This window comes from Streptomyces sp. NPDC032721, from assembly GCF_055579625.1.
The window spans coordinates 1-56,151 of record NZ_JBVIMX010000026.1 but is presented as its reverse complement, the minus strand read 5'-3'; the positions used below and the strand labels follow the sequence as shown (position 1 = coordinate 56,151).

Sequence of the window (56,151 nt, the reverse complement as noted above, 5' to 3'; positions counted from 1 at the left end):
GATGTCCACGATCCGGCGGTGGCGTGCGGTCCGGGTCTGCGGTACCGCGGGCCCGCCGTTGCCGTGTTCGTTGTCCCGCGCCTGCGCCTCGGTCATCTGCGTCATTCTCCGGATCGTTGGTCCCCGTGTGCTGCGGCGTACGCCTCGTCGAGGATGCCGGGCAGGGCCCCGAGGAACGCGTCCACCACCGCATCGCCGATGGTCAGAGCGGGCATCAGCCGTACGACATCGGGGGCGGGCGCGTTCACCAGGTAACCGGCGTCCTGAGCCGCCTGCTGCACCTGGGGAGCGAGGGACTCGGTCAAGACGATACCCAGGAGCAGGCCCTCACCCCTGACGTGGGAGACGAGCGGGTGGCCGAGTGACTGGATCGCGTCGCGCAGTGTGCCGCCGGTCCGCTTGGTGGCGTCGAGGAGTCCGTCGGCGGTGATGGTGTCCAGGACGGCGATTCCGGCGGCGCAGGAGATCGGGTTGCCGCCGAAGGTGGACCCGTGATGGCCGGGCTTGAGCAGCTCGGCGGCCGGGCCGTAGGCGATCGTCGCGCCGAGCGGGAGGCCGCCGCCGATGCCCTTGGCGAGGGTGATGATGTCCGGGTCGATGCCGTCCTCGGCCTGGTGGGCGAACCAGTGGCCGGTGCGGCCGATGCCGGTCTGCACCTCGTCCAGGACGAGGAGCGTGCCGGTGGCGCGGGTGATCTCGCGGGCTGCCCTGAGGTAGCCGGGCGGCGGTACGACCACGCCGAGCTCGCCCTGGATGGGCTCGATGACCAGCAGCGCGGTGTCCTCGGTGACCGCTTCGCGGAGCGCGTCGACGTCTCCGTACGGTACGTGGGTGACGTCGCCGGGCAGCGGCAGGAACGGCTCCCGCTTGCCCTGCTGGCCGGTGAGGGCCAGGGCGCCCATGGTGCGGCCGTGGAAGCCGCCGACGGTGGCGACCATGTGACCGCGGCCGGTGAGCCGGCCGATCTTGAAGGCGGCCTCGTTGGCCTCGGCGCCCGAGTTGCAGAAGTAGACGCGGCCGGGACGGCCCGAGATCTCGATCAGCCGCTCGGCGAGCGCGACGGGCGGCTCGGCGACGTAGAGGTTGGCGACGTGGCCCAGCGAGGCGATCTGGCGGGAGACCGCTTCGACGATGGCGGGGTGGGCGTGGCCGAGGGCGTTGACGGCGATGCCGCCGACGAAATCGGCGTATTCCTTGCCGTCGGCGTCCCAGAGGCGGGAGCCTTCGCCGCGGACGAGGGCGAGGCCGGGGGTGCCGTAGTTGTCGGTCATGGTGGCCTGCCACCGGCCGATGAGTTCGGCGTTGCTCATGACTGCGGTTCCCCCTGTTCGTCGGGCACGACCATGGTGCCGATGCCCTCGTCGGTGAAGATCTCCAGCAGGATCGAGTGCTGCACCCGGCCGTCGATGACGCGGGCAGTGTTGACCCCGCCTCGCACGGCGTGCAGACAGCCCTCCATCTTGGGGACCATGCCGCTGGCCAGTTCGGGCAGCAGCTTCTCCAGCTCGGTGGCGGTGAGGCGGCTGATCACGTCGTCGCTGTTCGGCCAGTCCTCGTAGAGGCCCTCGACGTCGGTGAGGACCATCAGGGTTTCGGCGTCCAGCGCCGCAGCGAGTGCCGCAGCCGCCGTATCAGCATTGACGTTGTAGACATGTCCATCGTCCTGGGAGCGGGCGATCGAGGAGACGACCGGGATGCGGCCGTCGGCGAGGAGCGCTTCGATCGCGCCGGTGTCGATCGCGGTGATCTCTCCGACCCGGCCGATGTCGACTGCTTCGCCGTCGATCTGCGGGAAGTGCTGGGTGGCGGTGATGGTGTGCGCGTCCTCGCCGGTGAGGCCGACGGCGAGCGGGCCGTGCTGGTTGAGCAGCCCGACCAGTTCGCGCTGCACCTGGCCCGCCAGGACCATCCGTACGACGTCCATCGCCTCGGGCGTGGTGACCCGCAGACCCGCCTTGAACTCGCTGACGATGCCGGCCGCGTCGAGCTGCTTGCTGATCTGCGGGCCGCCGCCGTGCACGACGACCGGGCGCAGGCCCGCGTGGTGCAGGAAGACGACGTCCTGGGCGAAGGCCGCCTTGAGGTCCTCGTCGACCATGGCGTTGCCGCCGAACTTGATCACGACGGTCTTGCCCTGGTGGCGGATCAGCCAGGGCAGCGCCTCGATGAGGATCTGCGCCTTGGGCAGCGCGGTGTGCTTGCGGGCGGTGGGCTTCGCGGCCCCGTTCTCCGGACTGCTCATGAGGAGTACGCGCTGTTCTCGTGGACGTAGTCGGCGGTGAGGTCGTTGGCCCAGATCACGGCGGACTCGGAGCCCTCGGCGAGGTCGGCGGTGATCTTGATCTCCCGGTAGCGCATGTCGACCAGGTCGCGGTCGTCGCCGACGGAGCCCTTCTTGCAGACCCAGACGCCGTTGATGGCGACGTTGAGCGCGTCGGGGTCGAAGGCGGCCTTCGTGGTGCCGATGGCGGAGAGCACCCGGCCCCAGTTGGGGTCCTCGCCGTGCAGGGCGCACTTGAGGAGGTTGTTGCGGGCGATGGACCGGCCGACCTCGACGGCGTCGTCCTCGGTGGCCGCGTTGATCACCTCGATCCGGATGTCCTTGCTGGCGCCCTCGGCGTCGCCGATCAGCTGCCGGGCGAGGTCGTCGCATACGGTACGGACGGCCGCCGCGAACTCGTCGTACTCCGGGGCCACTTCGGATGCCCCGGAGGCGAGCAGCAGCACGGTGTCGTTGGTCGACATACAGCCGTCGGAGTCGACCCGGTCGAAGGTCTGCCGGGTGGCGTCGCGCAGTGCCGAATCGAGCACGGGGGCTTCGAGGTCGGCGTCGGTCGTCAGGACGACCAGCATGGTGGCGAGGCCGGGGGCGAGCATGCCCGCGCCCTTCGCCATGCCGCCCACCGTCCAGCCCTCGCCGCCCGCGACCGCCGTCTTGTGGACGGTGTCGGTGGTCTTGATGGCGATGGCGGCCTTCTCGCCGCCGTGCGCGGACAGCTCGGCGGCGGCCTTCTCGATGCCGGGCAGCAGCTTGTCCATGGGGAGCAGCACCCCGATGAGGCCGGTCGACGCGACGGCGACCTCGCCCGCGCCGATCTCCAGCACCTCGCCGACCTTCTCGGCGGTGGCGTGGGTGTCCTGGAAGCCCTTGGGTCCCGTACAGGCGTTGGCGCCGCCGGAGTTGAGGACGACGGCGGTGATCTCGCCGCTCTTGACGACCTGCTCGGACCAGAGGACCGGGGCTGCCTTGACGCGGTTGGAGGTGAAGACGCCCGCGGCGGCGCGGCGCGGCCCGGTGTTGACCACGAGGGCCAGGTCCGGGTTGCCGTTGGCCTTGATCCCGGCGGCGATGCCCGCCGCCGTGAATCCCTGTGCTGCCGTGACGCTCACGGTGCTACTCCGATCGTGTTCAGTCCGGTGGACTCGTCGAGCCCGAGGGCGATGTTCATGCTCTGCACCGCGCCGCCGGCGGTGCCCTTGGCGAGGTTGTCGATGGCGCTGACGACGATGACGCGGTGCGCGGCGGCGTCGTACGCGACCTGGATCTGTACGGCGTTGGAGCCGTACACGGCGGCGGTGGCGGGCCACTGCCCCTCCGGCAGGAGGCGTACGAACGGCTCGTCCGCGTAGGCCTTCTCGTACGCGGCCCGTACGTCGCCCGCGCCCACCCCCGGCTTCGCCTTCGCGCTGCTGGTGGCGAGGATGCCGCGGGGCATCGGGGCGAGCGTCGGGGTGAAGGAGACGGTGACCCGCTCCCCCGCGACGGCGCTGAGGTTCTGGATCATCTCGGGGGTGTGCCGGTGGCCGCCGCCGACTCCGTACGGGGACATGCTCCCCATCACCTCGGAGCCGAGCAGGTGCGGCTTGGCGGCCTTGCCCGCGCCGGAGGTGCCGGACGCGGCGACGATCACGGCCTCCGGCTCGACGAGCCCCGCCGCGTACGCGGGGAAGAGCCCGAGCGAGACGGCCGTCGGGTAGCAGCCGGGCACCGCGATGCGCTTGGTTCCCGTCAACGCGGCGCGGGAGCCCGGCAGTTCGGGCAGGCCGTACGGCCAGGTACCGGCGTGCGGGGAACCGTAGAACTGCTCCCAGTCGGTGGCGTCCGCGAGCCGGAAGTCGGCCCCGAGGTCGACCACCAGCTCCTCGTCGCCGAGCTGCTCGGCCACCGCGGCGGACTGACCGTGCGGCAGCGCGAGGAAGACGACATCGTGCCCGGCGAGGACCTCGGCGGTGGTCGGCTCCAGCACCCGGTCGGCGAGCGGCGCGAGGTGCGGCTGCACGCTGCCGAGCCGCTGTCCGGCCTGGGAGTGCGCGGTCAGGGCACCGATCTCGACACCGGGGTGCACGAGAAGGAAGCGCAGGAGCTCACCTCCCGCATATCCGCTCGCCCCGGCCACTGCTGCCCGTACCACCATCGGAATGCCTCCTCGTCGATGGCATGACTATACGTATGCACGCAGTTTTATGCAAAGGGATTCCGGGCGAGTCAGCACCGGGAGGGAGGTGCGAGGAGGAGAGAGAGGAGAGGCAGCGGCGTCACCGCGCGAAAAAACGAAGGGCAAGGGGGTCGAAACACAGCTCCCCTTGCCCCCTTCACCGTACCGCCCGGAGAGGGCCTTGCCGCAAGGCCCCCCTGGAGGCGCAGAATGAGCGGCCGAAGCCGGTAGAGCCGGATATCTAGCGGAATAGGCGCTTTAGTGATGGATGTAATCATTGCCGGTGGCGGCCCCGCAGGCATGACGCTGGCCGCCGAACTGCGGCTGCACGGTGTCCGGGTCCTCGTACTGGAGAAGGAGCCGGTGCCGGGCGACCAGATCCGTTCGCTGGGGCTGCACGTGCGCAGCATCGAGATGCTGGACCAGCGCGGGCTGCTGGACGCCGTCCTCGCGCAGGGGCAGCGGCACCCGCTGCGCAGCACCTTCGCCGGGATCGTCAAGCCGCCACTGGAGGGGGTGGACTCCGCGCACGCCTACCTGCTCGGCGTACCGCAGCCCGCCGTCGAGCGCGTGCTGACCGAGCGGGCGGACGCGCTCGGTGCGGAGATCCGGTACGGCAGCGAACTGGTGGGAGTCACCCAGGACGACACCGGGGTGACGGCCGAACTGGCCGACGGCACGCGGCTGCGCTCCCGCTACCTCGTGGGCTGCGACGGCAGCCGCAGTACGGTGCGCAAGCAGCTCGGCATCGGCTTCCCCGGCGAGCCGGCCCAGGTCGAGTGGCTGCTGGGCGAGGCGGAGGTGGACCGTACGCCGGAGGAGATGACCGAGGCGGCCGCCGAACTGACCTCTCCCTACCTACAGTTCGGCCCGCACCCCACACGGAAGGGGATGTACCGCTTCGTCCTGCGCACCGCGCAGGTGGCCCCGGAGCGCGCGCCCGCGCCGACCTTCGAGGAGTTCGACCAGCGGCTCCAGGAGCTCGCCGGTACCGACTTCGGCATGCACTCACGGCACTCCGTGACCCGGTTCGGCGACGCGGTGCGGCTGGCCGAGCGCTACCGGGAGGGGCGGGTGCTGCTGGCGGGCGACGCGGCGCACATCCATCCGCCGCTGGGCGGGCAGGGGCTCAACCTCGGCATCCAGGACGCGTTCAACCTCGGCTGGAAGCTGGCCGCAGAGGTCAACGGGTGGGCGCCGGAGGGGCTGTTGGACACCTACGGGGCCGAGCGGCGGCCGGTGGCCGAGGACGTGCTGAACCACACCCGCGCGCAGAGCGAACTGCTGATCCCCGAGCCGGGCCCCCGGGCGGCTCGCCGGGTGTTCGCGGAGCTGCTGGAGGACGAGGGGGTGCAGCGGCGCCTGGTCGAGAAGGTCACGGGGATCGCGATCCGCTACGACGTCGGCGAGGGCGGCGGCGACACCGGAGAGGGCCACGAGCTGCTCGGCCGGCGCCTGCGCGACGTGCCGCTGAAGTCCGGCCGCCTGTACGGGCTGATGCACGAGGGCAGGGGGCTGCTGCTCGACGGGACCGGCCTGCTCTCGGTGGCGGGCCGGGAGGACCGGGTCGACCGGGTCGCCGACATGGGCGACGAACTGGACGTACCCGCCGTGCTGTTGCGGCCTGACGGGTACGTGGTGTGGGTCGGCGACTCCCAGGAGGAACTGGACGGCCGGCTTGAAAAGTGGTTCGGCGTCAGCGCCAGTACCCGGTGAAGGTGATCGCGTCCTTGGCGAAGCCCCGGTCGGAGACCAGATGGCGGCGCACCCCGGTGGCCAGTTTCTGGCCACCGGCCGTCCAGGCGTAGCCGGGGGTGGCGGGCAGGTCCGCCTCCCTGAGTGCGGCGAGGAGCGTTTCGCCGACGTGGGTGCCCGGCTTCCTGGTGAGCCAGTGGAGGGTGGTGCCGGGGCGGGTTTCGACGGGCTGGACGTCCTCGGGGTCGGCGAGCTCGACGTACACCTCGGTACGTACGTCCTCGGGCTCGTCCGCCGCCGAGGCGAGGATGCCGAGGATCGCGGGGAGCGCGCTCTCGTCCCCGGCCAGCAGCCGCCACCGCGCGCCCGCCGGGGGCAGGAAGGTGATGCCCTCGTCGTAGATGCCGAGTTCGTCGCCCTCACTGGCGTCGCGGGCCCAGGCCGCGGCGGGGCCCAGCTTGCCGTCGGCGTCCTCGTGCAGGACGAAGTCGATGTCGATCTCCGGGCCGTCGCTGTACGTACCCTGCGCACGGTGGTGGCGCACGGTGTAGTTGCGCCCGATGGGGCGGGTGTCCTTGGACATCAGCATGTACTCGGCGACCCACAGGCCGTTGGTCCGCTTGGGCAGCCGCAGCCCCTTGGCGGTGGGCAGGAAGAGCCGGAACCAGTGGTCGTGGCCCATCGGGCGGAAGGCGTCGAGGGCGGGTCCGCCGATGGTGACCCGTACGAAGTTCGGACTGATCCGCTTCCGCGCCACCACGTGTACGACGAGGAACTCCCGCTGTTCCGGCTTGCGGAACTTGCCGTCCTTGGCCATGACCCACCCCACCACTGATCCACTTAGGTTAGCCAAACCTAACATCAGCTCGGTCTCGACGGATAGGTGCTTTCCGTACTGCCCTCGGAGCAGCGCCACTGCCTCCGGCGGTACGACGACCCACCGGCCGCCGCTCGCGATGCTGGACGGCATGAAGACGTCGAACAGCACGGGCACCACGGGCAACGCGCGCAGCACGGGCAACGCGCACAGTGCGCACACGCGGTCCCGGTCACTCTCCGCCATGGAGCGGGCCTGTGTCGCGGTCGGGGTCCTGCTCTTCGCGTCCGGGCTGCTGCACCTGGGCGTCTTCGCGGTGGACGGCAGGCCGTGGACGGGCCCGGTGTCGTGGCGCAAGCCCGTCACCTTCGGGCTGTCCTTCGGGGTGACGCTGCTCGCGGCGGTGTGGGTGGCGTCGTACCTGCGGATCGGGCAGCGGACCCGGAACATGATCCTCGGGCTGTTCGCCGCGGACTGCGTGGTGGAGGTCGGCGGCATCACCCTCCAGGCGTGGCGGCACGTGCCCTCGCACCTCAACATGGAGTCCGGCTTCGACTCGGCGGTGTCGATGACCCTGGCCGCGGGCGGCGGACTGCTCGTGGTGCTGCTGACGGTGCTGGCGGTGGCGTCCTTCCGGCGGAGGCCGGCCGGTCCCGCCGGGATGCCGTTGGCGCTGCGGGCGGGGTTCGCGATCCTGCTGGTGGGGCTGGCGTCGGGGGCGGCGATGATCGCCCGAGGGGTGATCCTGACGAGGACCGGTCACCAGCTCGACGCGTACGCCTCGACGGCCCCGCTGAAGCCGCTGCACGGGGTGAGCCTGCACGCGGTCCTGGTGCTGCCCGCGCTGGCGTGGCTGATATCGGTGGGCACGGCGTGGAGTGCGCAGGTACGGGAGCGGGTGGTGGCGGCCGGGGTGTGGGCGTACGGGGCGGCGGTGGCGGGGGCCGCCGCCTGGGGACTGCTCGCGTGACGCCCGTACCGGAAGCGGAAGCGGAACAGAAAAGCGTTGCCCCGGCCGGTGAAGTCCCGGCCGGGGCAACGCTTCTGACGCTACGTCAGTGACGTGAGCGGCGTGTGCGGGGTGCTCAGACGAGCAGCGCCAGCGCCTCGTTCAGCGTCTTCGACGGACGCATCACCGCAGCGGCCTTGGCCGGGTCGGGCTGGTAGTAGCCACCGATCTCGACCGGGGAGCCCTGCACCGCGATGAGCTCGGCGACGATGGCTTCCTCCTGCTCCGCCAGCTGCTTGGCGACCGGGCCGAAGGCCTCGGCCAGCTTGGCGTCGGCGGTCTGCTTGGCCAGCTCCTGGGCCCAGTACAGGGCGAGGTAGAAGTGGCTGCCGCGGTTGTCGATGCCGCCCAGCTTGCGGCTCGGGGACTTGTCCTCGTTGAGGAAGGTGCCCGTGGCGCGGTCCAGGGTGTCGGCGAGCACCTGGGCGCGCGCGTTGCCCGTGGAGGTGGCGAGGTGCTCGAAGGAGACGGCCAGCGCCAGGAACTCACCGAGGGAGTCCCAGCGGAGGTAGTTCTCCTTGACGAGCTGCTGGACGTGCTTGGGGGCGGAACCGCCGGCGCCGGTCTCGAAGAGGCCGCCGCCGTTCATCAGCGGGACCACGGAGAGCATCTTGGCGCTGGTGCCCAGCTCCAGGATGGGGAAGAGGTCCGTGAGGTAGTCACGGAGCACGTTGCCGGTGACGGAGATGGTGTCCTCGCCGCGGCGGATGCGCTCCAGGGAGTAGGCGATGGCCTTCTCCGGCGCCATGATCTCGATGGTCAGACCGTCGGTGTCGTGGTCGCCGAGGTACTTCTTCACCTTGGTGATGAGCTGCGCGTCGTGGGCGCGGGTCTCGTCCAGCCAGAACAGGGCCGGGACGCCGGTGGCGCGGGCGCGGGTGACGGCCAGCTTGACCCAGTCCTGGATCGGGAGGTCCTTGGTCTGGCACATCCGGAAGATGTCACCGGCGCCGACGGCCTGCTCGATGAGCGCGGTGCCGGAGGCGTCGACGACGCGGACGGTGCCGGTGGCCGGGATCTCGAAGGTCTTGTCGTGGCTGCCGTACTCCTCGGCCTTCTGCGCCATCAGACCGACGTTGGGTACGGAGCCCATGGTCGACGGGTCGTAGGCGCCGTTGGCGCGGCAGTCGTCGATGACGACCTGGTAGATGCCGGCGTAGGAGGAGTCCGGGATGACGGCGAGGGTGTCGGCCTCGTTGCCGTCCGGGCCCCACATGTGGCCGGAGGTGCGGATCATGGCCGGCATCGAGGCGTCGACGATGACGTCGGACGGCACGTGCAGGTTGGTGATGCCCTTGTCGGAGTCGACCATGGCCAGCTCCGGGCCCTCGGCGAGCTCGGCGTCGAAGGACGCCTTGATCTCCTCGCCGATGTGCGGGATGGACTCCAGGCCCTTGTAGATGCCGCCGAGGCCGTCGTTCGGGGTCAGACCGGCCGCGATGAGCGCCTCGCCGTACTTCGCGAAGGTCTTCGGGAAGAAGGCGCGGACCACGTGGCCGAAGATGATCGGGTCGGAGACCTTCATCATGGTGGCCTTGAGGTGCACGGAGAAGAGCACGCCCTCGGACTTGGCGCGGGCGAGCTGCGCGGTGAAGAACTCGCGCAGGGCAGCGACGCGCATCACGGAGGCGTCGACGACCTCACCGGCGAGGACCGGGACCGACTCGCGCAGCACGGTGGTGGAGCCGTCGTCGCCGACGAGCTCGATGCGGAGCGAGCCCGCCTCGGCGACGGTGACGGACTTCTCGGTGGACCGGAAGTCGTCGGCGCCCATGGTGGCGACGTTCGTCTTGGACTCGGGGGTCCACTTGCCCATGCGGTGGGGGTGGGCCTTGGCGTAGTTCTTGACCGAGGCGGGGGCACGGCGGTCGGAGTTGCCCTCGCGCAGGACCGGGTTGACGGCGCTGCCCTTGACCTTGTCGTACCGGGCGCGGACGTCCTTGTCGGCGTCGGTCTGCGGGTCGTCCGGGTAGGCGGGGAGGGCGTAGCCCTGACCCTGGAGCTCGGCGATCGCGGCCTTCAGCTGCGGGATCGAGGCCGAGATGTTGGGCAGCTTGATGATGTTGGCGCCGGGCGTCTTGGCCAGCTCGCCGAGCTCGGCGAGTGCGTCATCAATACGCTGCTCCTCCTTGAGGAACTCCGGGAAGCTCGCGATGATGCGGCCCGCCAGGGAGATGTCACGGCTTTCGACCGTGACACCGGCCGTGGAGGCGTAGGCCTCGACGACGGGCAGGAACGAATACGTCGCGAGGGCCGGGGCCTCGTCGGTGTGCGTATAGATGATGGTCGAGTCAGTCACCGGGTACTCCGCTCCACGTCTGCAACATTGCTTGACGTCAAGATATCTCGTGTGGGGGGTGGGGTGGTGACGGGGGCGGAATCGGGGGGGCGGAGGGCGGGGGGGCTCCGCTGCGCGGGCTGTTCCCCTCCCCGCCCCTTCCCGAAGTTCCACAGTGCGTGCTCTACGGGGAAGCCCCGTCCAGCCCGGCGCCGGACGGGGCGTTCCGCTGCGGGGGCGAGTGGGCTGCAGAGCCCGCTCAAGCTCTCCGGGGAACGGCCCGGGGACCAGTGCGGGGGTGGGCTCGGGGAGCGTGCCGTTCAGCCAGTCGCGCGTCATGCCGCGACCGCTCGCGCTGGGCGGGAGTGAGCCCGTCCGTTTCGTCGGCGGGTCCTCGGGGCCAGGACGGACAGCACCCATGTGGTGAGTCTGGCGACAGAGTCGCGCATGTCGTTCAGGCATGGGGCGCCTCCTGTCTTCCCGAGAAGTCAATGGTTCCGCTCGATTCGCAAGGGGTGGCGCGACTATTCGCCAGGGTGCGCTACATGGTCTGCCACTGGTCAGGGATGTTCAGGTTGGGGCAACCTTGAGGAGGACAGGTGTCCCGCAATCCCAAAGAGCACCAGCGTGCACCGGCGTTCGAACTCCGCTGCGGCGGACTCCACTTGACCGTTCAGCGCGTGCCCGTGTGGCTCGTCTCGCTCGTCACCGCGGCGGGCAGCATCGGAGCCGCATGGTGGGCGGGGCAGTGAGCGGAACGTACGCACGCGGGCTGTCAGTGGCAGCCGGTACAGACGTCCCTCACCTGTGGGAACCGCATGGTTACGGGCGACCGGCAGACCGCCGTGTGCCAAGCCGGAGCGTCACACCCCAAGATCAGTAACCGTGCCCGTCGTCCACACGGGCGGGGACGTCCCCGCTCGTGCTCGAACACTTCGACCTCACTGCTGTACGGTCACGCTGCCCCCGGAATCCGTAGCGGTATGAGCGGCCGCAGCCGGTCCGCAGACGCCCCGACGGCCCGGGTCACGGGCGTGGAAAGCGGGCGCGCACGGCGTCGATGCAGGTGTCCCGGGATGTGGGCCCGCCGAACCGGAGACGGTCGTAGGCCGTGAACGCCGGTTCCAGCGTGTCGAGTTCGTCGACCAGGGCATGCAGCCTCGCAGACCACTGCGCGGAACCGGCATCCGGCTCGTTCGCCGCGGCTCCGATCGCGGTCGTCAGGCAGTCCTTGCGCTGGATGGTGGCCGGTGTCACCGAGTGCAGACACACGTACTGTCCACTCAGATACGCATTCCACTCCGCCTTCCCAGCGATCGGGTCGGCCCAGTGAGCGGTGAACCACGCTTCGAGCAGGTCCACGCCGCCGGACTCGTCGGCGAGAGCGAACAGGTCGGCCGGCACCATCTCGGCACCGTCGGAACGCAGATACCCCGGAAGCGGCAGACGCTGCCCCAGCATCAGTCGACGCACCGCGTCGGCATCGCGGCCATGAGCTGCGCACAGTTCCTCCAGGGCAACGAACTGCGCGCTGACATATGCGTCATCGGCATCGGTCATCGGATGGTCACCGTTGACCTCGTGGAACCGCTCGACGAGCTGCTGCTTCAGGTCCGTCTCGGGCAAGGGGGCCTCCCGGGGTCATCGGCGCGGGCATCTCCCGCACAGGACTCCGCACGCTACAGGCCGGACGGTTCGGCACTCACCGAACTATCGAGGGAATCACGAAGAACGAAAAGGCCCGCGGTGAACGGGTACAGGGATGTTGAAGACGGGTCTCGCCGAAGTCAATCCCGATAGCGGCAGAGTTACGGACCGAGAGCCGGATGCGTCGGACCGCGCGCAGCGTTTCGGCTGCCGTGGGTTGGGCAGAGGTGGCGGGCCCGGCCACGGCCGGTGGTCGAGGTGCGGGTGCGTTCGTGGCTGGCCGCGCAGTTCCCCGCGCCCCTGAAGTACTCGTAGTTACGGGCGCAAGGAACTGAGCGGCGCTGAGCACGAGTACCTGGGGGCGCGGGGAACTGCGCGAGCAACCACCCACCGGCCCGCGCGTAAGGACCCCCCGGCCCCGCGGCCAGCGGTCTAGGGAAGGGGCGGGGAGGGGCACCTGCCCGCCGCAGGCGCGACACCGCCGAACGCTTCGGGGCCGTGTGGCGGGAGGTGCAGGAGGGGGTGTCCCCCTCCCCCCCCGTCGGCCGCGTGGTCAGGCGGTGAAGGTGCTCAGGTCCAGGGCCGTCAGACGTTCCGGGTCCGCCAGGATGTTGATTTCCAGGATCTTGCCGTCCACGACCGTGAAGTCCATCACCGAGACCGGACGTCCGTCCATGATCGTGACCAGGCCCGTCGCCCCGTTGACCGACGCCGTCGACGCGAAATGCGCGAACTCCGAGAACATGAGCGCGTTCGAGACGACCTCCCGCGCCCCCCTCACCACCCTCGACGCCTTCCGCATCGTCGGCCCCGCGTCCGCCCTCAGCACGCACTCCGGATCCAGCAGCGCCAGCAGCCCGTCGAAGTCTCCGCCCCTGGACGCGGCCAGGAACGCCCCGACCACCTTCCGCTGCCGCAGCGCGTCCCCGTCCGGCGTGGGCGCCGTGCCCTGCACCCGGCGGCGGGCCCGGCTGGCCAGCTGGCGGGTGGCCGCGGGGGTGCGGTCCACCAGCGGGGCGATCTCCTCGAAGGGGACCGCGAACAGATCGTGGAGCACGAAGGCGAGCCGCTCCGCCGGACCCAGCGTCTCCAGCACCACCAGCAGCGCCAGCCCCACCGAGTCCGCGAGCACCGCCTGCTGCTCGGGGTCGGTGTCCTCGCGGCGTACGACCGGATCGGGGACGTGCGTGTCGTCGAGCGGGTCGAGCGGGTCCTCCCGGCGCGACGTGCGCGAGCGCAGCTGGTCGAGGCAGACCCGGGCGACGACGGTGGTCAGCCAGCCGGGCAGGTTGTCGATGGTCCCCGCGTCCTGGCGGCCGAGCCGCAGCCAGGCCTCCTGCACCGCGTCCTCGGCCTCGCCCGTCGAGCCCAGCATCCGGTAGGCGACCCCGCGCAACCGGTCCCGGTTCTCCTCGAAGCGGGCCGCCAGGAAGTCGGGTCCGGACTCGTCACACATCGCATCGGGCACGGCGGGCTCGCTCTCTCGTCATCGTGGGTCTCGTCCGTCTGACGATCCCCGGCCCGCGAATGTGACGGCGACGGCTACGAAGCCTTGGCCACCAGCCGTACCGTCCCGGCGATCTTGCGTACCGTAGCGTCCGGCACTTCGCCGGGCACCCCCTTTGCGCCCACGAAGGTCCACGACGCCAGGGCGCCGTCCGCGCGCGGGAAGACGAAGGCCAGGACCTTGCCGTCGGTGGCGCACTTCGACTTCTTCGGGACACCGGCCGAACTGGCCGTCACCAGGCTGCCCTTGATCCCCGAAGCGGTGGTGAACGGCTCTGCCGGATCCGTCTTCCCCTTCGCGCGGTCCGGCTGGGTGTACAACCCGTAGAGCCACTCCCTCGCGTTGTTGCTCGCGGCGGCATCGGCGCTCTTCGCCGTGCGTTCGCCGCGCGAACCGGCCGAGGCGAGCGACTTCGACCCCGAGCTGCCGTCCGGGTCACCGGCGGGCACGCACCACTTCTCCTTGAGCATGCCGGGCGAGGAGAAGGCAACGAGGGGCTTCTCCTCGGGGTCCCGGTCGTCGGCGACGTAGCTGACCCAGTCGATCGACTTCCGGTCCCACTGCGGCGGTACGTCGAAGGCGACGCCCAGCTTGGGGTTCACCACGGTCTTCCACCCCGCGACGAGGGGCTTCGGCTCACCCGACTTCTCCCGTACGGTGCCGCCCCCGGCCCCGTCCCCGGTGGCGGACGGTGTGGAGACCGCCTTGTCGTCCTTCTTCTTCGGGTCGTCGGCTGCGTCGCCGCCCTTGCCACGGACCAGGAACACGGTGGCGGCACAGGCGACGACGACCACCGCGGCGGCGACCACGACGACGGTCGTGGTCCTGCGTCCTCCGCCACCGCCCTGCGGCGGAGGAGCCGGGTAACCCTGCGGCCCCGGCTGCCCGTCCCGCAGATACGGGTTGTCCTGCTGGTGCTGGTGCTGCGGGTACTGTCCGGCCCCCGACGGCTGCTGTCCTTGCCACATGGGGAGCAACCATAGACACCTGCCCCACCAGCCCCACGGGCCCCGTCGGTTCGCGCCCCGTTCGCGCCCCGCACCCCTGCGCTCACGCTCCCGGAACGCGGTCCAGGAATCCCTTCACCGAGGCGACCCGCCCGTCCTCGGCGAGCGTGATCACGTCGAAGCCCGCCACGGGCGCCGAACCGTCCGCCCCGGAGACCAGGTCCCAGGTGAAGCGGACGAGGTCGTGGTGCCCGTCCGGGGTTCCGGTGAGCGCGAACTCGAAGCCGGGGAACTGGGCGTGCGCCCCTGCGATCAAGGCGGCCAGCCCCTCGTGCCCGGCCACCTCGGCGAGCGGGTCGGTGTAGGTGGCGTCCTCGGTGAAGGCGGCGGCGACGGCCTTGGCGAGGTCGTCGGGGCCGGTCGTTGCGTTCCAGGCGGCGAAGTAACGCTGGACGGCGGTCTCGTACGTGTGCGTGGTCATCGGGAACCCTCTCGTGCCGCGGTCCCGCCCTGTGCGGTCCCTGCCAACACGCCCACGATCTCCCGGAGTCGGCGCGGGGTCGATTACCTCCGGGGTAACCCCGCCCCACGCCGGTCACCTCAGCCGGGGGTCGTAGTCCACCCCGCTCCACAGCCCGCGCGGCGGCCCGCTCGCCGCGTGCGCGCCCCAGATCCGTACGGTCTTCTCCTCGTCGTCCGGGTCGTACGGCAACCAGCCCGGCTCCCCCGTCGCCGCGAAGTCCGCCCAGGCGCGCACCAGTCGGCCTGCCAGCTCGTCGTCGGCGGGGTCCGGCGGGCCCCCGATCAGGAACTCCAGCCGGGGGTCGCGGTGGTTGCCGAAGGCGAAGGGGATGTCCGCGCAGTGCCAGGCGCGCACCACGACCCGGCCTTCGGCGTCGGTACGGCGGCGGGCGAAGCGGGAGTGGAAGGTGCGGCCCCCGGCGCGGACGTGGGCGTCGGCGACGCGGTTGCTGTACTCGGCGAAGAACAGGTCGCCGATGAGGGCGAGGTAGAGCTCCTGGACGGGGGCTCCCGGCATGCGCGCCCGGTATCCGTCGACCAGCTCCGCAGGGAGGCCGAAGTCGGTGCGGAACGACTCCAGTTGGTCCTCCGAAACGACCTCGACGCTCTGGCCGACGGCGTCCATCAGCCAGTACTCCTCGGTGGTGTGGCAGACCAGCAGGTCGATGCCGGCGACCGGGGCCACGGCGTGCGCGGCGAGAGGGTCGGCGGGCAGGACCGTACCGTCGGCGACCGGTCCGTAGAGGACATCGTTGTGGTGGCGGACGCCGAAGCCGGGGTCGCCGTGGAGGGTGGCGGAGACCCGGTCGGAGGCGGCGACGAGGGCGTGCGGGGAGGCGGAGAGCAGCCCCTCGGTGGTGGCGGGGACTCCGGCGGCCGAGGCGATCCAGCGGGTGTTCTCGGCGGCGGTGGCCGGTGAGAAGCAGGGTCCGACGGCACTGTGCGCGATCACGCGCCGGAACAGTCCGCGCGCCTCTTCCATCAGCATCAGGCTGACGGCGGAGGTGGCACCGGCAGACTGTCCGGCGACGGTGACCTGCTCCGGGTCGCCGCCGAAGGCCGCGATGTTCGTACGGACCCAGCGCAGGGCGGCGGCCTGGTCGAGGAGGCCGCGGTTCTCCGGGTACGGGGTGCCGGGGCCGCCGTCGGGGAGGTGGCCGAACCCCTCGAAGCCGATGCGGTAGTTGACGGTCACCACGACCAGTCCGGCCCGGGCCAGCACCGTACCGTCGAAGTCGGGCTGGGCGGACGAGCCGAAGGTGTAGGCGCCGCCGTGGATCCACACGAGGACCGGCAGGCCTGCTTCCGAGCCGGTGGGTGAACCCGAACTGCCTTCCGGCGCCCAGATGTTGAGGGTGAGTACGTCCTCGTCGCCGGGCACCCAGGAGGGGGCGCCTGGCAGCTCCGCCGACTGCGGGGAGATGGGCCCGTGGGCCGTGCTGTCCCGTACGCCGTCCCAGGGCGCGGGGGGCTGCGGGGCGCGGAACCGGTGGGGGCCGAAGGGCGGGGCGGCGTAGGGGATGCCGAGGTACGCGGTGAGGCCGGGTGCGGGCCGCAGCCCGCACAGCAGTCCGTCGCGGACGCGGACGGTGGGCGCATCGGCATCAGCATCGACATCAGCGGAAGCGGACGCGGGCTCCAGCGCGCGGGTCCAGCGGACCTCGCCGTCGAGGCGTTCGTCGGTCGGGGCGAGTCCGATGACGCGGGCGACCGCCTGTGAGGCCAGGTGGTCGGGGTGGATGTGGGCGCGCAGTTCGCGGATACCGGGCTGCCCGACCAGCCAGTCGGCCAGTCCTGCGGCGGCTTCGGTCGCGATGCCCCGGCCCTGCCAGCCGGTGCCCACCACCCAGGCCAGTTCGGCGACTTCGCCGGTGACGGTGGCCTGCACGGTCCCGGTCAGCCGGTCCTCGCCGCGCAGCCGGACGACCCAGTTCAGCCAGCTGGTGCCTGGCTCGGGGGCGCCCCGCTCAAGCCGCTCGTAGCGCGCACGGAGGGCGTCCGCGCAGAGGGGTTCGCCGCCGGTGAAGATGTGCAGCGCGGGATCGGCGAGGACCTCGGCCATCTCGGCGGCGTGACCGGCGGAGAGCGGGAGGAGGTCGAGGCGGGGGGTGGTGAGGAGCGGGGCGGGGAAGAGCGGGGCGGTGGGGCGGGCTGGCATGCGGGGCGGATCTCCGTGTGTCGGGGGAGGTCACGGTAGCCGCAGGGGGTGCTGGGGCGACAGCCGATTGATCGCAGGAGGCCGCAGGGGGCGCCGCCCCGCGGAGCTCGCCGCACAACACCCGCCCCCGCCAGCCGAGTTGACCGATTCGTTGCGGTACGACGTCTTCTGGTGCCGTCCGATCGGCCATAGGCTCCCCCCGTGTACGACAAGTACGACAAAGGTGAATCCCGCCCGCTCCACGCATTCGCCACTGCCCCCGCCCTGACCGTCTGCGCCGTCACCGCCGCGCTCCTCACCGGCCTGTCCGGCCGGTACGGGTACCACCGTGACGAGCTGTACTTCCTCGTCGCGGGCGACCACCCGGACTGGGGCTATGTCGACCAGCCGCCGCTGACCCCGTTGATCGCCAAGGCGTCGAGCTCCCTCTTCGGGGAGAGTCCGGCCGGGCTGCGGGTCGCCGGGACCCTCGCCTGTGTCCTGCTCATCCTGCTGGTCACTTTGGTCGCCCGGGAGCTGGGCGGCGACCGGCGGACCCAGACGCTGGCCGCCGCGTGTGCGGCGACCTCGACGTTCGTGCTGGCCGTGGGGCACATGGTGTCCACGGCCACCTACGACCTGGTGGCGTGGCTGGCGATCAGCTGGCTGTTCCTGCGGCTGCTGCGGTCCGGCGATCCCCGGTGGTGGGCGGTGGTCGGTGCGGCCGTCGGGATCGGCGTGCAGAACAAGTACCTGGTGGCGATGCTGGTGGCGGCCCTGCTCGGCGGGTTCGCCGTGGCCGGGCCGCGCAGACTGCTGCGCAGCCCGTGGCTGGGGGTCGGCGTCGCCCTCGCCGTACTCATCGCGTGGCCGAACCTGTGGTGGCAGGAGCAGCACGGCTGGCCCCAACTGACGGTGGCGGGCGGCATCGTGGCCGACGACGGCTCCGAGAACCGCGTCCTGTTCGTACCCCAGCAGCTGCTCTTCCTTTCGCCGCTGTACGTTCCGGTGTGCGTCGCGGGCTGGCTGCGGCTGTGGCGGAGCCCTGACGTGGCATGGGCGCGGGCGGTCGCGTGGGCGTATCCGCTGCTGTGCGCGCAGGTGATCGGTACGGGCGGGAAGCCGTACTACGCGCTGCCGTTGCTGCTGGTGCTGCTCGCGGCGGGCTGCACACCGACGTGCGCGTGGCTGGCGCGCGGGGCGCGGCGGGTGCGGCGGGGGCTGCTCGCCGGGGCGGTCGCGGTGACGGCCGCGATGAGTCTGGCGGTGGGGCTGCCGGTGCTGCCGCCGAGCGCGCTGGGGCCCATCAGCTCGATCAACCCGGAGCAGGGCGAGCAGGTCGGCTGGCCCGAACTGGCGGACGCGGTGGCGGCGGGCTGGCGGCACATCCCGCCGGCCGAGCGCGCCGCTTCGGTGGTCTTCGCGCAGAACTACGGGCAGGCGGGTGCTCTCGTACGCTACGGCCCGGCGCGCGGTCTGCCTGCCCCGTACTCGGGCCACATGAGCTTCGCGGACTGGGGCCCGCCCCCCGACACCGCGACCGGCCGCGTCCTGGTGCTCCGCCAGCGCGAGAGCGGCACCGGCCCCGGCGCCTTCTTCCGGGACTGCCGGCAGGTGTCCCGCGTCGACAACGGCGAGAACCTCGACAACGAGGAACAGGGCACGGCCGTCCTGCTCTGCGCGGGAACGACCGCTCCCTGGTCCCAACTGTGGCCCCGGCTGCGGCACTTCTACTGACGGCCGCCGCCCGTGTCTGCCGCTACCCCTGTGACTGCACCCTGCGCACCACGGAGTCAGGTCCCGGCGACATCACCGTCTCCCGCCCGTCCGCGAACCGCACGCGGTACGGCGGCGTCCCGTCCGGCCCCAGCACCTCGACAATCTCCGCGACCCGGTCCTGCTGCCCCACGATCCTGCCGTGCGTCAGCAGTTGGTCTCCCACGTTCGCTCGCATCGGACCTGACCTCCCGAGGTCGGTTCTGAGGCGCCAAGTCTAAGGCGGAGCAAGTGAGTTGAGACCCGGAAGTACCTCCTCGCCCGTCTTAGGATCAGCTCCGCACCCGCTGGGTGACCGCGATGCACACCAGCACCGCCACCGCCGCGACGGGCGCGGCCACCGGCAGCACCTCCCCCAGCACCAGCACCGACCACACCAGGGTCAACAGCGGCTGCGCGAGCTGGAGTTGGCTCGCCTTCGCGACCCCGATGTCCGCCATCCCCCGGTACCAGACCACCAGGCCGAGGAACTGCGACCCCACAGCCACCCACAACAGCCCGACGACCCCGTGCACCGTCCACTCCAGCGGCTCGACCGCCAGCGCGACCGCGGCGGCGGGCAGTGCCACCGGCAGGCACATGATCAGCGCCCAGCCGATGACGTGCCAGCCGGGCATCACCCTGGCCAGCCGGCCGCCCTCGGTGTACCCGGCCGCGCACACCAGCAGTGCGGCGAAGAGGTAGAGGTCGCTCGTCGAGAGGGCGCCGCCGCTCTGCTGCACCGTAAAGCCGATGACGACGGCCGCGCCGGCAAGTGCCGCCGCCCAGAAGGCGCGTGAGGGGCGGTTGCCGGTGCGTACGGCCGAGAAGACCGCGGTGGTGAGCGGCAGCAGGCCCACCACGACGGCGGCGTGGGACGTCGTGGAGGTCTCCAGGGCGAGCGTGGTCAGCATCGGGAAGCCAAGGACGGTGCCGATGCCCACGACGGCGAGACCGCCCCAGTGCCTGCGCTCCGGCACCGGCACCCGCAGGGCGAGCAGGGCGCTGCCCGCGACGAGCGCGGCGAGCACGCTGCGCACCGCGACGAGCGTCCACGGCCCGAAGCCGTCGAGGCCCCACGCGGTGGCGGGGAAGGTGAGCGAGAAGGCGACGATGCCGAGGGCGGCGAGCAGGGTGCCGTTACGGGCCGGGGTCCCGCCGGACCGGGCGGGCCGACCGGATCCACCGGGCTCCGCGGTCCCGCCGGGCTCCCCCGATCCGCTTTCCGGTATCGGTACCGTGACATCAACTGCTATCGCAGGAGAGGGAGTAGCGCTATTCTGTGCTGTCATGCATGAGCGTAGCAGCGTTACTGAACTGGCAGAAGTGCTCCGGGCGGATCTCCACCGCTACTCCCCCGGTGGAAAGCTGCCGTCGAGTCGCGCTCTGGTGGAACGCCATCGGGTCAGTCCCGTCACCGTCTCCCGGGCCCTGGCCAGACTGGCCGCCGAGGGTCTGGTCGTGACCCGGCCCGGCGCCGGGGCCTTCCGCGCCGAGGCGCCCGCCGCGTCCCGGGCGCCCGGCGACACCTCCTGGCAGGAGGTGACGCTCAGCGCGGACGGCGGGTCGGATCCGGTGCCGCGTTCGGTGGACGCGTCCGGCGTGCTGGTCACCCTGGCCAGGCCCGCCGAGGGCGTCATCGAGTTCAACGCGGGCTATCTGCACGCCTCGCTCCAGCCCGAGCAGGCCATGGGCGCGGCCCTGGCCCGGGCCGGCCGGCGGCCGGGCGCCTGGGGCAGGCCGCCCACCGACGGCATCCCCGAGCTGCGCGAATGGTTCGCCCGGGGCATCGGCGGAGCGATCGGCGCCGCCGACGTACTGATCGCGTCGGGCGGGCAGAGCGCGCTGACCACGACGCTGCGCGCGCTCGCGCCGCCCGGCGCACCGGTGCTGGTCGAGTCGCCGACGTACCCCGGAATGCTCGCCATCGCCCGGGCCGCCGGGCTGCGTCCGGTGCCGGTGCCGATGGATACGGATGGCGTACGTCCGGAACTCCTGGAGGCCGCCTTCCGGGCGACCGGGGCGCGGGTCTTCGTCTGCCAGCCGCTGTTCCAGAACCCGACCGGTGCGGTGCTGTCCGCCGAGCGGCGTCCCGAGGTGCTGCGGATCGCGCGGGCGGCGGGCGCGTTCGTCGTCGAGGACGACTTCGTACGGCGGCTGGTGCACGACGACGCGGGGCCGCTGCCCCGCCCGCTGGCCACCGACGACCACGACGGGGTCGTGGTGCACGTCTGCTCGCTCACCAAGGCCACCTCGCCCAGCTTCCGCGTCAGCGCGCTGGCCGCACGCGGTCCGGTCCTGGAGCGGCTGCGCGCCATCCAGGTGGTGGAGAACTTCTTCGTGCCGCGCCCCCTCCAGGAGGCGGCGACGGAGCTGGTCGGCTCCCCCGCCTGGCCGCGCCATCTCCGTACCGTGGCAGCCGAGTTGAGGGTCCGCAGGGACACCCTCGCCGCCGCGCTCCGCGGCAGCCTGCCGGGGCTCGCGCTGCCGCACGTCCCGTCCGGGGGCTACCACCTGTGGTTGCGGCTGCCCGACGGCACCGACGAGAACGCCGTGGTCTCGGCCGCGCTGCGGGCCGGGGTGGCGGTCGCCCCCGGCCGCCCCTACTTCAGCGCCGAACCGCCCGCCGGTCACCTGCGGCTGAGCTTCGCGGCGGTGGCGAGCACGGCGGAGATCACGGAGGGGGTACGGAGGCTGCGCACGGCGTGCGCGGAACTGGGGTTCGGCACGGCCGGCCCCTGCGCACCGGCCGGCGTCTCCCGGGCGCTCAGCCCATGAGGACGTCGACCCCGTGCTCCGCGAGAACGTCGAGGGTGGAGTCGAAGTAGGCCATCAGATGGTCGCGCGCGGTGTCGGAGTCCTGCCAGACGAGGGTGAAGGGAGCGGTCGCGCCGAAGCCGCCGCGCAGGCAGTCGTTGAGGGCGTCGAGCGTGGCCCCGAAGTAGCCGCCGGGGCCGTTGACCGCTTCGCCGAGTGCGAGGAAGAGCGCGGCGCGGTCGGTGACGTGCCGGCCGTCGAGGACGTAGGTCCTTCCGGCCGGGGCGTCCGGTCCCGCCTCCTGCCCGGCGAAGTGCCGCACCCGCACGGCGTCGAGCCACTCCCTCCGGCCCTCCGGGTCGAGCCCCGCCCACGCCCCGGACCCGGAAGCCTGCGCCCACTGTTCGCTCATTCGGCCATTCTCCGCCACGGCCCCCGCTCTCCGCCTCCCCGGGCGGCACCTGCGCCCCTTCGGCCGCTCCGCTACGCGTAGTGGTCCCGCACCACCCTCTTCATCGCCCCGGTCCGGTCCGCCGCCACCTCGCGCGCCGCGAAGAAGACATGGCCGCCGACCTCGGGAAGGCCCTTGGCGAGGGTCAGGTGCCGGGAGAGTTCCGCCGGGTCCTGCCAGGCCGCGGGCTGGGCGGGGTCGCCCGCCTTGTAGAGGGCCTCACCCAGGTACAGGTCGACGCCGGTGCCGCGCACCGTCCCCGCCCACCACCGGGCCAGCTCCGCGTAGTCCGCCTCCGGGAGGCCGATGTTCCAGTAGAGCTGGGGGCAGATGTAGTCGATCCGGCCCTCCCGCACCCACTTCCGGGTGTCCGCGTACAGGTCGTCGTACGTGCCGACGCCCGCCCTGGTCCGCGATCCCTCCGGGTCCTTGGCGGCGTTGCGCCACACGCCGAAGGGGCTGATCCCAAAGCGCACGCCCGGGCGGAGCTCGCGGAGGCGGTCGCCGGTCTCCCGTACCAGGAGCTCCGTGGTGTGGCGGCGCCAGTCACCGACGTCCGCGAAGTCCGCTCCGTACGCCGCGTGGGCGGCCGCGTCGTCGAAGGTCTCCCCGGCCACCGGGTACGGGTAGAAGTAGTCGTCCCAGTGGACGGCGTCCACGTCGTAGCGGCGCACCGCGTCCAGCATCGCGTCCTGGACGAAGCGGCGGACCTCCGGCAGGCCGGGGTGGTAGTAGAGCTTTCCGCCGTACGGGATGATCCACTCCGGATGCAGGCGGGCCGGGTGGGTGGCGGAGAGCCTGGAGGGGTCTGTGTGATTCGCCACCCGGTACGGGTTGAACCAGGCGTGCAGCTCCAGGCCGCGCCGGTGGGCCTCCTCGACGGCCGTGCCCAGGGGGTCCCAGCCGGGGTCGCGGCCCTGTTCGCCGGTGAGGCATTCCGCCCACGGCTCGTACGGGGAGGGCCACAGCGCGTCGGCGGTCGGGCGGACCTGGAGGATCACCGCATTGAGCTTCGTACGTACCGCGGTGTCCAGGTGAACCAGCAGCTCAGCGCGTTGTTCGTCGGCGCTGAGCCCCTTGCGGGACGGCCAGTCCCGGTTGGCCACGGTGGAGATCCACATGCCCCGCAGGTCCGTCGCGCGGCCCGGCCCGCCGGCCCCTCGCGCGCCGGCCGCCGCGCTTCCCGTCAGGGTCATCGCGGAGAGCACTCCGGCCGCGCCCGCCAGAAGCCTCCTTCGTGCGACATGTCCCACAAAATGCCCCTCACTGTGTCCGTCAGGCCCGGTGTTTCCGGACAGCATGCCCGCCCCTCCCGCCATCACCGCGCAAGCTGGGAGTAACGTCGGGGGTTCGTGGCGGGGCCGGACCCAGACACCGGGCGGGCCCCGCGGGCGAGAATTCCGAGAGCTTGACGTCGAGCTCGACCGTAGAAGCGAAAGGCACGATGTGACCGACATCGAACGCGTCGGAGTGGTGGGCTGCGGCCAGATGGGCGCCGGCATCGCGGAGGTGTGCGCCCGCAGCGGCCTTGAGGTCAAGGTCGCCGAGACCACGGGCGAGGCGCTGGAGATCGGCCGGACGCGCCTGTACAACTCCCTCTCGAAGGCTGCCGAGCGCGGCAAGATCTCCGAGGAGGAGCGCGACGCGACGCTGGCCCGCCTGAGCTTCACCACCGACCTCGGCGAGTTCGCCGACCGTGACCTCGTCATCGAGGCCGTCGTCGAGAACGAGCAGGTCAAGACGGAGATCTTCCAGGTCCTGGACCAGGTCGTGACCCGCCCGGACGCCATCCTGGCCTCCAACACCTCCTCCATCCCGCTGGTGAAGCTGGCCGTCGCCACGTCCCGTCCGGACGCGGTCATCGGCATCCACTTCTTCAACCCGGCACCGGTGCAGAAGCTGGTCGAGCTAATCCCCGCCCTCACCACCTCCGAGGGCACCATCAGCCGGGCGCACGCCATGGTGGAGAAGATCCTCGGCAAGCACGCCATCCGCGCCCAGGACCGCTCGGGCTTCGTGGTGAACGCGCTGCTCATCCCGTACCTGCTCTCGGCGATCCGGATGTTCGAGTCGGGCATCGCCTCGCGCGAGGACATCGACAACGGCATGGAGCTGGGCTGCGCCCACCCGATGGGCCCGCTGAAGCTGGCGGACCTGATCGGTCTGGACACCGTCGCCTCGGTGGCCGACTCGATGTACGACGAGTTCAAGGAGCCGCTGTACTCCGCTCCGCCGCTGCTCCAGCGGATGGTCGACGCGGGCCGGCTCGGCCGCAAGACGGGCTCGGGCTTCTACCCGTACGGCTGAGACCGCGTACGGCCGACAGAGCGTCACGCACCCTCGCCGCGCCCCCCGCACTCCTGATTCGCACGGAGTGTGCGGGGGCGCGCGCGGTGTGCGGGGTGTGCTCGCATATGCCCCGTACACACGCTCCCGCCTTATGGGCAAAGGGAGTTGACTCACCGTCACAGGAACAGAGTCGACTCTCCCGTGAAGGAGCGGACATCGTGACCACCGACCCCGAGCAGAGCGTGGTCGTAGAAGAACTCTCCGATGTGCGCCGCCGCCTCGACGTGGGGCTGGCCCACATCGAGGGACGGCTTGCCGTACAGACGCTGCGCGACGACCAGAACGACAAGGACCTCGCCGATCTGGTCGCCCGCGTCAGCGCCCTGGAGCACTCCCGCTGGCCGCTGCCCGCGGTGGCGGCGCTCACCGCTCTCGGTGCGCTCGCCGTCGCCGTCTGGCAGGCCATCGGGCGTTAGGGCGTGCCCGGCCCCTCAACTTGCCTCAGCCCAGCCGCAGATGGTGCAGCATCAGCAGCCCGGCCGCCATGTTGGCGGCCGGCACCTCTCCCCTGGCGATCATGTCGGGGATCAGTTTGAGCGGTATCCACTCACGGCGGGAGGACTCGAAGTCGTCCTGCGGGTAGCCGGTGTACGTGGCTCCCTCCGCCCAGTAGAGGTGGTGGCGGGCGTCGGTGAGGCCGTTGGACGGTTCGACGGTGAGCAGGTGGCGCAGGGGCCCCGGGCGCCACCCCGTCTCCTCCTCCATCTCACGGGCCGCGGCCTCCTCGACGTCCTCGCCGTCCTCGACCACACCGGCGGCCAGTTCCCAGCCCCAGCTGTCGGTGATGAAGCGGTGGCGCCAGAGCATCAGCACCTCGTTCGCCTCGTTGACGGCCGTCGCGACGGCGACCGCGCGCAGGCGGATGAGGAAGTGGTCCAGGTGTCGGCCGTTGGGGAGTTCGACGTCCGCGAGATTGACCCGGAACCACGGGTTCTCATACACAGTTTGTTCGTTTAGGTTCGTCCACTGCACGGTTCTGCCACCTTCCGGCAATTTGATGCACGTAGATGGCAACATCGCAGCAGGGGCACGCCGGGGGAACCGGCGCCTGACGGATCTCTACAGCGGAGTGCGCAAACCCTCGCAGAGCGGAACCACAGCGGAACTACAAGGGGATGCGCAGCGCCCCGTCGATCATTTCGGCCGCCTCGTCGGCCTGGGCACAACCGCTGGCCGCCAGATGCTCGCGCACGGCCCGCAGCCGGTCTCTCAGTCGCTGGGACTCCATGCCCCGCGCCTGCTCGGCCATCTCGACCGCGGTGGCCACGGCCCGGTCGGCCTCGCCCTGCCGCAGTTCGACATGGGTGAGGATCGCGAGCCGGTGCACCCGGCCGCGGTCGTGTGCGCGGGTGTCGACCGCCGCCGCCGCGTGCTCCCGCGCGGTCGACAGGTCCCCCATGCTGAGCAGCGCCTCCGCCACCTGCACGTTGACCAGGCCGGGTTGTACGTAGCCGGTCTCGTCGGGCTCGTGGCCGGGGCGGATGCGGCTCGCGGCCTTCTCGGCCCGCCTGATGCACGCCAGCGCGCTCGTCCCGTCGCCGAGGTGGGCATACGACTTGGCCTGCATCGCGTACAGGTCGGCGGCCAGCGCCGGGGTGATCTCGCGTCCCGCCGTGCGCAGCGCGGCCTCGGCGAAGGCGACCGCCTGCCGGTACTCCCGCATGAACAGCGACTGGTTCACCAGCAGGGCGATGACGTACGCGCCGAGCCCCCGGTCGCAGCTGGCCTTGGCGAGCCGCAGTGCCTGGTGGAAGTAGCGCTGGGCCAGGCCCTGCGCGTCGGAGTCGTAGGCGCAGATTCCCGCGATAGCCACCAACCCGCCGGTGGCCCGGTGCAGTTGACGGCCCGTCGCGTCGTTGTAGCCGCCGCGCAGCAGCGGGGCGGTCTCGGAGTTGAGGAAGCCGACGATGCGTGAGCGGGTCGCGATGCCGCCGGCCTTGCGGTACATCTGCTCGTAATGTGCCCGGGCACCCTTGAGCGCCTCGATGTCCGAGAGGTTCACATGGGTCTGCCCGGACCGGGAGACATCACTGTCCTCGGGCGGGTTCTCCCACTCCCAGACCGGCATCACGGCCGGCGTGCCCGTGACGGCGGGCGCGCCGAGGACGTGCGGGCGCTGCTGTTCGTCGGAGCGCCACAGTGCGGTGGCGCGCTCCACGAACCCGGAGAGGGTGGAGGAGGAACTGCTGCTCGGCGTAACCAACTCGCCCCGGAATCCGCCCAGTCCGATGTCATCGAGGGCCACCTGCCGGTGCAGCCTGCTGCTGAGCACCTCGCAGATCAGGTCGGGTGCCTGACCGCGCGGACGCTGCCCCTTGAGCCACCGGCGGACCGCCGTGTGGTCGTAGCGCAGCGCCAACCCCCGTTTCTTCCCTGCCTGGTTGACGTGTGCGGCCAGTCCGGCCTGGGAGATCCCTGCCTCGTCCAGCAGAGCGTCGAGGAGTGCATTGGGCTGCATGGAAAGCGCCTCCGGCTGACTGAAGTCCTGAACAGCGTAGTACCGGCGCATTCACACGGGGGGTGAACGGAATGCCCGGATCCATCTCCTTCACCCGCTCCCGCCCCGGCCGCCGAATCGGTTGACTGAACTGCCTCGCAAGAGGCGGCCGGGCCGTCGGCTCCCCCTCCACAAGTGCGGCGGCCCGTTCCCACCCCCGTCCGCCCTGCTCTGTCTGCCCGACATCCCCCCGGGCAGGGCGGACGGCAGCCGCTGCCGCGCCCCGGACCGAACAGGCCCTCCCGTCGGCAGGCCGGAACCCGGCGGCAACTGTCTACCGGCGGGACGGTTCGGGGCGTGGCCGGCGGGACACCGAGCCCTGTTCGCCGGGCTGGGCGGGGACGCGCAGCCGGTCGTTGCGCAGCACCACCAGCGCCACGTCGTCGCAGACCCGCCCGCCGGTGTGCCCGAGCAGGGCGTCCTGGACCCGCTCGACGATCGCGGCGGGCGTCAGCGGGTGCACGGCGGCCCTGCCGAGCGCGTCGCGCAGCGAGAAGAACTCCCCGGCCGCGTCCCTGGCGTCCTCGGCGCCGTCGGTGTGCAGCACCAGGAGCTCCCCCGGCAGCAGTCGTACGCAGCTGTGGACCGGCAGTTCGGCCGGGAGCGGGAAGGGTCCCAGCGGCGGCAGTGGCTCCCCGCCGGCCACCTGCTCAGCCTCGCGCAGGAGCCGGTAGGGCCACGGGTGACCGCAGTTGAGGGCCAGCACCTCGCCGTCCTGCTGGATTTCGAGGAGCAGTACGGTGACGAACTCCTCGGCCAGCGGGCTGTCCGGCTCCGCCCCGCCCGACGAGGGGTGTTCGTCGCGGGCGCGCTCGCGCAGGTGCCGCTGGAGGGCGCGCTCCAACCGTCGCATCACACCGCCCAGTTCGGGCTCGTCGTGGGCGGCCTCGCGGAAGCTGCCGAGCAGGGCGGCGACCGCGCCGATCGCGGGCAGGCCGTGTCCCCGTACGTCCCCGATGACCACCCGCACCCCGTGCACGGTCGCCATCACCTCGTACAGGTCCCCGCCGACGGTCGCCCCTTCGCTGGCGGAGAGCCGGCCCGCGGCGAGCGCGAGTCCGTCGAGGCGGGCGGGCAGCGGGCGCAGCAGTACGTCCTGGGCGGCGCGGGCGACCTCGGTGACCCGGCGCAGCTCGCGCAGCGGTCCGCGCCGCACGCCCAGTGCCAGCCCGGCGAGGGCCAGCAGGAAGCCGAGGCAGGTGACGAGGTCAGGGACGATTCCGTCGTCGTCGGACCGGGGGCAGAGCATCGCCCAGCCGGTGACGAGGGCGAGCCAGAGGCCGAGGAGCACGATCCGGTTCACGCACCGGACGGGCCGGGCGCGGCGACGGACGCACTTGCCCGCCCGCTCCGCCACCTTCCCCGCCCTGTAACGGATCATTCCGGACGGCCCCCTCTGAGCTTCGCCATCTTCTGCGGCCCGGTCGGCCGGAATGATTCTGTTCTGCGTTCGCGCCCGGATAGGTACATCGCCCGCACATCTCACTCAAATGAGTGAGGGGCACACCCGTGTCCCGGATGTGCCCCTCGGCAACACGCTCAACAGCGGTTGCGCACTGCCTCGTTGACCGCCCCGCAGGACGTGCGCGAAGGAGTGTGTACGGGTGTTACGCCCCGCGCAGCACCGCCCCGGTGTGCTCGGCGGCGAGTGCCACCGCCGCGTCGCGGGCGGCCGTGGCCTCCTCGACGGTCAGCGTGCGGTCGGCGGCCCGGAAGCGCAGCGCGAAGGCGAGCGACTTCTTGCCCTCGCCGAGCTGCTCACCGGCGAACACGTCGAACAGCCGGATGTCCTCCAGGAGTTCGCCCGCGCCCCGGCGCAGCCAGCCCTCGACGGCGTGCGCGGTGACGGCCGCGTCGACGACCAGGGCCACGTCCTGGGTGGCGACCGGGAAGGTGGAGATCCGGGGTGCCTGCAGCACGCCCCGACCGGCCTTCTCCAGTACGTCCAGGTCGATCTCCATCGCGCAGGTGCGCTCCGGGAGGTGCATCGCCTTCACGACGCGCGGGTGCAGTTCACCGGCGTACCCGATGACCTGCTCCGTGCCGTCGACGACGACCGACAGGGCGGCGCAACGGCCCGGGTGCCAGGGCTCGTTGACCGCACCGGCGACCAGCAGCTCGACGCCGGCCTCGCGGGCCAGCGAGCGGGCTGCCTCGATGGCGTCGGCCCAGTCGGCCGGGCGGCCCTTGCCCCACCAGCCGGCCTGCTCGCGGGCGCCCGCGAGGACGACGGCGGCGTGCCGGGGCTGGGCGGGCAGCGAGGCGTTGAGGCCCGCGATCTCCTCGTCCGTGGGACGGCGGTCGACCGGCAGCCGTACGGCCTTGGTCTCCTCGCCGGTGGGCCGGAAGACCAGACCGGTCTCGAAGAGCGCCAGGTCGTGGCTGCCCCGGCCGTCGTTGCGGCGCAGCGCGCCGAGCAGGCCCGGCAGCAGCGTCGTACGGAGCGCGGGCTCGGTGTCGGCGAGCGGGTTGACCAGCTTGACGGTGTTGCGGCGTACGTCGTCGGCGGCCAGCTGGAGCTGGTCGAAGGAGGCGTCCCCGACGAACGGGTAGTTCAGGGCCTCGACGTAACCGGCCCCGGCGAGCGCCCGGCCGACCCGGCGGAACAGCCGCTGGCGCTCGGTGAGGCCCCGGCCGGACGGCGGGGTCGGCAGCGTGGAGGGCAGGTTCTCGTACCCCTCCAGCCGGATGACCTCCTCGGCCAGGTCGTTGGGGAACGCCAGGTCGGGGCGCCAGGACGGCACGGTGACCGTCAGGTCGTCCTGCCCGTAGACGTCGCAGCCGACCTGCTGGAGGCGGCGCACCACGGTCTCGCGGCCGTAGGCGACGCCCGCGACGCGGTCCGGGTGGTCGGCCCTCATGGCGATGGAGCGGGGCGCGGAGGGCGCGATGACCTCGGTGACCCCGGCCTCGGCGGTGCCGCCCGCGAGCAGCACCAGCAGGTCGACGGTCCGCTGGGCGGCGGCGGACGCGGCCTGCGGGTCGACACCGCGCTCGAAGCGCTTGGACGCCTCGGAGGTGAGCTTGTGGCGGCGCGAGGCGCGGGCGATGGTCAGCGCGTCGAAGTGCGCGGCCTCGACGACGACCTCGGTCGTCCCCTTGACCTCACCGGTCTCGGCGTCGGTCTCGACGTCGGCGACCTCGGTGTTGGCACCGCCCATGACGCCCGCCAGGCCGATCGGCCCGCGGTCGTCGGTGATGACCAGGTCCTCGGCGTCGAGGGTGCGCTTGACGCCGTCGAGCGTGGTGAACTTCTCGCCCTGCTCCGCGCGCCGGACGCCGATGGCGCCCTGGATGCGGGTGCGGTCGTAGGCGTGCAGCGGCTGGCCGAGCTCCAGCATCACGTAGTTGGTGATGTCGACGGCCAGCGAGATCGGGCGCATGCCGGCCTTCTGCAGACGGCGCTGCATCCAGATCGGCGAGCGGGCCTCGGGGTCCAGGCCGGTGACCGTACGGGCGGTGAAGCGGTCGCAGCCCTGCGGGTCGCTGATCTTCACCGGGTAGCCGTACGAGTTCGGCGCCGGGACGTCGAGGAGTGCCGGGTCGCGCAGCGGCAGGCCGTAGGCGGTGGCCACCTCGCGGGCGATGCCGCGCATCGACAGGGCGTAACCCCGGTCGGGGGTGACCGCGATGTCGAGCACCTCGTCGACGAGCTCAAGGAGCTCGATGGCGTCGGTGCCGGGCTCGTACTCCATCGGCAGCACGATGATGCCGCCGGTGCCGTCGTCGCCCATGCCCAGCTCGTCACCGGAGCAGATCATGCCGTGCGAGGTCTTGCCGTACGTCTTGCGCGCGGCGATCGCGAAGTCGCCGGGCAGCACCGCGCCCGGGAGGACCACGACGACCTTGTCGCCGACGGCGAAGTTCCGGGCGCCGCAGACGATCTCCTGCGGCTCGCCGGTGCCGTTGGCGGTGCCGACGTTGACCGTGCAGAAGCGGATCGGCTTCTTGAAGCCCTCCAGCTCCTCGATGGTGAGGACCTGGCCGACGACCAGCGGGCCCTTGAGGCCGGCGCCGGTCTGTTCGACCGTCTCGACCTCAAGTCCTGCGGACACCAGCTTGGCCTGTACGTCACGGCCGGTCTCGGTGGCGGGGAGATCGACGTACTCCCGCAGCCAGGAAAGCGGGACCCGCATCAGATCTCCATCCCGAAGGGCCGAGTGAAACGCACGTCACCCTCGACCATGTCTCGCATGTCTTCCACGTTGTGCCGGAACATCAGCATCCGCTCGATGCCGAAGCCGAAGGCGAACCCGCTGTACTTCTCCGGGTCGACGCCGCAGGCGGTCAGCACCTTGGGGTTGACCATGCCGCAGCCGCCCAGCTCGATCCAGCCCTCGCTGCCGCAGGTGCGGCACGGCCGGTCCGGGTTGCCCACGGACTCGCCGCGGCAGACGTAGCAGACCATGTCCATCTCGGCGGACGGCTCGGTGAAGGGGAAGTAGTTCGGGCGAAGCCGGGTCTTCATGCCCTCGCCGAAGAGTGCCTGGACCATGTGGTCCAGGGTGCCCTTCAGGTCCGCCATCGTCAGGCCCTCGTCGACGGCCAGCAGCTCGATCTGGTGGAAGACCGGGGTGTGCGTGGCGTCCAGCTCGTCGGTGCGGTACACGCGGCCGGGGCACACCACGTACACCGGCGGCTCACGGCGCTCAAGGAGCGCGCGCGCCTGCACCGGGGAGGTGTGGGTGCGCAGCACGACACCGGACTCGTCGTTCTTCGCGCCGTCCTTGCCCTGCACGAAGAAGGTGTCCTGCATCTGCCGGGCCGGGTGGTCCGGCACGAAGTTCAGGGCGTCGAAGTTGAACCACTCCGCCTCGACCTCGGGGCCCTCGGCGACCTCGTAGCCCATCGCCACGAAGACGTCGGCGACGCGCTCCATGAGGGTGGTCAGCGGGTGGCGGGCGCCGGCCGGGACGCGGTCGTACGGCAGCGTGACATCGACGGCCTCCTCGACCAGTACGCGCTCGTCGCGCTCGGCCTCCAGGACCGTCAGCCGGGCCGCGAGGGCCTTGTTGACGGCGCCGCGGGCCATGCCGACGCGCTTGCCCGCCTCGGCCTTGGCCTGGGGCGGGAGCGCGCCGATCTCGCGGTTGGCGAGGGACAGCGGCGAGGTGGGCCCCGTGTGCGCGGTCTTGGCGTGCGTCAGCGCGTCGAGGTCGGCGGCGGCCTCGAAGGCGGCCAGCGCCTCGTCCCGCATGCGCTCGATCTCTTCGGGTTTCAGCGCCTCGACCTCGACAGGGTCGTACGACTTATTGGGTGCGGACATCTCTTCCCGTACTTCCGATGGCTGGTGGGCGGCCCCGCTCGACACGTGTGAGGACGCAAAGGTGCCAAAGGACGAGTCTAAAGGGCCGTGGGACGCGAAGAAGCCCGTGGGGGCGCTCAGGCCAGATAGGCGGGAGCCCCGACGGGCAGGATAAATCGGAATTCGGCGCCGCCGCCGGGGCCGCGGCCGACCGTGATGGTGCCGCCGTGCGCCTCGACGATGCCCTTGACGATGTAGAGGCCCAGGCCGGTGCCGCCGCGCTTGCTGCCGCGCCAGAACCGGGTGAAGACACGGCTCAGGGACTCCTCGGGAATGCCGGGTCCTTCGTCGCTCACGATGACGGCCGTTCCCTTCTCGTCGTCCTTGGCGGTGGCGGGTGCCACCTCAATGGTGACCATTCCCTCGCCGTGGCGCACCGCATTTTCCAGCAGGTTGCCCAGCACCTGGTCGATCTTGTCGGGGTCGGCCCACAGGTCGGGCAGCGGGTGGGCGAGGTGCACGAGGAAGCGGCCGGGCCGCTGACCTGCCGAGATGTGCGCGTGGATGTTGCGGCCGACGGCGGCGGCGATGTCGACGGGCTGGCGGCGCAGCTCCAGGCGGCCGGAGTCGATCCGGGAGATGTCGAGGAGCTCGGCGATCAGCCGGGCGATCCGGTCCGCGTCGCCGTCGACGGTCTCCAGCATCATCCGCTTCTGGTCGTCGGTGAAGCGCTCCCACTTGCGCAGCAGGGTCCGGGTGAAGCCCTTCACCGAGGTCAGCGGGGAGCGCAGTTCGTGCGCGACGGTGGCGATCAGCTCGGCGTGGCTGCGCTCGGTGCGCCTGCGGGCCTCGGTGCCGCGCAGCGACACCACGACCCGGCGGACCGGGCCGCACGGCTCCTGGCGCACGTACCGCGCGGAGACCAGCACCTCGCGTCCGCCCGGCAGCAACAGGTTCCGCTCGGGCTGGCCGCCGCGGATGGCGAGGCCGCCGTACGGGTCGGTGAGGGTCCACCAGCGGCGGCCCTTGAGGTCCTCCAGCGGAAGCACGTCGACCAGGGGGCGGCCCAGCGCGAGGTCGGCGGGTACGGCGGTGATGCGCGCCGCGGCGGCGTTGAAGCAGACGACCCGACCGTCCTCGTCGGCGACCACGAGCCCGTCGGGAAGGTCGTCGCAGCCGATCCCCGACGCGTCGAACTCCCTTTGCCGTACGGCCTGTTCGGACAATTCCGCGACCATCTCCCCGTACCCCACCTCTCCACGTAGTGCAGTGGGCCCCCGAGCCCGCAACCCTACTCCGAACGGGGACCCCTCAGTCAGTGGTGCGTACCCGCTGTGCGCGCGCGGATGCGTAGAGGCACACGGCGGCGGCCGTGGCGAGGTTGAGGCTCTCGGCCTTGCCGTGGATCGGGACGCGCACGACGGCGTCCGCGAGTGCGCGGGTCTCCTCGGGCAGGCCCCAGGCCTCGTTGCCGAAGACCCAGGCGGTGGGGCCGCCCATGGTGCCGGCGTCCAGCTCGTCGTCGAGGTCGCGGTCGCCCGCTCCGTCGGCGGCCAGGATGCGTACGCCCGCCGCCTGGAGCTCGGCGACCGCCTGCTCGACGGGGACGCCCACGGCGACGGGCAGGTGGAAGTGCGAACCGACCGACGCGCGCACCGACTTGGGGTTGTAGAGGTCGACGGAGGCATCGGTCAGCACGACCGCGTCGGCGCCCGCCGCGTCCGCGCAGCGCAGCACCGTACCGGCATTGCCGGGGTCGCGCACGTGCGCGAGGACGGCGACCAGCTTGGGCTTCGCGGCGAGGATCTCCTCGAACGGGGAGTCCAGGAAGTGGCAGACGCCGACGATGCCCTGCGGGGTGATGGTCTGCGAGATCTCGGCGAGTACGTCGGGGCCGGCGAGGTGCACCCGCGCCCCGGCCGCGTGGGCGGCGTCCACGATGTCGGCGTACCGCTCGGCGGTCTCCACCGTCGCGAAGAGTTCGATCAGGGTCGGGGTGCCGTCGGGCCCCCGGTGGTCGACGGCCTCCCGCACGGCCTGCGGTCCCTCGGCGATGAACCGGCGCTCCTTGCCCCGGAAGCTGCGCTTGGCCAGCCGCCTGGCGGCGACGACGCGGGGGGAACGCGGGGAGATCAGCTCGGGGATGCCCATGGGGGTGCGGCTCACTTCTGCTACGTACGTACGAAAAAAGGGAGGCGGAACGCACCGGACCCGCAGACGCGGAATGCGCCTGCGGGTCCGGCTCAAAGCCAAGAAGCTGCTCTGCCTGGAAGCTCGAAGAAAGCTTAGGCGGCGGCCTTCGGGGCGTTGACGTCGCTCGGGAGCGCCTTCTGGGCAACCTCGACGAGCGCGGCGAACGCGTTGCTGTCGTTGACGGCCAGCTCGGCGAGGATCTTGCGGTCCACCTCGATGTTGGCGGCCTTCAGACCCTGGATGAGGCGGTTGTACGTCATGCCGTTCTCGCGGGCAGCGGCGTTGATGCGCTGGATCCACAGCTGACGGAAGTCGCCCTTGCGCTTCTTGCGGTCGTTGTAGTTGTAGACCAGGGAGTGGGTGACCTGCTCCTTGGCCTTGCGGTACAGGCGCGAACGCTGGCCGCGGTAGCCCTTGGCTGCCTCGAGGATTGCCCGGCGCTTCTTGTGGGCGTTTACTGCGCGCTTGACGCGTGCCACTTTGACTCCTTGTAGCGGGGCCGTGGGGGGTATTCACACGACCCGAAAACGAATTGGTCCCGGTCTCGATCCAGTGCTACCGGCGGTGGGGCCGGCAGCGGCGGGATCACTTGCCGAGAAGCTTCTTGATCTTCGCGGCGTCGCCCGGGGCCAGCTCAACGGTGCCGGTGAGGCGGCGCGTCACGCGGGAGGACTTGTGCTCGAGCAGGTGGCGCTTGCCGGCGCGCTCGCGGAGCACCTTGCCGGAGCCGGTGATCTTGAAGCGCTTCTTGGAACCGCTGTGCGTCTTGTTCTTCGGCATCGCGCCGTATCTCCTCGTCAGTGCCGCTCCCCCGGTCCCCGGTGCGGGCACCGGACTACGGGAGCGTCAGGTCTGTGGTCTGGGTGTTTCCGGTTCGGAATCCGGGGGCCGCCTGGATGGCGGCCCCGTGGATCACGCCTCGGAAGGTGCTGCCTCGGCCGGAGCCTCGACTGCTGCTGCCTCGGCAACCTCACCCGCGGGCTGCTCGTCGGGGGCAACGCCCTGACGCTCCGCCTTGCGGGCGGCCTGGGCCTCGCGGGCCTCGGCCATTGCTTCGGTCTTCTTCTTGTGCGGGCCAAGAACCATGATCATGTTCCGGCCGTCCTGCTTCGGGTTGGACTCGATGAAGCCCAGGTCTTCCACGTCGGTGGCAAGTCGCTGAAGCAACCGGAAGCCAAGCTCGGGACGGGACTGCTCACGACCACGGAACATGATCGTGATCTTGACCTTGTCACCCTGCTTGAGGAACCGGACGACGTGACCCTTCTTGGTCTCGTAGTCGTGCGGGTCGATCTTCGGGCGGAGCTTCATTTCCTTGATGACCGTGTGCGCCTGGTTCTTGCGCGCCTCACGGGCCTTCATGGCCGACTCGTACTTGAACTTCCCGTAGTCCATGAGCTTGCACACGGGCGGACGGGCGTTCGCCGCGACCTCGACCAGGTCGAGGTCGTACTCCTGCGCCAGTTCCAGGGCCTTGGCCAGCGGGACGATGCCCACCTGCTCACCACTGGGTCCGACAAGTCGCACCTCGGGAACGCGAATCCGGTCGTTGATGCGGGGCTCGGCGCTGATGGATCCTCCTAAGTAGCACCACACGACTGTCTGGCAGACAGCCGCGTAACGTCTTATTTCTTTGGACCAACCGCTTCGGAACATAAAAAATGCCCCGGACGGGACACAGGCAGGGCTCCTGGAAATACCGGAGCACCGCCGCATCTGAAACCGCGGGGCGCAACATCGGACAGTTCCATCGTCCGTACGGAACGATGGGGACCGTCTTCTGACCGGTGACCCGCCGTCCCGGAGGACAGTCAGGTGGGAGATCGGAGCCTCCACTTGTGGGCCGGGCACAGATGTGTCCGACCGGTCGTGAGACAACTATACCCCGCGAGCAACACCGCCGCGAACCTTCGTAAACCACCCGTTCGGGGCCCGTGGTTTTCCGGGCCCCGCGGGGACCTATCGTGGACGCATGAGCGACGCGACCAGCAGCAACAACGCCGTCACCGGCGGCACCGAAGACCTTGACGAGCAGAACCCGGGCTTCGACGACATGACCCGCGACATCGCGGACGTTCCCGCCGTCGAGGTGATCACCACGGTCGCCGTCCACCTGATGAGCGCCGCCGCCGTGAACCTCGGTCTCGCCGAGGGCGGCGAGGAGCAGAAGGACCTGGACGAGGCCCGCAAGCTGATCCAGGCCCTGGCCGGCCTGATCACGGCCAGCGCGACCGAGATCAGCTCCTTCCACGCGGCACCGCTGCGCGACGGCCTGAAGTCCCTCCAGCTGGCGTTCCGCGAGGCCTCGGTCGTACCGGACGAGCCGGGTCAGGGCCCGGGCGAGAAGTACACGGGCCCGGTCTTCGGCTGAGCCACTGCTGCGAGAAGGGCCCCCGCCGAGGCGGGGGCCCTTCTGCTTTCAGCGGACGAGGAGGGGCTCGCCGGGCGGGGTGGCCCCTGCGGGCAGCAGCGCCAGGTCCAGCCCTCTCACGAGCCGTGCCCTGAGTACGTCGTCGGAGGCCAGGGCCCTGGCGACGCGGCGCACCGCCTCCGCCGGGACGGCGTCCGGGGTCAGCACCAGGGCGAGCACCCCGTCCGCCTCGCCGGGCCCGAGGTGGGCGCTGAGTACGGCGGGCTCGGCGGTGACCAGGGCGCGCACGGCCGAGACGACGGCCGGATCGTCGATCGGCCGGGCACTGGTCCGGCCCTCCGCGAGCGCGAGCAGCGCCGACCCGCTGAGCTGGTAAGGAACCGGCCCCGCGAGGTCGATCACGACGGTGTCGGCCTGCTCGTGCGCGGCGGCCTGGAGCGCCTGGTGCAGGGGTACGGCGACGGGCCGGGCTGCCGGGTCCCAGAGGGCGAGTGCCGCGAGGGAGGTGAAGGCGGGCAGCGCCTTGCGGTCGCCCGCGCGGAGGGTGGGGACGGCCATGTCGCTGGTCTTCTCGCGCTTGAGCCCGGTCTCCGGGTCGGTCTCGACCTCGCCGAGGACGGCGACGACGGGAACGAGGAGACGGGCCCCGGGAAGCGCGTCGAGGACGCGCTGCTCGGCCCCGGCACTCTTGGGCTCCCGCGCCCAGGCGGCGAGGGCCTCGGCGAGGGTGGGGTCGGCGGTGCCGTCGTCGTCGGAGAAGCCGGGATCCGGAATGTTCTTGAGCACGCCAAGAGCCTAACGGGGTGGGGGGAGGTGGCGGGCCCGGCCATGGCCGGTGGTCAGGTGCGGGTTGTTCGTGGCTGGCCGCGCAGTTCCCCGCGCCCCTGAGTACTCGTAGTTACGGGCGCAGGGAACTGAGCGGCGCTGGGCACGAGTGGTTGCCTTTGGGGGCGCGGGGAACTGCGCGAGCAACCACCCACCGGCCCGCACATCCCCACCCCCGGCCCCGCGGCCAGCGGTCTAGGGAAGGGGCGGGGAGGGGCACTCGCCCGCCGCAGGCGCGACACGCTCGCGCTGCCCGGGCCGCATGCCCCCACGACCCCCGCGCGGATCAGTTCTCGTCCTCGCCGCGCGGCACCCCTGCCGGGGCCCTGCGCCACAGGGCTACCGCCGAACCCAGTACCAGTACACCCGCACCACCCGCCACCCACGCCCACACCTCCGGCCCCGCAGACGCCGGTTCGGCACGGTCCGGGCCCGGGCCGAAGTAGCGGCCCTGGTAGCCCGCCGCCGACGAGCGCACCGTCGTGTCCCGGCCGCCCGCCGCGATCGCCGCCGCCGGGTCCACCATCCCGTGGCCACGGGAGTCGTCCCGGCCGCCCGACGGCGCGTCCCTGGCCGTCCTGGCGAGCAGCCGCTTGATCTGGGCGGGCGGCAGCTGCGGGTGCGCGGCCCGGACCAGGGCCGCGGCTCCCGACACGAAGGCCGAGGCCGCACTCGTACCCCAGCCCTCGTAATAGCTGCGGTCGGGGTCGGCGATCATGATGTCGACGCCGGGCGCGGACACGGTCGCGTACCAGCGGCGGGTGGAGAAAGACGCATGGGTGCCCGCCTCGTTGACGGCGGCGACCGCGATGACGCCGGGGTAGGCGGCCGGGTAGGAGATGTGGTCGCCCTTCTCGCCGCCGTTGCCCGCCGAGGCGACGACCACGGCGCCCTTGCTCAGGGCGTACTGGACGGCCGCGTCCTCCTCCGCCTCCGGGTGCGCGGACTCGCTGTCGTCGCCGAGCGAGAGGTTGATGACGTCGGCGCCGTGGTCGACGGCCCAGCGGATGCCCTTGGCAAGGGCGTTGCCGCGTGAGGTGCGGGCCTTGTCGCGGGCCGGGTCGCCGCCTTCGAGGATGACCCGGATGGGCAGGATCTTCGCTTCGGGGGCGATGCCGAGGACTCCGTCGCCGCCGCCGGGACCGTGTCCGTGGCCCGCGATGATGGAGGCCATCGCGGTGCCGTGGCGGGCCCAGGCGCGGTCGCCGCTCTTCGCGCCGAAGCCGACGAGGTCGTTGCCGGGCAGGACGTTGCCGGCGAGGTCGGGGTGCTGGTCGTCGACGCCGGTGTCGAGGACGGCGACCGTGATGCCCGCGCCCTTGGTGGTGCGCCAGGCCTCCTGGGTGTGCAGGGCGGCCAGGCCCCACTGCTTGTCGCGGATGGTGTCGGCGTGCGCGGCCGGTGCGGGCAGCACGGCCAGCAGCACGGCACCGAGCGCCGTCGCCGTGGCCGTGGCAGCGACGCGGCCGGCGTTCTGACGGGAGTTCATCCGGGCTGCTCCGTTGCCGGGTCTGCGGTGGTCCTGCGCAGGCCGCGTTCGATGCGGTCGGCGATGCCCTTCGCCTCGTGGCCGAGGCCGGACTGGGCGGGTGCGGTGGTCGCCCCGTCGACCGTCGCGGGTCCTGCGGGCTGGGGGGCGGTGACGGTGCGGCCGTCGGCGAAGCCGGAGACCGCGTACACGATCACGGGTACGTCCTTGAGTACGCGGACCGTCCAGCTGGCGCGCTGCCCGTCGCCGAATCCGGCCGCCACGGTGCCGGGCACCGGGAACGTACGGGGCATCAGATCGCCGCGCTCGGCCAGCTTCTCGCGGGCGAAACGGGTCCGCAGGGTCCGGGTGGCGGTCTCGTCGGCGCGGGTGAAGACCATGCCGACGGTGGTGACGCTGCTGGTGGTGGCGTCGGTGTAGGTGGCGCGGAGCAGACGTTCGCAGCCGACCGGGCCGAGGGCCTTGAGGAGGAGCGGGTCCAGGGCGTTCGTACAGTCGGCGTCCGGGGCGACGGCGACCCGCGTCCAGGCGCGGTCGGCGCCGCCGGGGCCTGCTCCGGCCCCCTTGAGGGCAGGGGGGAAGAGGGTGTCGACCGGGATGTTCCGCCAGGCGGTGCGCGCCTGGGCGAAGCCAGTGCTCGTCGTGGGCTCGCCGTTGCCGACCAGCCAACTCCCGGCCGCCGCACCGCCGATGAGCCCGATACCGAGGACGACACCGGCGGCGACGGCCGCGAGCCTGGCGGGGCTGCGGGCCCCGACGGGCCGCAGCCGGGTGGTGGTCTCGGCGGGCGCGAGTGCCTCGTCCCGCGCCCAGTGCCGCGGCGGCGCGAAGGTGAGGGGTGGTGCGCCGTCGGTACGGGGCGTCAGGTCGACGGCCCCGACGGGCCGCCGCCGGGTGGGCGGGAGCGGTGCGCCTGCGCCTGCGCCTGCGCCTGGGCCGGAGGCGACGGGAGCAGGCGCGGCAGCGGTACGGGGCGCGGCCTGAGCACCGAACTCGGCGGCCCGGCCCCGCGCGGGAGCGGATCCGGGAGCGGGAGCGGCCACCCGGTCCGGGCGGGGTGCCGGTCGCGGCGGTACCGCGGGCGGGAGCGGCGCAGCTGTCCGGCCGGAACGTCCCGGAGCACCGGAGGCCGGGGGTGAGGGCGGACCGGTCTCGGCGGGCGGCAGCGGGCCGGGGCCGCCCGCCCGTACCTGACGGGTCGCAGACCCGGCGCCCGCACCCTCACGGGCGTCCGCATCCGGGGCAGACGTCGCCGTCGAGGAGGAAGCCGAGGAGGAGGAAACCGAGGAGGAGGCGGCGGTCGCAGGCGGGAACGGCGGCCGGGGCGGGACGTCGGGGCGGTGCGGTTCGGTGGTCATCCGGCCCCCAGGTCCGTCTCTTCTCGTACTCCCGGCTTCTGGCCCGAGGCAGCCGCGTCGCCCGGGCTTCCAGCGGGTTTCCGTCACTCTACGGGCTGGCCGGGCCGGGGCGGGAACCAGTGCGTGCCGTGGGGCGGATCTGACCGGATCGTCCGCCAAGTCCCCCGGAGGTTCCGCCAGGACGTCCGCCGAGCGGGGCGGGCGGCGCCTGAACGGACCGGCAGACCTACCAGTCGGTAAACGACTCTGGCAAGCTGCGCCCATGACTCCTCCTGTGACTTCTCGTGCGGCTGCCCGTCCGGCTCCCCGGGCTGCCGACCGTTCCCGTTACGACCGGGCCACCTCGCACCTCGACGGGCCGCTGGCCGTCGTCGACCTGGAGGCGTTCGACGACAACGCCGCCGATCTCGTGCGCCGTGCACAGGGCAAGCCGGTCCGGGTGGCGAGCAAGTCGGTGCGCTGCCGGGCGCTGCTGGAGCGGGTGCTGGAACGGGACGGCTTCGCCGGGGTGATGTCGTACACCCTGGCCGAGTCGCTGTGGCTGGCGCGGTCCGGGTTCGAGGACGTGCTGCTGGCCTATCCGTCGGTCGACCGGAGCGCGTACGCGGAGCTCGCGGGCGATCCGAAGCTCGCCGCAGCCGTGACCGTGATGGTCGACGACCTGGCGCAGCTGGAGCTGATCGACCGGGCCCGCGAGGGCGGCAAGGAGGAGATACGGGTCTGCCTGGAGCTGGACACCTCGCTGCAACTGCTCGGCGGGCGGATCCGGGTCGGCGCCCGGCGCTCCCCGCTGCGCGAGCCGGGCCAACTCGCCGAGCTGGCCCGGTCGATCGACCGGCGGCCCGGGTTCCGGCTGGTCGGGATCATGGCGTACGAGGGTCATGTCGCGGGGGTCGGCGACATGATCGCGGGCCGTCCGGTGCGGTCCCGGATGGTACGGGTGATGCAGAAGGCGGCGCGCCGGGAGCTGGCCGAGCGGCGGGCGGCCGTGGTGCGGGCGGTCAGGTCGGTCGTACCTGACCTGGAGTTCGTGAACGGCGGCGGCACCGGCAGCGTCGAGAGCACCGTCGCCGAGGACGCGGTGACGGAGGTGGCGGCCGGGTCGGGGCTGTACGTGCCCCGGCTGTTCGACCACTACCGGTCGTTCAGCGGGCGTCCCGCCGCGCTCTTCGCCATGCCGGTGGTGCGGCGTCCGGGGGTGGGCGTGGTGACGGTGCTCGGTGGCGGCTATCCCGCTTCCGGGGTGGCCGGGCCCGACCGCTCCCCCGTGCCCTACCTGCCCGAGGGGCTGCGGTACGACCCGCAGGAGGGGGCGGGCGAGGTGCAGACACCGCTGCTGGGTTCGGCGGCGGACGATCTGCTGATCGGCGACAAGGTGTGGTTCCGGCACGCCAAGGCGGGCGAACTGTGCGAGCGCTTCGAGCAGTTGCAGCTGATCGAGGGCGACCGGGTCACGGGGGCCGTCCCGACGTACCGGGGCGAGGGCCACACCTTCCTGTAGGACCCGTGGAGCTCCGTACGTAGGACCCGTGAAGCTCCGTCAGGACGTGTTGCGGATGCCTTCGGTGATCTTGTCCATGCCCTCCACCGGCGGTCCGTCCGGGCCCGCGTCGAAGGCGAACCGCACCAGGATGTTCGAGCCCTGGCCCACGCTGCTGGGGAAGGACAGGGACTGCACGTAGCCGCCGGGGCCCTTGCCGGTGACGACCTTCCAGCGGACCAGGTAGCCCTGCTTGCCCGCGACCGTCACCGGCTCGGACTTGATCTCCTGGTGGGACTTGATGCCGCCGTACTTCTGCCGGTCCAGGGTGTCCGCGTGGTACGCCAGGTCGGCGTTGACCTTGATGTCGGCCTTGGCGACGGCTTCCGGGGTGGCGTGGTTCGAGGGGGCGGTGCGCGAGGTGACCTGGCCGTGCCGGCAGAAGCCGCCGTCGGCGGGACACTCGTAGGTGTCCTTGGTGGTCATGCTGGCCGCCTCGCGGTCGCCGCCGAACTCCGGCTTCTCCCAGCCGTCGAGGATCGGCAGGGTGATGCCGTTCAGCTGGTCGGAGAGGGTCGTGGTGTCGCCCGCGGGGGCGGAGGCGCCGGGGCCGGACGGGTCGGCGGACGGGGTGTTCTGTCCGCCGCCGGGCGGGTCGGCCAGGGTGGGGACCGGCGGAGCGGACGGGGGCGAGTCGTCCTTGTTGAGGAAGACGACGCCGGTGACGATCGCGGCGACCAGGACCGCTCCGGCGGCGATGATCGCGATCAGCTTGCTGCCGCCGAGGCCGCCGCCACTGCCGCCGGGAGCACCAGGGGCGCCCGGAACACCAGGGACACCCGGGCCGCCCGGAGCGTACGGAGCACCGGGGACGCCGCCCGCGCCCGCCGGTGCGGACGGGGGCGGCGGGGTGCCGTAGCCGGGCTGCACGCCCTGCGGATATCCGTAACCCTGCGGCTGCGGCTGCGGGCTCTGGGCAGGGCCGAACTGCGCTGCCGCAGGCTGCTGCTGGCCGGGGGCGCGGGTGTGCGCGCTCCAGGCCGAGCCGTCCCACCAGCGCTCCTGGGTGGGAGCGCTGGGGTCCTGGTACCAGCCGGGCGGGGTCGTCATGCTCATCCCGTCACCATAAGGGGCGGGCTCCGACCGGTGTTAGAGCGGAGTGACGTAGGCGCCCGAGATGCCGCCGTCGACCAGAAAGTCCGTTGCGTTGACGAAGGAGGAGTCGTCGCTGGCGAGGAAGGCGACGGCCGCGGCGATCTCGGTGGCCTCGGCGAACCGGCCGAGCGGGATGTGCACGAGGCGGCGGGCCGCCCGCTCCGGGTCGGACGCGAACAGCTCTTGCAGGAGCGGGGTGTTGACCGGTCCCGGGCAGAGCGCGTTGACCCTGATCCCCTCGCGGGCGAACTGGACGCCCAGTTCGCGCGACATGGCCAGTACGCCGCCCTTGGAGGCGGTGTACGAGATCTGGGAGGTGGCGGCGCCCATGATCGCCACGAAGGAGGCGGTGTTGATGATGGAGCCCCGGCCCTGGCGCTGCATGTAGGGGAGGGCGGCCTTGCAGCAGAGGTAGACGGAGGTGAGGTTGACGTCCTGGACGCGCTTCCAGGCCTCAAGCCCCGTGGTGAGGATGGAGTCGTCGTCGGGCGGGCTGATCCCGGCGTTGTTGAAGGCGATGTCGACGCTGCCGTAGGTGTCGTACGCGGTATTGAAAAGGGCGTCGACCTGTTCGGCGTCGGTGACGTCGACCTTGACGAAGGTGCCGCCGACCTCTTCGGCGGCGGCCTTGCCCGCCGTCTCGTCGATGTCGCCGCAGACGACGTGCGCGCCCTCGGAGGAGAGGCGGCGGGCGGCGGCGAGGCCGATGCCGCTGCCGGCGCCGGTGATGACGGCGGTGCGGCCGACCAGGCGGCGGCAGACGATCTCCGGGGTGGCTTCAGTGGTCATGTGGTTCAGGCCTCCGTGCTCAGGAAGACGTTCTTGGTCTCGGTGAATGCGGTGAGGGCGTCGGGGCCGAGTTCCCGGCCGAGTCCCGACTGGCGGTAGCCGCCGAAGGGGGTCCAGTAGCGGACGCTGGAGTGGGAGTTGACGGACAGGTTGCCCGCCCGTACGGCCTGCGAGACGCGCAGGGCGCGGCCCACGTCGCGGGTCCAGATGGATCCGGAGAGGCCGTACTCGGTGGCGTTGGCGAGCCGGATCGCGTCCGCCTCGTCGTCGAAGGGCAGGACGACGGCGACGGGGCCGAAGATCTCCTCGGCGGCGGCGGGGGCGTCGGGGTCCAGGCCGGTGAGGACGGTCGGCGGGAACCAGAAGCCGGGCCCTTCGGGGGCCGTTCCCCGGATGCCGGGGGCGTCGTCGGGGACGTACGCACGCACCCTGTCCAGCTGGGACCTGGAGATCAGCGGGCCCATCTGGGTCTTCTCGTCGGACGGGTCGCCGACGACGATCGACTCGATGAGCGGGGCGAGGAGCTCCAGGAACCTGTCGTGGACGCTGCGTTCGACGAGGATGCGGGTGCGGGCGCAGCAGTCCTGGCCCGAGTTGTCGAGGAACGACATGGGGGTGGCGGCGACGGCGGCTTCCAGGTCGGCGTCGGCGAAGACGATGTTGGGGCTCTTGCCGCCGAGTTCGAGGGTGAGGCGCTTCACCCGGTCGGCGCACTTGGCCATGATCTGCTTGCCGACGCCGGTGGAGCCGGTGAAGACGATCTTGGCTACGCCGGGGTGTTCGACCAGTGCGTTGCCCGCGACGGGGCCCTCGCCGGGGAGTACCTGGAAGAGGTGCTCGGGGAGGCCTGCCTCCAGGGCGAGTTCGGCGAGGCGCAGGGCGGTGAGCGGGGTGGTCTCGGCGGGCTTGAGGATCACTGCGTTGCCCGCGGCGAGGGCGGGGGCGGTGGCCCAGGCGGCGATCGGCATGGGGAAGTTCCACGGGGCGATCACGCCGATGACGCCGAGGGGTTCGAGGATCGTGACGTTCAGGCCGCCGGGGACGGGGATCTGGCGGCCGTTGAGGCGTTCCGCTCCCCCGGCGGCGTAGTTGAGGAGGTCGCGGACGTTGCCTGCTTCCCAGCGGGCGTTGCCGAGGGTGTGGCCTGCTTGCCGGACCTCCAACTCGGCGAGTTCTTCGATGTGCTGGTCCACGGTCGCGGCGAAGCGGCGGAGGTGGCGGGCGCGGTCGGCGGGGGCGGAGGCGGACCAGGTGCGTTGGGCCTGTGTCGCGCGTGCGACTGCGGTGTCGATGTCTGCCGGGGTTGCGGCGGGGACGGTGGCGATTACTTCTTCGGTCGTGGGGTTGAGGATCTGCAAGGGGGGTCCTTACGGGGGTGGGGCGGTGTCGGCGGTGGGGTGGGGCGGTGTCGGGGGGGGTGCGCTCCGCGTGGGGGCCGCCCCCTTGCCCACCCGTTCCGCCCCCGGGGGGCGGCCCCGCTGCCCAAGGGGGCTGGGGGTAGGGGGTAGGGGGCGGCCCTGCTGGCCAAAAGGCTGGGGCAGCGGGCGGGGTTACATGCGTTCGAAGGAGCGGCGGAGTTCCCAGTCGGTGATTGCCGCGTCGAAGGCGTCCAGTTCGACCCGCGCCATGTTGGTGTAGTGCGCGACGACCTCGTCGCCGAAGGCGGTGCGGGCGACGGGGCTGGCGGACCACAGTTCCGCGGCCTCGCGCAGGGTGGTCGGGACGTGTGCGTAGTCGGCGGTGTAGGCGTTGCCGGTGCAGGGCTCGGGGAGTTCCAGCTTCTGCTCGACGCCGTGCAGTCCGGCGGCGATCAGGCCCGCGACGGCGAGGTAGGGGTTGACGTCGCCGCCGGGGAGGCGGTTCTCGAAGCGCATCGAGGGGCCGTGGCCGACGACGCGCAGCGAACAGGTGCGGTTGTCGTTGCCCCAGGCGACGGCGGTCGGGGCGAAGGAGCCCGGCTGGAAGCGCTTGTAGGAGTTGATGTTGGGCGCGTAGAGGAGGGAGAAGTCGCGCAGGGCGGCGAGCTGCCCGGCGAGGAAGTGCCGCATCAGCTCGGACATGCCGTGCGGGTCGTCGCCGGCCATGGCGCTCTGTCCGTCGGTGCCGCGCAGGCTGAGGTGTATGTGGCAGGAGTTGCCCTCGCGCTCGTTGTACTTCGCCATGAAGGTGAGCGAGACGCCCTCCTGGGCGGCGATCTCCTTGGCGCCGTTCTTGTAGATGGCGTGCTGGTCGCAGGTGGTGAGGGCCTCGTCGTACTTGAAGGCGATCTCGTGCTGGCCGGGGTTGCACTCGCCCTTGGCGGACTCGACGGTCAGGCCCGCGACGGCCATCTCGTTGCGGATGCGGCGCAGCAGGGGCTCGACGCGTCCGGTGCCGAGGATGGAGTAGTCGACGTTGTACTGGTTGACCGGTTCCAGATGGCGGTAGTTGGCGTCCCAGGCCTGCTCGTAGGTGTCCTTGAAGACGATGAATTCGAGCTCGGTGCCGACGTGGGCGGTGAGGCCGAGTTCGGCGAGGCGCTCCAGCTGGCGGATGAGGATCTGGCGGGGGGCGGCGACCACGGGGGTGCCGTCGTGCCACATCAGGTCGGCCATCAGCAGGGCCGTGCCCTCGTTCCAGGGGACGCGGCGCAGGGTGGCGAGGTCGGGGCGCATGGCGAAGTCGCCGTAGCCGCTGTCCCAGGAGGACATGGCGTAGCCGTCGACGGTGTTGAGGTCGACGTCGACGGCGAGGAGGTAGTTGCAGCCCTCGGCGCCGTTGGTCAGGACGTCGTCCAGGAAGAAGGGGGCGGCGAACCGTTTGCCGGTGAGGCGCCCCTGCATGTCCGGGAAGGCCAGGACGACGGTGTCGATCTCACCGCTCGCGACCAGGGCGCGCAGCTCTTCGAGCGGGAGCGGGGGTGTGCGGTCTGCCACGGGAAATGCCTCCTGGGTCGGCCGGGAGCCATAAGGTATTCCCGAAGACCATTGATTGGGAAGGGGGTTCGGGCACATGGCGGACGATGTCCGGGGTGCGGGGGCCGATGCCCGGGGCGTACGGGATGACGCGGCGGGCGACCGGTTGACGCCGATACTGCGGCCGGTACGGGCCGGGAACGGATTCGAGGAGGCACTGGAGCAGGTCTTGCAGGTGCTGCGCCTGGGACTGGTGCCGGCGGGTGAACGACTGCCCGCCGAACGGGAACTGGCGGACCGTCTGCGGATCAGCCGGGTGACCCTGCGCGAGGTGCTCAAGGTGCTGCAGGACCAGGGACTCGTGGAGAGCAGGCGGGGGCGGTACGGCGGCACGTTCGTGTGCCACCGGGACGAGCGGCACGGGGAGGCGGAACTGATGCGGCGCGTCGCCTCGCTGGACGTGGAGGACGCGCTGCGCTTCCGGGAGGTGCTGGAGGTGGGGGCGGCCGGGCTCTGCGCCGGGCGGGGGCTCGACGGGGCGGAGGCGGAGCGGCTGCGGGCGGCGCTGGCGGCCACGCACGACGCCCCGCTCCGCGACTACCGGCGGCTCGACACCCTGCTGCACCTGACCCTCGCCGAGCTGTCGGGGTCGGCGCGGCTGTCCGCGCAGTACGCCGCGGTGCGCGCCGAGGTGAACGAACTGCTCGACTGCATCCCGCTGTTGGTACGCAACCTGGAGCACTCGCAGCGGCAGCACACGGCCCTCGTGGAGGCGGTCCTGGAGGGCGACGCGGAGGGAGCGCGCGAAGTGATGAGGGAGCACTGTGGCGGGACGGCGGCGTTGTTGCGCGGGTTCCTGGCGTAACTCCCCCGTAACCGCACGGGGGTTGCGCGTGCGGCGATGCGGCCGCAATGGTGTGTGACCACACCATTGCCAGGCGACGGCGGGAGCGGCCCATGGCCACGGAACAACCGGCAAGTCCACCGAATCCCACGAGCCCATCGAGCCCGACGGGCCCGGCGGGCCCCTCCGGCCCGGCGGCCGGGACGACGGACGCCGACTACCTCAAGCGGCGCGCCCTGCGCCGGGGCAGCGCCGGATGGCTGCTGCTCACCGGGCTCGGGGTCGCCTACGTCGTCTCCGGCGACTACTCCGGCTGGAACGTCGGCCTGTCCAAGGGCGGTTTCGGCGGCCTCGCCCTCGCGACCCTGCTGATGGGCGTGATGTACGCCTGTCTGGTCTTCGCGCTCGCCGAACTCTCCGCCATCCTGCCCACCGCGGGCGGCGGTTACGGCTTCGCGCGCCGGGCGCTGGGCACCTGGGGCGGCTTCCTCACCGGCACCGCGATCCTCATCGAGTACATCCTCGCGCCGGCCGCGATCTCCATCTTCATCGGCGACTACGTCGAGTCGCTGAACCTCTTCGGGCTGACCTCGGGCTGGCCGGTCTACCTCGCCTGCTTCGTGATCTTCATCGGGATCCACCTCTGGGGCGTCGGCGAGGCGCTGCGCTTCAGCCTGGTCGTCACCGCCATCGCGGTCGCCGCGCTGCTGATCTTCGCGGTGGGCGCGTTCACCGAGTTCAGCGCGGACAGGCTCAATGACATCCCCGTCGAGGCGGGCGCGCTGGGTGCGAACTCGTGGCTGCCGTTCGGCCTGATAGGGATCTGGTCCGCGCTGCCGTTCGGGATGTGGTTCTTCCTCGGCGTCGAGGGGGTGCCCCTGGCTGCCGAGGAGGCGAAGGACCCGGTGCGGTCGATGCCGCGCGCCCTGTCGATCTCGATGGGCATCCTGGTGCTGCTCGCGATGCTGACCTTCTTCGCGGCGACCGGTGCGCGCGGTTCGGCGGCCGTCATGGACGCGGGCAATCCGCTGGTCGTGGCGCTCCAGGGGGACGGTCCCGCCACCGGGCTGAGCCGGTTCGTGAACTACGCGGGTCTGGCCGGTCTGGTCGCCTCGTTCTTCTCGCTCATCTACGCCGGTTCGCGCCAGCTCTTCGCGCTGTCCAGGGCCGGGTACCTGCCCCGGTTCCTGTCCCTCACCAGCAGCCGCAGGGCCCCGTACCTCGGGCTGCTGATCCCCGGCGCGATCGGCTTCACGCTCGCCGCGTCGACCGGCAACGGCGCCCGGATGCTCAACATCGCGGTCTTCGGCGCCACCATCTCGTACGCCCTGATGGCGCTCTCGCACATCGTGCTGCGCCGCCGGGAGCCGGAGCTGCCGCGCCCGTACCGTACGCCCGGCGGCATCGTGACCTCGTCGACGGCGCTGGTACTGGCGCTGTTCGCGCTGGTGGCGACGTTCCTGGTGGACCGGGACGCGGCGTTCACCGCGCTCGCCGTGTACGTCGTCGCGCTCGCCTACTTCGCCTTCTACTCGCGGCACCGGCTCGTGGCGTCCGCGCCCGAGGAGGAGTTCGCGGCGCTGGCCGCCGCCGAGGCCGAACTCGAACGCAACTGACCCGCACCCGCACCCGCACTCGCACTCGCACTCGCACCCCCGAAGGATCAGCCCGTGTCTCCCAAGCCCTTCATCGGCATCAGCACCTATCTCGAAGAGTCCGTGAAGTGGGGGGTGTGGGAGCTGCCCGCCGCCCTGCTCCCGGCGGGTTACCCGCGCCTGGTCCAGGCGTCGGGCGGCAGCGCCGTCATGCTGCCGCCCGACGATCCGGCGTACGCGGCGCAGGTCGTGGCCCGGCTGGACGGTCTGGTGGTCGCGGGCGGGCCCGACGTCGATCCCCAGCGGTACGGTGCCGAGCGCGAGCCACGCTGCGGGCCGCCGGCCACGGCCAGGGACTCCTGGGAACTCGCCCTGACGGAGGCGGCGTTGGCGGCGGGCACCCCGCTGCTCGGCATCTGCCGGGGCATGCAGCTGCTGAACGTCGCCCTCGGCGGCACCCTCGTCCAGCACCTGGACGGGCACCGCGGCGAGATCGGCGCCTTCGGGCGGCACCCGGTCACGACGGTGCCCGGCACCCGCTGCGCGGCGGTGCTGCCCGGCGAGAGCGACGTACCGACGTACCACCACCAGGCCGTCGACCGGATCGGCGACGGCCTGGTGGTGTCGGCACATGCGAAGGACGGCACCGTCGAGGCGCTCGAACTCCCGTCCCCCGCCTGGGCGTTGGGAGTCCAGTGGCACCCCGAGATGGGAGCGGACCTGAGGCTTACCGAGGCGCTGGTGACAGCGGCGGCCGGCGGAAGGAGCTAGCTCAGCCCTGGAACTTCCAGACGTACGGGTCCTCGGAGTCCTCGTCCGCCGCCCAGCGCACCTCGATCTGCTTGGCGCCGACCGGGACCATGTACGTCTGGCAGAAGGTGTGGCTCTGGCCCTTGGTCCAGTTCTCGACGTCGCCGTCGTCCTCGCAGCCCTTGGCGTCCTCGGAGGCTCCGATCAGGAGGCCGCCGCGGGCGCCGTCGGCGTAGATCTCGACGTTGTCGGCGACGTCCGGGTAGGAGGCGACGGGCTTGCCGCCCTTGTGGGTGTACTTCACGTGGGCGACGACCGGCACCAGGCCCTTGGCCTTGGCCGGGTCGGTGACCATCTTCCTGGCGTCGGCCTCGGTGCCGACGTCGGCCTTCTGGGCGGCGATCTCGTAGGTGACCTGGCCGGCCTCCTTCTCCTTGAAGGGGCTGGTCACGGACTCACCGGCGGCCAGTTCCTTCTTGCCGGAGGCACCCGCGCCCGCCTCGCCGCCCTTGTCGCCCGCCTCTTCCTTCTCCGGGGCCTTGCTGCTGCCGCCGCCCTCCTTGGGCGCGCTCGCGTCGCTCTTGCCGCCCGAGGCGTCCTCGCCCCCGTTGCAGCCGGTGAGGGCGAGCGCGAGGACGGCGACGGGGGCTGCGGCGCGCAGGGCGAGCTTCTTGCGGTAGGACACGCGATTCTCTCCTTGACAGATGACAGTGGCCGCGAGCCTAGGGAGGGGCCGCCCGCCCCCGGGCCCCGGGGGCCGTCACTGTCCGTGTCTCACCCACCGGTCATCGGTCGGTCACAGGATCACCCTCCGCTTCTCACCCCGCCTCCCCCAGCCGGCGCCGCAGCCATGAGACGGCGGTGGCGCCCTGGGCGGCCTGGAAGGGGCGGAGCGTGGGCAGTCCCGGCGGGGCCGGTTTCAGCGAATGGTGCACGAAGTAGCCCGCGAGGGCGGCGAGTACGACGGTGACGCCCTCCGGGTCGGCGGCCCGGCCCAGCGGATGACCGGTGAACAGCTCCTCGGGGTCGGGTCCGCCCTGGGCGGCCACGGAGGGCAGCATCAGCAGCAGGTCGAACCAGGGGGCGCCGCGCACGGCGTGCGGCCAGTCGACGAAGACGGCCCCGCCGTCGGCGGTGAGCAGGATGTTGTCGGCCCGCAGATCGCCGTGGACCAGGGTGTCGCCGTGCGCGAACCGGGTCCAGTGCGAGGCGAGTTCGGCCAGCCGCGGGAGATTCGCGGCCACCCACGGGTCGAGCCCCGCCAGCGATCCCGAGTCGAGCCTGCGCTGCCAGCCCCGGAAGGTCCGTGCGTCGGCGTCCTCGGTGCGCGGCGCGTCGTACGGAGCCGGAGTGAGCGACGTACTGAGGTCGGTCAGCGCGGCCAGCACCCGGTCGAGTTCGTCGCGCTGCCACGGGATGCGGGGCTGGGTGCCCTCGACGTCCTCCAGGACCAGCACCACCCAGTCCTCGATCTCGTACCAGTCGAGCAGCCGGGGCGCGGGTACGCCCGGCGGGAGGGCGGCGGTGTTGCGTGCCTCGGCCCGGTGCAGGGCCGGGGAGTGCGGGTTGGCGGCGGCACTGACCGCCTTGACGAAGGCCCGCCGCCCGTCGGCGCAGCGGACCCGGGCGGCGACGCCGGGCGAGAATCCGCCGGGCTGGGTGACGGCCTCGACGACCGGCGAGCCGAGGAGCGCGGCGACCCGGTCGTGCACCCGGTCCGGCAACTCCTGCCACGCGAAGCGCACTCCGGTCGCGGGCACCGGCACGACCTGCGGCGATGGTGTGTCCATGGCTCATGTTCGGCGGCCTTCGGCGCGGCGCGCAAGGCATTTCGCGTCACCACCCGTCCGGCGGCGCCACGCTGCGGCGAATCCGGGGCAGGAGCACACGGAGGGCCGGGGAACCCCATCACGAACGACACGAACGCAACGAACAAGCGCGACGAACAACAAGGAGACCTGCATGCGATGTCTGGTGACCGGCGCGAGCGGTTACATCGGCGGGCGTCTGGTGCCCGAGCTGCTGGCGGCGGGCCACCAGGTCCGCTGTCTGGCCCGCACCCCGGCCAAGCTGCGGGACTTCCCGTGGGCGGGCGAGGTCGAGATCGTACGGGGAGACGTCACGGACCCGGAGTCGACCGGCCGCGCGCTGGCCGGTGTCGACGTCGCGTACTACCTGGTGCACGCGCTGGGCACCGGCAAGGACTTCGAGCGGACCGACCGGGACGCCGCCCGCACCTTCGGCGAGCAGGCGCACCAGGCCGGGGTCGGCCGGCTGGTCTACCTGGGCGGACTGACCCCTGCGGGGGTGCCGGAGCGGGAGCTCTCGCCGCACCTGCGCTCGCGCGCCGAGGTGGGGCGGATCCTGCTGGAGTCGGGGGTGCCGACGGCGGCGCTGCGTGCGGCGGTGATCATCGGTTCGGGTTCCGCGTCGTTCGAGATGCTGCGGTACCTGACCGAGCGGCTGCCGCTGATGGTGACGCCCAGCTGGGTGCGCACCCGCATCCAGCCCGTCGCCGTACGGGACGTACTGCGCCTGCTGGTCGGCTGCGCCCGTCTCCCCGAGGGCCTCAACCGCACCTTCGACGTGGGCGGCCCCGACATCCTGACCTACCGCGACATGATGCAGCGGTACGCCAGGGTGGCCGGACTGCCCCGGCGGCTGATCCTGCCGGTGCCGGTGCTCACCCCCGGGCTGTCCAGCCACTGGGTGGGCGTGGTGACCCCGGTGCCCGCGTCGATCGCCCGCCCGCTCGCGGAGTCGCTGCGGCACGAGGTGGTGTGCGCGGAGCACGACATCGAGAAGTACGTGCCGGGGCCCGAGTCCGGTCCGATCGGCTTCGAGCAGGCGGTGGAGCTGGCGCTGCGCCGGGTCCAGGAAGCCGACGTGGCCACCCGCTGGTCGTCGGCGTCGGTGCCCGGCGCCCCGAGCGACCCGCTGCCCACCGACCCGGACTGGGCGGGCGGCAGCCTCTACACCGATGAGCGCGAGGCGGTGGTGGAGGCGTCGCCTGAGCGGCTGTGGCAGGTGGTCGAGGGCATCGGCGGCGAGAACGGCTGGTACTCGTTCCCGCTGGCCTGGGCGGTGCGCGGCTGGCTGGACCGGCTGGTGGGCGGCGTCGGGCTGCGGCGCGGACGGCGGGACAGGTCCCGGCTGCGGGTCGGCGACTCGCTGGACTTCTGGCGGGTCGAGGAGATCGAGCCGGGGCGGCTGCTGCGGCTGCGGGCCGAGATGCGGGTGCCGGGCCTGGCCTGGCTGGAGCTGCGCGTCGAGCAGGACGAGCAGGGCCGCACCGTCTACCGGCAGCGCGCGGTGTTCCATCCGCACGGTCTGGCCGGGCAGGCCTACTGGTGGAGCGTGGCGCCCTTCCACGGCGTGGTGTTCGGCGGAATGGTGCGCAACATCGCGGCGGCCGCGACCGGGTGACGTACCGTCAGTGACGCGGACCGCGTCTTCTGCGGTACGCCGCCCCGGGTCGCCGCAGCCGAAGGTGCGCGCGGGGGTAGGCCACCGGTTCTCAGAGCTTCCCGCCCGCCAGCAGCTTGGTGAGCGGGCCGTGGCTGGCCTGCTCCGCGCGGCGGCCCGCCGCGAAGGAGACCGCACCCAGAGCCACCACGCCCGCGCCCGCCCCGGCGACGATCGCCTTGCGGTTGCTGATCAGTGTCCAGGCGGTGGTGGCCGTCGAGACGACCTTGCCGGAGGCGGACTCCAGTGCCTGCTTGCCGGCCTGAACTCCCTTGAGACCGGCGGCGGTCGCCGCGTGGGTGGCGTCGGCCGCGGTCCGGCCGGCATCGGTCACGGTCTTCCCGGCGTCGGTGGCGGTGGACTTGGCCTCGCCCGCCTTGGCCTTGGCCTCCTCGGCGGTGGACTTGGCGGCGGCGGCAGTGGACTTGGTGTTCGGATTCCGTGTGGTCATGGCCCACGGGTAACCGCTGGGCCGTACGACAAACAAACACGCGCCCACTCCCTTCCCCGCTCAGGGCGAATCCCGTACGTCCCCCGTCGTCGAGGAGGTGATGATGCCGTCGTGCGCGAAGTCCCCCCGGCGGGATGCCCGGGCCCCTCACCCCCGCCTCGTCAGTGCCAGCAGGTCACGGCCCGGACCCACCGGGCCGGGACCCACCCCCCAGACCGCCCGCAGATCGCGCTTCATCCGCACCCCCTCGACCACCACCCGCACCAGCCGTCCCGCCGCGATCTCCTCGCGCACCGCCAGTTCGCTCAGCACGCCCGCGCCCGCGCCACTCACCGCCGCCGCCTTCACGGCCGTCGTGGACGAGAACTCCAGCAGGGGCGCGCTCAGCCCTCCGTACGCCTCCAGCGCGGCGTCCAGGACCTGCCGCGTGCCCGACCCCTCCTCGCGGAGGATCAGGGGGGTCGCGGCCAACTCGGCGGCGTCCACGGGCCGTCGGCGCTTCGCCCACGGGTGGCTCGGTGCCGTGACCACCACCAGCCGGTCGTGGCCGATCACCACGCCGTCGAGTCCCTCCGGCATCGTGAGCCCCTCCACGAACCCCAGGTCCGCCGAGCCGTCCAGCAGCCGACCTGCGACGGCCGCCGAGTTGCCCGCCAGGAGGGAGACGGCGGTGCCGGGGCGTTCGGCCTGGAGGGCCACCAGCCAGCCCGGCAGCAGGTACTCCGCGATCGTCATGCTGGCGGCCACCCGCAGCCGTGAGTCGCGCCGGCCGCGCAGCGCCTGCACCCCCACGTCGAAGGCCTCCGCCGCCTCGACGATGCGCCGCGCCCAGTCGGTGACGAGCGCGCCCGCCTCGGTCAGCCGGGAGCCGCGCGTCGAACGCTCCACCAGCGTGACCCCGAGCTGCCGCTCCATAGACCTGATCCGCCCGCTCGCGGCGGGCTGCGAGATACCGACCTCGCGTGCCGCCCGTCCCAGGCTCCCCACCCGTGCCACGGCGAGCAGCAGCTCCATGGCGGCCAGGTCGGGCACCCGGTGGGACAGCAGTACGGGCGGCGACGCCTCGGAATCAGCAGGGCTCATAAGCTCAGCTTATGTCGGCATAGGAAGGTACTCCCTGGTGGGAGGCCCTTGTGCGCTCCAAGCTGGACTCATGGCCACCACCGCGCAGCTCAGCCCCCGTACCGCCCCCGCAGCCGCACCCGCCGCTGCCCCACGCCTGCGCCACCTCGGCCCCAACTGGTACGCGGCGGTCATGGGCACCGCGATCGTCGCCACGGCCGGCAACTCCCTCCCGTACCGATCCCCTCTCCTCCACACCGCCCTGACCGTCGCCTGGGCCCTCGCCGCGCTGGCCCTGCTGCTCCTCCTCCTGGCCCGCGCCGTCCACTGGCACCACCACGCGGACCAGGCGCGCGCCCATCTGCTCGACCCCACGGTCGCCCCGTTCTACGGCTGTCTCGCGATGGGCGTACTGGCGGTGGGCGGCGCCACGATGGCCGTCGGGCAGGACGTGATCGGGACCACGGCGGCCCTGGCCGTCGGATGGGTGCTGTGGAGCGCGGGCACCGTTCTCGCGCTGGTGGCGGCGGCCGGGGTGCCGTACCTGATGGTCGTACGGCACCGGATAGAGGGTGTGCACACCGCGTCGCCGGTGTGGCTGCTGCCGGTCGTCGCGCCGATGGTCTCGGCGGCGCTGGGCCCGCAGCTGATCCCGCACCTCCCCGAGGGACAGGCGCGGGCGGCGATGCTCCTGGGCTGCTACGCACTCTTCGGCCTGAGCCTGCTGGCCACTCTGCTTCTGCTGCCCGTGATATTCACCAGGCTGCTGGTGCACGGTCCGCTGCCGCTGGCCCTGACCCCGACGCTGTTCCTGGTGCTCGGCCCGCTCGGCCAGTCGACCACCGCCGTCAACAACCTCGCCGATGTGGCACCGGGCGCGACCGGCGCGACGTACGCCCACGCCTTCCAGGCCTTCGCGGTCGTCTACGGAGTCCCGGTCCTCGGCTTCGCCCTGCTGTGGCTGGCGCTGGCGACGGCGCTGGTGATCAGGGCGGCGCGGGCGGGAATGCCGTTCGCGATGACGTGGTGGGGCTTCACCTTCCCGGTCGGCACATGCGTGACGGCCGCGGCGGGCCTGGCGAGGCACACCGGGGTGGAGGCGCTGGGGTGGCTGGCGGCGGGGCTGTTCGTGGTGCTGGTGGGGGCGTGGGGGGTGGCGGGGTTCCGGACGGTACGGGGGCTGCTGAACGGCGCGCTGCTGCCGGGGCCGGCCAGGGCTTGAGGAACGCATGGCACTGGGCGTGCCGCCCGAGCAGCGCACCGGGGTCGCGCCTGCGGCGGGCAGATGCCCCTCCCCGCCCCTTCCCTAAACCGCTCCGCGGGGCCAGGGGTTGTGAGCAGCGGGTCGAGTGTGGTTGCTCGCGCAGTTCCCCGCGCCCCC

Annotated in this window: 51 protein-coding genes (1 of these 51 only partly in view); 14 read left to right on the top strand and 37 right to left on the bottom strand. The window is 72.0% G+C overall.

The features are described from left to right. The 5 genes in view from ACZ5PB_RS37960 to argC are tightly spaced (at most 5 nt apart) and all read right to left on the bottom strand, a layout consistent with a single transcriptional unit that may run on beyond the window. Positions 1-96, bottom strand: the beginning of a protein-coding gene (locus tag ACZ5PB_RS37960) for an arginine repressor (protein WP_389248745.1). It extends 453 nt beyond the left edge of the window; the window shows 96 of its 549 coding nt (coding positions 1-96); it begins with the start codon at positions 94-96; its stop codon lies off the left edge, out of view. 5 nt (positions 97-101) lie between these two features. After that, entirely contained in the window at positions 102-1,310 is a 1,209-nt protein-coding gene (locus tag ACZ5PB_RS37955; protein WP_468697683.1) for an acetylornithine transaminase, read from the bottom strand. Continuing rightward, positions 1,307-2,242, bottom strand: a complete 936-nt coding sequence (argB, locus tag ACZ5PB_RS37950) for an acetylglutamate kinase (protein WP_468697681.1) — start codon at positions 2,240-2,242, stop codon at positions 1,307-1,309. The genes ACZ5PB_RS37955 and argB overlap by 4 nt, the downstream gene beginning before the upstream one ends. Then, positions 2,239-3,390 (bottom strand): bifunctional glutamate N-acetyltransferase/amino-acid acetyltransferase ArgJ, encoded by a 1,152-nt coding sequence (gene argJ / locus ACZ5PB_RS37945; RefSeq protein WP_468697679.1) that lies wholly within the window; start codon positions 3,388-3,390, stop codon positions 2,239-2,241. The genes argB and argJ overlap by 4 nt, the downstream gene beginning before the upstream one ends. Then, positions 3,387-4,415, bottom strand: coding sequence for an N-acetyl-gamma-glutamyl-phosphate reductase (argC, locus tag ACZ5PB_RS37940; RefSeq protein ID WP_468697678.1), 1,029 nt, complete (start codon positions 4,413-4,415; stop codon positions 3,387-3,389). Before argC ends, argJ begins: the two co-directional genes overlap by 4 nt. 282 nt (positions 4,416-4,697) lie before the next feature. On the opposite strand from argC, the gene ACZ5PB_RS37935 reads away from it, so the two are divergent. Beyond that, the gene (locus ACZ5PB_RS37935) at positions 4,698-6,152 is read left to right on the top strand and encodes an FAD-dependent monooxygenase (RefSeq protein WP_468697677.1); all 1,455 of its coding nucleotides are present in this window, start codon (positions 4,698-4,700) and stop codon (positions 6,150-6,152) included. Here the strand turns inward: ACZ5PB_RS37935 and ACZ5PB_RS37930 are convergent. Then, on the bottom strand, positions 6,133-6,948 hold the full coding sequence (locus ACZ5PB_RS37930; protein WP_468697675.1) for a siderophore-interacting protein: 816 nt from the start codon (positions 6,946-6,948) through the stop codon (positions 6,133-6,135). The two genes, ACZ5PB_RS37935 and ACZ5PB_RS37930, sit on opposite strands and share 20 nt — an antisense overlap. Positions 6,949-7,192: 244 nt before the next feature. Here ACZ5PB_RS37930 and ACZ5PB_RS37925 point away from each other — a divergent pair, with 244 nt between their 5' ends. Next, a complete protein-coding gene (locus tag ACZ5PB_RS37925; protein WP_468697773.1) occupies positions 7,193-7,918 on the top strand; it encodes a hypothetical protein in 726 nt (241 codons plus the stop codon). Between the two features lie 115 nt (positions 7,919-8,033). Here ACZ5PB_RS37925 and ACZ5PB_RS37920 read toward each other — a convergent pair whose 3' ends face one another. Next, positions 8,034-10,256: an NADP-dependent isocitrate dehydrogenase gene (locus ACZ5PB_RS37920; RefSeq protein WP_468697674.1), complete on the bottom strand. Its 2,223-nt coding sequence runs from the start codon at positions 10,254-10,256 to the stop codon at positions 8,034-8,036. A gap of 578 nt (positions 10,257-10,834) precedes the next feature. Between ACZ5PB_RS37920 and ACZ5PB_RS37915 the strand changes: the two genes are divergently transcribed. Next, positions 10,835-10,987, top strand: a complete 153-nt coding sequence (locus tag ACZ5PB_RS37915; RefSeq protein WP_468697673.1) for a hypothetical protein — start codon at positions 10,835-10,837, stop codon at positions 10,985-10,987. 274 nt (positions 10,988-11,261) lie between these two features. Here the strand turns inward: ACZ5PB_RS37915 and ACZ5PB_RS37910 are convergent, their stop codons facing one another. From ACZ5PB_RS37910 to ACZ5PB_RS37890, 5 genes are all read right to left on the bottom strand, one after another. Beyond that, positions 11,262-11,861 carry a DUF6058 family natural product biosynthesis protein gene (locus tag ACZ5PB_RS37910; protein ID WP_468697671.1) on the bottom strand — a complete coding sequence of 200 codons (600 nt, stop codon included), beginning with the start codon at positions 11,859-11,861 and terminating at the stop codon, positions 11,262-11,264. Between the two features lie 574 nt (positions 11,862-12,435). Beyond that, positions 12,436-13,338 (bottom strand): sigma-70 family RNA polymerase sigma factor, encoded by a 903-nt coding sequence (locus tag ACZ5PB_RS37905; protein WP_468697772.1) that lies wholly within the window; start codon positions 13,336-13,338, stop codon positions 12,436-12,438. 86 nt (positions 13,339-13,424) lie between these two features. Next, entirely contained in the window at positions 13,425-14,357 is a 933-nt protein-coding gene (locus ACZ5PB_RS37900; RefSeq protein ID WP_468697669.1) for a DUF8017 domain-containing protein, read from the bottom strand. 82 nt (positions 14,358-14,439) lie between these two features. Further along, the gene (locus ACZ5PB_RS37895; protein WP_468697668.1) at positions 14,440-14,817 is read right to left on the bottom strand and encodes a nuclear transport factor 2 family protein; all 378 of its coding nucleotides are present in this window, start codon (positions 14,815-14,817) and stop codon (positions 14,440-14,442) included. Between the two features lie 114 nt (positions 14,818-14,931). Then, positions 14,932-17,016: a GNAT family N-acetyltransferase gene (locus ACZ5PB_RS37890; protein ID WP_468697666.1), complete on the bottom strand. Its 2,085-nt coding sequence runs from the start codon at positions 17,014-17,016 to the stop codon at positions 14,932-14,934. 201 nt (positions 17,017-17,217) lie between these two features. Between ACZ5PB_RS37890 and ACZ5PB_RS37885 the strand changes: the two genes are divergently transcribed. Further along, complete coding sequence (locus ACZ5PB_RS37885) at positions 17,218-18,732, top strand: glycosyltransferase family 39 protein (protein ID WP_468697665.1); 1,515 nt, start codon at positions 17,218-17,220, stop codon at positions 18,730-18,732. Between the two features lie 22 nt (positions 18,733-18,754). Here ACZ5PB_RS37885 and ACZ5PB_RS37880 read toward each other — a convergent pair whose 3' ends face one another. Continuing rightward, complete coding sequence (locus ACZ5PB_RS37880) at positions 18,755-18,949, bottom strand: DUF1918 domain-containing protein (RefSeq protein ID WP_468697664.1); 195 nt, start codon at positions 18,947-18,949, stop codon at positions 18,755-18,757. Positions 18,950-19,043: 94 nt separating this feature from the next. Beyond that, positions 19,044-20,042: a DMT family transporter gene (locus ACZ5PB_RS37875; protein ID WP_468697662.1), complete on the bottom strand. Its 999-nt coding sequence runs from the start codon at positions 20,040-20,042 to the stop codon at positions 19,044-19,046. Between ACZ5PB_RS37875 and ACZ5PB_RS37870 the strand changes: the two genes are divergently transcribed. Next, complete coding sequence (locus ACZ5PB_RS37870) at positions 20,041-21,528, top strand: aminotransferase-like domain-containing protein (protein WP_468697659.1); 1,488 nt, start codon at positions 20,041-20,043, stop codon at positions 21,526-21,528. The genes ACZ5PB_RS37875 and ACZ5PB_RS37870 overlap by 2 nt on opposite strands. Here ACZ5PB_RS37870 and ACZ5PB_RS37865 read toward each other — a convergent pair. Then, positions 21,518-21,919, bottom strand: coding sequence for a barstar family protein (locus ACZ5PB_RS37865; RefSeq protein ID WP_468697658.1), 402 nt, complete (start codon positions 21,917-21,919; stop codon positions 21,518-21,520). The genes ACZ5PB_RS37870 and ACZ5PB_RS37865 overlap by 11 nt on opposite strands. Positions 21,920-21,990: 71 nt before the next feature. Continuing rightward, complete coding sequence (locus ACZ5PB_RS37860) at positions 21,991-23,211, bottom strand: glycoside hydrolase family 10-like protein (RefSeq protein WP_468697656.1); 1,221 nt, start codon at positions 23,209-23,211, stop codon at positions 21,991-21,993. Positions 23,212-23,404: 193 nt separating this feature from the next. Between ACZ5PB_RS37860 and ACZ5PB_RS37855 the strand changes: the two genes are divergently transcribed. Together ACZ5PB_RS37855 and ACZ5PB_RS37850 are read left to right on the top strand one after the other, a co-directional pair. After that, entirely contained in the window at positions 23,405-24,265 is an 861-nt protein-coding gene (locus tag ACZ5PB_RS37855) for a 3-hydroxybutyryl-CoA dehydrogenase (protein WP_468697655.1), read from the top strand. Positions 24,266-24,465: 200 nt separating this feature from the next. Continuing rightward, positions 24,466-24,723, top strand: coding sequence for a hypothetical protein (locus tag ACZ5PB_RS37850; protein WP_468697653.1), 258 nt, complete (start codon positions 24,466-24,468; stop codon positions 24,721-24,723). 25 nt (positions 24,724-24,748) lie between these two features. Here ACZ5PB_RS37850 and ACZ5PB_RS37845 read toward each other — a convergent pair whose 3' ends face one another. From ACZ5PB_RS37845 to infC, 10 genes are all read right to left on the bottom strand, one after another. Next, the gene (locus ACZ5PB_RS37845; RefSeq protein WP_384357507.1) at positions 24,749-25,279 is read right to left on the bottom strand and encodes an NUDIX hydrolase; all 531 of its coding nucleotides are present in this window, start codon (positions 25,277-25,279) and stop codon (positions 24,749-24,751) included. Positions 25,280-25,412: 133 nt separating this feature from the next. Continuing rightward, a complete protein-coding gene (locus tag ACZ5PB_RS37840; RefSeq protein WP_468697652.1) occupies positions 25,413-26,765 on the bottom strand; it encodes a transcriptional regulator in 1,353 nt (450 codons plus the stop codon). 313 nt (positions 26,766-27,078) lie between these two features. Then, positions 27,079-28,185 (bottom strand): PP2C family protein-serine/threonine phosphatase, encoded by a 1,107-nt coding sequence (locus tag ACZ5PB_RS37835; protein WP_468697650.1) that lies wholly within the window; start codon positions 28,183-28,185, stop codon positions 27,079-27,081. A gap of 226 nt (positions 28,186-28,411) precedes the next feature. Further along, positions 28,412-30,940: a phenylalanine--tRNA ligase subunit beta gene (pheT, locus tag ACZ5PB_RS37830; protein ID WP_468697649.1), complete on the bottom strand. Its 2,529-nt coding sequence runs from the start codon at positions 30,938-30,940 to the stop codon at positions 28,412-28,414. Then, the gene (pheS, locus tag ACZ5PB_RS37825) at positions 30,940-32,070 is read right to left on the bottom strand and encodes a phenylalanine--tRNA ligase subunit alpha (protein WP_468697648.1); all 1,131 of its coding nucleotides are present in this window, start codon (positions 32,068-32,070) and stop codon (positions 30,940-30,942) included. Before pheS ends, pheT begins: the two co-directional genes overlap by 1 nt. A 116-nt stretch (positions 32,071-32,186) precedes the next feature. Then, positions 32,187-33,287 (bottom strand): sensor histidine kinase, encoded by a 1,101-nt coding sequence (locus ACZ5PB_RS37820; RefSeq protein WP_468697646.1) that lies wholly within the window; start codon positions 33,285-33,287, stop codon positions 32,187-32,189. A 73-nt stretch (positions 33,288-33,360) separates the two neighbouring features. Continuing rightward, on the bottom strand, positions 33,361-34,200 hold the full coding sequence (locus tag ACZ5PB_RS37815; protein ID WP_468697770.1) for a TrmH family RNA methyltransferase: 840 nt from the start codon (positions 34,198-34,200) through the stop codon (positions 33,361-33,363). Positions 34,201-34,334: 134 nt separating this feature from the next. Then, complete coding sequence (gene rplT, locus ACZ5PB_RS37810; protein ID WP_189827453.1) at positions 34,335-34,721, bottom strand: 50S ribosomal protein L20; 387 nt, start codon at positions 34,719-34,721, stop codon at positions 34,335-34,337. A 106-nt stretch (positions 34,722-34,827) separates the two neighbouring features. Continuing rightward, positions 34,828-35,022 (bottom strand): 50S ribosomal protein L35, encoded by a 195-nt coding sequence (gene rpmI, locus ACZ5PB_RS37805; protein ID WP_189827454.1) that lies wholly within the window; start codon positions 35,020-35,022, stop codon positions 34,828-34,830. Positions 35,023-35,154: 132 nt separating this feature from the next. After that, the gene (infC, locus tag ACZ5PB_RS37800; RefSeq protein ID WP_468697644.1) at positions 35,155-35,838 is read right to left on the bottom strand and encodes a translation initiation factor IF-3; all 684 of its coding nucleotides are present in this window, start codon (positions 35,836-35,838) and stop codon (positions 35,155-35,157) included. Between the two features lie 376 nt (positions 35,839-36,214). On the opposite strand from infC, the gene ACZ5PB_RS37795 reads away from it, so the two are divergent. Then, positions 36,215-36,613, top strand: coding sequence for a DUF1844 domain-containing protein (locus ACZ5PB_RS37795; protein WP_468697643.1), 399 nt, complete (start codon positions 36,215-36,217; stop codon positions 36,611-36,613). Positions 36,614-36,661: 48 nt separating this feature from the next. On the opposite strand, the gene ACZ5PB_RS37790 is transcribed toward ACZ5PB_RS37795, so the two are convergent. From ACZ5PB_RS37790 to ACZ5PB_RS37780, 3 genes are all read right to left on the bottom strand, one after another. After that, positions 36,662-37,399: an SseB family protein gene (locus tag ACZ5PB_RS37790; RefSeq protein WP_468697642.1), complete on the bottom strand. Its 738-nt coding sequence runs from the start codon at positions 37,397-37,399 to the stop codon at positions 36,662-36,664. Between the two features lie 325 nt (positions 37,400-37,724). Further along, on the bottom strand, positions 37,725-38,927 hold the full coding sequence (gene mycP / locus ACZ5PB_RS37785) for a type VII secretion-associated serine protease mycosin (protein WP_468697640.1): 1,203 nt from the start codon (positions 38,925-38,927) through the stop codon (positions 37,725-37,727). After that, positions 38,924-40,285, bottom strand: a complete 1,362-nt coding sequence (locus ACZ5PB_RS37780) for a hypothetical protein (protein WP_468697638.1) — start codon at positions 40,283-40,285, stop codon at positions 38,924-38,926. The genes mycP and ACZ5PB_RS37780 overlap by 4 nt, the downstream gene beginning before the upstream one ends. 262 nt (positions 40,286-40,547) lie before the next feature. Here ACZ5PB_RS37780 and ACZ5PB_RS37775 point away from each other — a divergent pair, with 262 nt between their 5' ends. Then, complete coding sequence (locus ACZ5PB_RS37775; protein WP_468697636.1) at positions 40,548-41,786, top strand: amino acid deaminase/aldolase; 1,239 nt, start codon at positions 40,548-40,550, stop codon at positions 41,784-41,786. A 39-nt stretch (positions 41,787-41,825) separates the two neighbouring features. Here the strand turns inward: ACZ5PB_RS37775 and ACZ5PB_RS37770 are convergent, their stop codons facing one another. From ACZ5PB_RS37770 to ACZ5PB_RS37755, 4 genes are all read right to left on the bottom strand, one after another. Beyond that, positions 41,826-42,881 carry a DUF2510 domain-containing protein gene (locus tag ACZ5PB_RS37770; RefSeq protein WP_468697635.1) on the bottom strand — a complete coding sequence of 352 codons (1,056 nt, stop codon included), beginning with the start codon at positions 42,879-42,881 and terminating at the stop codon, positions 41,826-41,828. 33 nt (positions 42,882-42,914) lie between these two features. Beyond that, entirely contained in the window at positions 42,915-43,709 is a 795-nt protein-coding gene (locus tag ACZ5PB_RS37765) for a 3-oxoacyl-ACP reductase (RefSeq protein WP_468697633.1), read from the bottom strand. A 5-nt stretch (positions 43,710-43,714) separates the two neighbouring features. Continuing rightward, on the bottom strand, positions 43,715-45,067 hold the full coding sequence (locus ACZ5PB_RS37760) for an aldehyde dehydrogenase family protein (protein WP_468697632.1): 1,353 nt from the start codon (positions 45,065-45,067) through the stop codon (positions 43,715-43,717). Between the two features lie 192 nt (positions 45,068-45,259). Beyond that, positions 45,260-46,624, bottom strand: coding sequence for a glutamine synthetase family protein (locus ACZ5PB_RS37755; RefSeq protein WP_468697631.1), 1,365 nt, complete (start codon positions 46,622-46,624; stop codon positions 45,260-45,262). Between the two features lie 76 nt (positions 46,625-46,700). Between ACZ5PB_RS37755 and ACZ5PB_RS37750 the strand changes: the two genes are divergently transcribed. The 3 genes from ACZ5PB_RS37750 to ACZ5PB_RS37740 all read left to right on the top strand — a co-directional run bounded on the left by ACZ5PB_RS37750 (position 46,701) and on the right by ACZ5PB_RS37740 (position 49,813). Continuing rightward, positions 46,701-47,468, top strand: coding sequence for a FadR/GntR family transcriptional regulator (locus tag ACZ5PB_RS37750; protein ID WP_468697630.1), 768 nt, complete (start codon positions 46,701-46,703; stop codon positions 47,466-47,468). 92 nt (positions 47,469-47,560) lie between these two features. Next, entirely contained in the window at positions 47,561-49,063 is a 1,503-nt protein-coding gene (eat, locus tag ACZ5PB_RS37745; RefSeq protein WP_468697629.1) for an ethanolamine permease, read from the top strand. Positions 49,064-49,117: 54 nt separating this feature from the next. Next, positions 49,118-49,813, top strand: coding sequence for a gamma-glutamyl-gamma-aminobutyrate hydrolase family protein (locus ACZ5PB_RS37740; protein WP_468697628.1), 696 nt, complete (start codon positions 49,118-49,120; stop codon positions 49,811-49,813). A 1-nt stretch (position 49,814) separates the two neighbouring features. Here ACZ5PB_RS37740 and ACZ5PB_RS37735 read toward each other — a convergent pair whose 3' ends face one another. Continuing rightward, a complete protein-coding gene (locus tag ACZ5PB_RS37735; protein WP_468697627.1) occupies positions 49,815-50,477 on the bottom strand; it encodes a hypothetical protein in 663 nt (220 codons plus the stop codon). 133 nt (positions 50,478-50,610) lie between these two features. After that, positions 50,611-51,582 (bottom strand): phosphotransferase, encoded by a 972-nt coding sequence (locus tag ACZ5PB_RS37730; RefSeq protein ID WP_468697626.1) that lies wholly within the window; start codon positions 51,580-51,582, stop codon positions 50,611-50,613. A 172-nt stretch (positions 51,583-51,754) separates the two neighbouring features. Between ACZ5PB_RS37730 and ACZ5PB_RS37725 the strand changes: the two genes are divergently transcribed. Beyond that, positions 51,755-53,218: an SDR family oxidoreductase gene (locus ACZ5PB_RS37725; protein WP_468697624.1), complete on the top strand. Its 1,464-nt coding sequence runs from the start codon at positions 51,755-51,757 to the stop codon at positions 53,216-53,218. 91 nt (positions 53,219-53,309) lie between these two features. Here ACZ5PB_RS37725 and ACZ5PB_RS37720 read toward each other — a convergent pair whose 3' ends face one another. Beyond that, a complete protein-coding gene (locus ACZ5PB_RS37720; protein ID WP_468697623.1) occupies positions 53,310-53,708 on the bottom strand; it encodes a hypothetical protein in 399 nt (132 codons plus the stop codon). Between the two features lie 147 nt (positions 53,709-53,855). Continuing rightward, complete coding sequence (locus ACZ5PB_RS37715) at positions 53,856-54,791, bottom strand: LysR family transcriptional regulator (RefSeq protein WP_468697622.1); 936 nt, start codon at positions 54,789-54,791, stop codon at positions 53,856-53,858. A gap of 70 nt (positions 54,792-54,861) precedes the next feature. Between ACZ5PB_RS37715 and ACZ5PB_RS37710 the strand changes: the two genes are divergently transcribed. Then, on the top strand, positions 54,862-55,992 hold the full coding sequence (locus ACZ5PB_RS37710; RefSeq protein WP_468697621.1) for a TDT family transporter: 1,131 nt from the start codon (positions 54,862-54,864) through the stop codon (positions 55,990-55,992). Positions 55,993-56,151: the final 159 nt, after the last annotated feature.

Coding starts and splice junctions, on each gene's coding strand:
- ACZ5PB_RS37770 (WP_468697635.1), bottom strand. CDS start 42,881: ATGAGCATGACGACCCCGCCCGGCTGGTACCAGGACCCCAGCGCTCCC.
- ACZ5PB_RS37775 (WP_468697636.1), top strand. CDS start 40,548: ATGACTCCTCCTGTGACTTCTCGTGCGGCTGCCCGTCCGGCTCCCCGG.
- ACZ5PB_RS37880 (WP_468697664.1), bottom strand. CDS start 18,949: ATGCGAGCGAACGTGGGAGACCAACTGCTGACGCACGGCAGGATCGTG.
- pheS (WP_468697648.1), bottom strand. CDS start 32,070: ATGTCCGCACCCAATAAGTCGTACGACCCTGTCGAGGTCGAGGCGCTG.
- ACZ5PB_RS37795 (WP_468697643.1), top strand. CDS start 36,215: ATGAGCGACGCGACCAGCAGCAACAACGCCGTCACCGGCGGCACCGAA.
- argC (WP_468697678.1), bottom strand. CDS start 4,415: ATGGTGGTACGGGCAGCAGTGGCCGGGGCGAGCGGATATGCGGGAGGT.
- ACZ5PB_RS37715 (WP_468697622.1), bottom strand. CDS start 54,791: ATGAGCCCTGCTGATTCCGAGGCGTCGCCGCCCGTACTGCTGTCCCAC.
- ACZ5PB_RS37840 (WP_468697652.1), bottom strand. CDS start 26,765: ATGCAGCCCAATGCACTCCTCGACGCTCTGCTGGACGAGGCAGGGATC.
- argB (WP_468697681.1), bottom strand. CDS start 2,242: ATGAGCAGTCCGGAGAACGGGGCCGCGAAGCCCACCGCCCGCAAGCAC.
- ACZ5PB_RS37725 (WP_468697624.1), top strand. CDS start 51,755: ATGCGATGTCTGGTGACCGGCGCGAGCGGTTACATCGGCGGGCGTCTG.
- ACZ5PB_RS37750 (WP_468697630.1), top strand. CDS start 46,701: ATGGCGGACGATGTCCGGGGTGCGGGGGCCGATGCCCGGGGCGTACGG.
- ACZ5PB_RS37870 (WP_468697659.1), top strand. CDS start 20,041: ATGCATGAGCGTAGCAGCGTTACTGAACTGGCAGAAGTGCTCCGGGCG.
- rpmI (WP_189827454.1), bottom strand. CDS start 35,022: ATGCCGAAGAACAAGACGCACAGCGGTTCCAAGAAGCGCTTCAAGATC.
- ACZ5PB_RS37955 (WP_468697683.1), bottom strand. CDS start 1,310: ATGAGCAACGCCGAACTCATCGGCCGGTGGCAGGCCACCATGACCGAC.
- pheT (WP_468697649.1), bottom strand. CDS start 30,940: ATGCGGGTCCCGCTTTCCTGGCTGCGGGAGTACGTCGATCTCCCCGCC.
- ACZ5PB_RS37895 (WP_468697668.1), bottom strand. CDS start 14,817: ATGACCACGCACACGTACGAGACCGCCGTCCAGCGTTACTTCGCCGCC.
- ACZ5PB_RS37780 (WP_468697638.1), bottom strand. CDS start 40,285: ATGACCACCGAACCGCACCGCCCCGACGTCCCGCCCCGGCCGCCGTTC.
- ACZ5PB_RS37900 (WP_468697669.1), bottom strand. CDS start 14,357: ATGTGGCAAGGACAGCAGCCGTCGGGGGCCGGACAGTACCCGCAGCAC.
- ACZ5PB_RS37815 (WP_468697770.1), bottom strand. CDS start 34,200: ATGGGCATCCCCGAGCTGATCTCCCCGCGTTCCCCCCGCGTCGTCGCC.
- eat (WP_468697629.1), top strand. CDS start 47,561: ATGGCCACGGAACAACCGGCAAGTCCACCGAATCCCACGAGCCCATCG.
- ACZ5PB_RS37835 (WP_468697650.1), bottom strand. CDS start 28,185: ATGATCCGTTACAGGGCGGGGAAGGTGGCGGAGCGGGCGGGCAAGTGC.
- ACZ5PB_RS37765 (WP_468697633.1), bottom strand. CDS start 43,709: ATGACCACTGAAGCCACCCCGGAGATCGTCTGCCGCCGCCTGGTCGGC.
- ACZ5PB_RS37710 (WP_468697621.1), top strand. CDS start 54,862: ATGGCCACCACCGCGCAGCTCAGCCCCCGTACCGCCCCCGCAGCCGCA.
- ACZ5PB_RS37730 (WP_468697626.1), bottom strand. CDS start 51,582: ATGGACACACCATCGCCGCAGGTCGTGCCGGTGCCCGCGACCGGAGTG.
- ACZ5PB_RS37865 (WP_468697658.1), bottom strand. CDS start 21,919: ATGAGCGAACAGTGGGCGCAGGCTTCCGGGTCCGGGGCGTGGGCGGGG.
- ACZ5PB_RS37925 (WP_468697773.1), top strand. CDS start 7,193: ATGGAGCGGGCCTGTGTCGCGGTCGGGGTCCTGCTCTTCGCGTCCGGG.
- ACZ5PB_RS37930 (WP_468697675.1), bottom strand. CDS start 6,948: ATGGCCAAGGACGGCAAGTTCCGCAAGCCGGAACAGCGGGAGTTCCTC.
- ACZ5PB_RS37875 (WP_468697662.1), bottom strand. CDS start 20,042: ATGACAGCACAGAATAGCGCTACTCCCTCTCCTGCGATAGCAGTTGAT.
- ACZ5PB_RS37820 (WP_468697646.1), bottom strand. CDS start 33,287: ATGGTCGCGGAATTGTCCGAACAGGCCGTACGGCAAAGGGAGTTCGAC.
- ACZ5PB_RS37890 (WP_468697666.1), bottom strand. CDS start 17,016: ATGCCAGCCCGCCCCACCGCCCCGCTCTTCCCCGCCCCGCTCCTCACC.
- ACZ5PB_RS37905 (WP_468697772.1), bottom strand. CDS start 13,338: ATGTGTGACGAGTCCGGACCCGACTTCCTGGCGGCCCGCTTCGAGGAG.
- ACZ5PB_RS37720 (WP_468697623.1), bottom strand. CDS start 53,708: ATGACCACACGGAATCCGAACACCAAGTCCACTGCCGCCGCCGCCAAG.
- mycP (WP_468697640.1), bottom strand. CDS start 38,927: ATGAACTCCCGTCAGAACGCCGGCCGCGTCGCTGCCACGGCCACGGCG.